Origin of the sequence: Actinomadura oligospora ATCC 43269 (assembly GCF_000518265.1) — a bacterium.
GTDB classification, from domain to species: domain Bacteria; phylum Actinomycetota; class Actinomycetes; order Streptosporangiales; family Streptosporangiaceae; genus Spirillospora; species Spirillospora oligospora.
Genome location: NZ_KI912410.1, coordinates 683028 through 739680, shown reverse-complemented (window position 1 = coordinate 739680; position 56653 = coordinate 683028). Strand labels below are relative to the sequence as shown.

General features: G+C 69.5%; 59 protein-coding genes and 2 riboswitches (2 of these 61 only partly in view). Of the genes, 18 read left to right on the top strand and 41 right to left on the bottom strand.

Annotation, left to right across the window (positions count from 1 at the left end):
• Nucleotides 1–242: the 3' portion of a hypothetical protein gene (locus P696_RS0135155; RefSeq protein ID WP_026415997.1), read on the top strand. 199 nt of this gene lie to the left of the window's left edge; only the last 242 of its 441 coding nucleotides appear in the window; its start codon lies off the left edge, out of view; it ends in the stop codon at nt 240–242.
• A 48-nt stretch (nt 243–290) separates the two neighbouring features.
• On the opposite strand, the gene P696_RS0135150 is transcribed toward P696_RS0135155, so the two are convergent.
• The 7 genes from P696_RS0135150 to P696_RS55205 all read right to left on the bottom strand — a co-directional run bounded on the left by P696_RS0135150 (nt 291) and on the right by P696_RS55205 (nt 4323).
• Nucleotides 291–1187 (bottom strand): hypothetical protein, encoded by an 897-nt coding sequence (locus P696_RS0135150; protein WP_026415996.1) that lies wholly within the window; start codon nt 1185–1187, stop codon nt 291–293.
• A 199-nt stretch (nt 1188–1386) separates the two neighbouring features.
• Complete coding sequence (locus P696_RS0135145; RefSeq protein WP_157430101.1) at nt 1387–1734, bottom strand: hypothetical protein; 348 nt, start codon at nt 1732–1734, stop codon at nt 1387–1389.
• 98 nt (nt 1735–1832) lie between these two features.
• Complete coding sequence (locus P696_RS0135140) at nt 1833–2255, bottom strand: hypothetical protein (RefSeq protein ID WP_026415994.1); 423 nt, start codon at nt 2253–2255, stop codon at nt 1833–1835.
• A gap of 68 nt (nt 2256–2323) precedes the next feature.
• Nucleotides 2324–2545 (bottom strand): DUF397 domain-containing protein, encoded by a 222-nt coding sequence (locus P696_RS0135135; RefSeq protein WP_026415993.1) that lies wholly within the window; start codon nt 2543–2545, stop codon nt 2324–2326.
• Between the two features lie 116 nt (nt 2546–2661).
• Entirely contained in the window at nt 2662–3522 is an 861-nt protein-coding gene (locus tag P696_RS0135130) for a helix-turn-helix domain-containing protein (protein ID WP_026415992.1), read from the bottom strand.
• Nucleotides 3523–3533: 11 nt separating this feature from the next.
• Nucleotides 3534–4121: a DUF6879 family protein gene (locus tag P696_RS59135; RefSeq protein ID WP_051468528.1), complete on the bottom strand. Its 588-nt coding sequence runs from the start codon at nt 4119–4121 to the stop codon at nt 3534–3536.
• Complete coding sequence (locus P696_RS55205) at nt 4021–4323, bottom strand: hypothetical protein (RefSeq protein ID WP_211245922.1); 303 nt, start codon at nt 4321–4323, stop codon at nt 4021–4023. The genes P696_RS59135 and P696_RS55205 overlap by 101 nt, the downstream gene beginning before the upstream one ends.
• Nucleotides 4324–4777: 454 nt before the next feature.
• Here P696_RS55205 and P696_RS0135120 point away from each other — a divergent pair, with 454 nt between their 5' ends.
• Nucleotides 4778–5368: a 3'-5' exonuclease gene (locus P696_RS0135120; RefSeq protein ID WP_026415990.1), complete on the top strand. Its 591-nt coding sequence runs from the start codon at nt 4778–4780 to the stop codon at nt 5366–5368.
• A gap of 62 nt (nt 5369–5430) precedes the next feature.
• On the opposite strand, the gene P696_RS0135115 is transcribed toward P696_RS0135120, so the two are convergent.
• The 6 genes from P696_RS0135115 to P696_RS0135085 all read right to left on the bottom strand — a co-directional run bounded on the left by P696_RS0135115 (nt 5431) and on the right by P696_RS0135085 (nt 9160).
• Nucleotides 5431–6246 (bottom strand): GNAT family N-acetyltransferase, encoded by an 816-nt coding sequence (locus P696_RS0135115; RefSeq protein WP_211245921.1) that lies wholly within the window; start codon nt 6244–6246, stop codon nt 5431–5433.
• Between the two features lie 259 nt (nt 6247–6505).
• Nucleotides 6506–6796, bottom strand: coding sequence for a hypothetical protein (locus P696_RS0135105; RefSeq protein WP_026415988.1), 291 nt, complete (start codon nt 6794–6796; stop codon nt 6506–6508).
• A 186-nt stretch (nt 6797–6982) separates the two neighbouring features.
• Nucleotides 6983–7495 carry a DUF6879 family protein gene (locus tag P696_RS0135100; protein WP_026415987.1) on the bottom strand — a complete coding sequence of 171 codons (513 nt, stop codon included), beginning with the start codon at nt 7493–7495 and terminating at the stop codon, nt 6983–6985.
• Nucleotides 7496–7976: 481 nt separating this feature from the next.
• On the bottom strand, nt 7977–8165 hold the full coding sequence (locus P696_RS55200) for a DUF397 domain-containing protein (RefSeq protein ID WP_084338762.1): 189 nt from the start codon (nt 8163–8165) through the stop codon (nt 7977–7979).
• 24 nt (nt 8166–8189) lie between these two features.
• Complete coding sequence (locus tag P696_RS55195) at nt 8190–8384, bottom strand: DUF397 domain-containing protein (protein WP_084338647.1); 195 nt, start codon at nt 8382–8384, stop codon at nt 8190–8192.
• Nucleotides 8375–9160, bottom strand: a complete 786-nt coding sequence (locus P696_RS0135085; protein ID WP_026415986.1) for a helix-turn-helix domain-containing protein — start codon at nt 9158–9160, stop codon at nt 8375–8377. Before P696_RS0135085 ends, P696_RS55195 begins: the two co-directional genes overlap by 10 nt.
• 149 nt (nt 9161–9309) lie before the next feature.
• On the opposite strand from P696_RS0135085, the gene P696_RS50165 reads away from it, so the two are divergent.
• Nucleotides 9310–9738 carry an ATP-binding protein gene (locus tag P696_RS50165; RefSeq protein ID WP_157430099.1) on the top strand — a complete coding sequence of 143 codons (429 nt, stop codon included), beginning with the start codon at nt 9310–9312 and terminating at the stop codon, nt 9736–9738.
• A gap of 361 nt (nt 9739–10099) precedes the next feature.
• Here P696_RS50165 and P696_RS0135070 read toward each other — a convergent pair whose 3' ends face one another.
• The 20 genes from P696_RS0135070 to P696_RS50130 form a co-directional block, all read right to left on the bottom strand.
• Nucleotides 10100–10852: a hypothetical protein gene (locus P696_RS0135070; RefSeq protein WP_026415984.1), complete on the bottom strand. Its 753-nt coding sequence runs from the start codon at nt 10850–10852 to the stop codon at nt 10100–10102.
• Nucleotides 10853–10936: 84 nt separating this feature from the next.
• Nucleotides 10937–11731: a hypothetical protein gene (locus P696_RS53290; RefSeq protein WP_157430098.1), complete on the bottom strand. Its 795-nt coding sequence runs from the start codon at nt 11729–11731 to the stop codon at nt 10937–10939.
• A 193-nt stretch (nt 11732–11924) separates the two neighbouring features.
• Nucleotides 11925–12719, bottom strand: a complete 795-nt coding sequence (locus P696_RS53285) for a hypothetical protein (RefSeq protein WP_051468526.1) — start codon at nt 12717–12719, stop codon at nt 11925–11927.
• 75 nt (nt 12720–12794) lie between these two features.
• On the bottom strand, nt 12795–14768 hold the full coding sequence (locus tag P696_RS56540; protein WP_157430097.1) for a DUF6801 domain-containing protein: 1974 nt from the start codon (nt 14766–14768) through the stop codon (nt 12795–12797).
• A 123-nt stretch (nt 14769–14891) separates the two neighbouring features.
• Entirely contained in the window at nt 14892–15611 is a 720-nt protein-coding gene (locus P696_RS0135045) for a hypothetical protein (protein ID WP_026415981.1), read from the bottom strand.
• A 779-nt stretch (nt 15612–16390) separates the two neighbouring features.
• Nucleotides 16391–17092 carry a hypothetical protein gene (locus tag P696_RS0135040; protein ID WP_026415980.1) on the bottom strand — a complete coding sequence of 234 codons (702 nt, stop codon included), beginning with the start codon at nt 17090–17092 and terminating at the stop codon, nt 16391–16393.
• Nucleotides 17093–17202: 110 nt separating this feature from the next.
• A complete protein-coding gene (locus P696_RS0135035; RefSeq protein ID WP_026415979.1) occupies nt 17203–17829 on the bottom strand; it encodes a hypothetical protein in 627 nt (208 codons plus the stop codon).
• 69 nt (nt 17830–17898) lie between these two features.
• Nucleotides 17899–18450 carry a hypothetical protein gene (locus P696_RS50150; protein ID WP_157430096.1) on the bottom strand — a complete coding sequence of 184 codons (552 nt, stop codon included), beginning with the start codon at nt 18448–18450 and terminating at the stop codon, nt 17899–17901.
• A complete protein-coding gene (locus tag P696_RS0135025; protein ID WP_211245920.1) occupies nt 18450–19208 on the bottom strand; it encodes a hypothetical protein in 759 nt (252 codons plus the stop codon). Before P696_RS0135025 ends, P696_RS50150 begins: the two co-directional genes overlap by 1 nt.
• A gap of 20 nt (nt 19209–19228) precedes the next feature.
• Nucleotides 19229–19798, bottom strand: coding sequence for a hypothetical protein (locus P696_RS0135020; protein WP_026415977.1), 570 nt, complete (start codon nt 19796–19798; stop codon nt 19229–19231).
• Nucleotides 19795–20304 carry a hypothetical protein gene (locus P696_RS53280; RefSeq protein ID WP_051468524.1) on the bottom strand — a complete coding sequence of 170 codons (510 nt, stop codon included), beginning with the start codon at nt 20302–20304 and terminating at the stop codon, nt 19795–19797. Before P696_RS53280 ends, P696_RS0135020 begins: the two co-directional genes overlap by 4 nt.
• Complete coding sequence (locus P696_RS0135010) at nt 20301–21548, bottom strand: MCE family protein (RefSeq protein WP_026415976.1); 1248 nt, start codon at nt 21546–21548, stop codon at nt 20301–20303. The genes P696_RS53280 and P696_RS0135010 overlap by 4 nt, the downstream gene beginning before the upstream one ends.
• Before the next feature lies 1 nt (nt 21549).
• The gene (locus tag P696_RS50140; RefSeq protein ID WP_084338641.1) at nt 21550–22827 is read right to left on the bottom strand and encodes an MCE family protein; all 1278 of its coding nucleotides are present in this window, start codon (nt 22825–22827) and stop codon (nt 21550–21552) included.
• Entirely contained in the window at nt 22827–24014 is a 1188-nt protein-coding gene (locus P696_RS50135; RefSeq protein WP_034488366.1) for an MCE family protein, read from the bottom strand. The genes P696_RS50140 and P696_RS50135 overlap by 1 nt, the downstream gene beginning before the upstream one ends.
• Nucleotides 24014–25057 carry an MCE family protein gene (locus P696_RS0134995; RefSeq protein WP_034488794.1) on the bottom strand — a complete coding sequence of 348 codons (1044 nt, stop codon included), beginning with the start codon at nt 25055–25057 and terminating at the stop codon, nt 24014–24016. Before P696_RS0134995 ends, P696_RS50135 begins: the two co-directional genes overlap by 1 nt.
• Nucleotides 25054–26112 carry an MCE family protein gene (locus P696_RS0134990; protein WP_026415974.1) on the bottom strand — a complete coding sequence of 353 codons (1059 nt, stop codon included), beginning with the start codon at nt 26110–26112 and terminating at the stop codon, nt 25054–25056. Before P696_RS0134990 ends, P696_RS0134995 begins: the two co-directional genes overlap by 4 nt.
• Nucleotides 26109–27386 carry an MCE family protein gene (locus tag P696_RS0134985; protein WP_026415973.1) on the bottom strand — a complete coding sequence of 426 codons (1278 nt, stop codon included), beginning with the start codon at nt 27384–27386 and terminating at the stop codon, nt 26109–26111. The genes P696_RS0134990 and P696_RS0134985 overlap by 4 nt, the downstream gene beginning before the upstream one ends.
• Before the next feature lie 2 nt (nt 27387–27388).
• Complete coding sequence (locus P696_RS0134980) at nt 27389–28210, bottom strand: MlaE family ABC transporter permease (RefSeq protein WP_026415972.1); 822 nt, start codon at nt 28208–28210, stop codon at nt 27389–27391.
• On the bottom strand, nt 28210–28998 hold the full coding sequence (locus tag P696_RS0134975) for an MlaE family ABC transporter permease (RefSeq protein ID WP_026415971.1): 789 nt from the start codon (nt 28996–28998) through the stop codon (nt 28210–28212). Before P696_RS0134975 ends, P696_RS0134980 begins: the two co-directional genes overlap by 1 nt.
• Nucleotides 28995–30089, bottom strand: a complete 1095-nt coding sequence (locus tag P696_RS50130; protein WP_051468523.1) for an ABC transporter ATP-binding protein — start codon at nt 30087–30089, stop codon at nt 28995–28997. The genes P696_RS0134975 and P696_RS50130 overlap by 4 nt, the downstream gene beginning before the upstream one ends.
• A gap of 368 nt (nt 30090–30457) precedes the next feature.
• On the opposite strand from P696_RS50130, the gene P696_RS50125 reads away from it, so the two are divergent.
• From P696_RS50125 to P696_RS53275, 3 genes are all read left to right on the top strand, one after another.
• Nucleotides 30458–31714 (top strand): PucR-like N-terminal domain-containing protein, encoded by a 1257-nt coding sequence (locus P696_RS50125; protein WP_051468522.1) that lies wholly within the window; start codon nt 30458–30460, stop codon nt 31712–31714.
• A gap of 296 nt (nt 31715–32010) precedes the next feature.
• The gene (locus tag P696_RS50120; RefSeq protein WP_064744193.1) at nt 32011–33276 is read left to right on the top strand and encodes a PucR-like N-terminal domain-containing protein; all 1266 of its coding nucleotides are present in this window, start codon (nt 32011–32013) and stop codon (nt 33274–33276) included.
• A 146-nt stretch (nt 33277–33422) separates the two neighbouring features.
• Complete coding sequence (locus P696_RS53275) at nt 33423–34631, top strand: hypothetical protein (protein ID WP_157430095.1); 1209 nt, start codon at nt 33423–33425, stop codon at nt 34629–34631.
• A gap of 92 nt (nt 34632–34723) precedes the next feature.
• Here P696_RS53275 and P696_RS0134950 read toward each other — a convergent pair whose 3' ends face one another.
• The gene (locus tag P696_RS0134950; RefSeq protein ID WP_026415970.1) at nt 34724–36190 is read right to left on the bottom strand and encodes a flavin-containing monooxygenase; all 1467 of its coding nucleotides are present in this window, start codon (nt 36188–36190) and stop codon (nt 34724–34726) included.
• Nucleotides 36191–36277: 87 nt separating this feature from the next.
• Between P696_RS0134950 and P696_RS0134945 the strand changes: the two genes are divergently transcribed.
• Nucleotides 36278–36895, top strand: coding sequence for a TetR/AcrR family transcriptional regulator (locus P696_RS0134945; protein ID WP_026415969.1), 618 nt, complete (start codon nt 36278–36280; stop codon nt 36893–36895).
• A 19-nt stretch (nt 36896–36914) separates the two neighbouring features.
• On the opposite strand, the gene P696_RS0134940 is transcribed toward P696_RS0134945, so the two are convergent.
• Complete coding sequence (locus P696_RS0134940; protein WP_084338638.1) at nt 36915–37616, bottom strand: TetR/AcrR family transcriptional regulator; 702 nt, start codon at nt 37614–37616, stop codon at nt 36915–36917.
• 119 nt (nt 37617–37735) lie between these two features.
• Here P696_RS0134940 and P696_RS0134935 point away from each other — a divergent pair, with 119 nt between their 5' ends.
• Together P696_RS0134935 and P696_RS50110 are read left to right on the top strand one after the other, a co-directional pair.
• Nucleotides 37736–38842, top strand: a complete 1107-nt coding sequence (locus tag P696_RS0134935) for a ferritin-like domain-containing protein (RefSeq protein WP_026415967.1) — start codon at nt 37736–37738, stop codon at nt 38840–38842.
• A 101-nt stretch (nt 38843–38943) separates the two neighbouring features.
• Nucleotides 38944–39807: an SDR family NAD(P)-dependent oxidoreductase gene (locus P696_RS50110; protein WP_051468519.1), complete on the top strand. Its 864-nt coding sequence runs from the start codon at nt 38944–38946 to the stop codon at nt 39805–39807.
• Nucleotides 39808–39851: 44 nt separating this feature from the next.
• Here the strand turns inward: P696_RS50110 and P696_RS0134925 are convergent, their stop codons facing one another.
• Both P696_RS0134925 and P696_RS0134915 read right to left on the bottom strand, forming a co-directional pair.
• Nucleotides 39852–40532 (bottom strand): 4'-phosphopantetheinyl transferase family protein, encoded by a 681-nt coding sequence (locus P696_RS0134925; RefSeq protein WP_026415966.1) that lies wholly within the window; start codon nt 40530–40532, stop codon nt 39852–39854.
• Nucleotides 40533–40985: 453 nt separating this feature from the next.
• Nucleotides 40986–42185, bottom strand: coding sequence for a hypothetical protein (locus P696_RS0134915; RefSeq protein ID WP_026415965.1), 1200 nt, complete (start codon nt 42183–42185; stop codon nt 40986–40988).
• Between the two features lie 116 nt (nt 42186–42301).
• Between P696_RS0134915 and P696_RS0134910 the strand changes: the two genes are divergently transcribed.
• Nucleotides 42302–43843 (top strand): ATP-dependent DNA ligase, encoded by a 1542-nt coding sequence (locus P696_RS0134910; RefSeq protein ID WP_026415964.1) that lies wholly within the window; start codon nt 42302–42304, stop codon nt 43841–43843.
• Between the two features lie 28 nt (nt 43844–43871).
• Here P696_RS0134910 and P696_RS50105 read toward each other — a convergent pair whose 3' ends face one another.
• Nucleotides 43872–44828 carry a hypothetical protein gene (locus P696_RS50105; protein ID WP_064744191.1) on the bottom strand — a complete coding sequence of 319 codons (957 nt, stop codon included), beginning with the start codon at nt 44826–44828 and terminating at the stop codon, nt 43872–43874.
• A 116-nt stretch (nt 44829–44944) separates the two neighbouring features.
• Between P696_RS50105 and cds1 the strand changes: the two genes are divergently transcribed.
• Entirely contained in the window at nt 44945–46042 is a 1098-nt protein-coding gene (gene cds1, locus P696_RS0134900) for an L-cysteine desulfhydrase Cds1 (protein ID WP_034488356.1), read from the top strand.
• A 74-nt stretch (nt 46043–46116) separates the two neighbouring features.
• On the opposite strand, the gene P696_RS0134895 is transcribed toward cds1, so the two are convergent.
• Together P696_RS0134895 and P696_RS0134890 are read right to left on the bottom strand one after the other, a co-directional pair.
• A complete protein-coding gene (locus P696_RS0134895) occupies nt 46117–47412 on the bottom strand; it encodes a M50 family metallopeptidase (RefSeq protein ID WP_026415962.1) in 1296 nt (431 codons plus the stop codon).
• A 137-nt stretch (nt 47413–47549) separates the two neighbouring features.
• Nucleotides 47550–48287, bottom strand: a complete 738-nt coding sequence (locus P696_RS0134890; protein ID WP_034488354.1) for a FadR/GntR family transcriptional regulator — start codon at nt 48285–48287, stop codon at nt 47550–47552.
• A gap of 122 nt (nt 48288–48409) precedes the next feature.
• Between P696_RS0134890 and P696_RS0134885 the strand changes: the two genes are divergently transcribed.
• Genes P696_RS0134885 through P696_RS0134870 form a run of 4 tightly spaced genes read left to right on the top strand, consistent with a single transcriptional unit; the run spans nt 48410 to nt 53414 of the window.
• Nucleotides 48410–49930 carry an amino acid permease gene (locus tag P696_RS0134885; RefSeq protein ID WP_026415960.1) on the top strand — a complete coding sequence of 507 codons (1521 nt, stop codon included), beginning with the start codon at nt 48410–48412 and terminating at the stop codon, nt 49928–49930.
• On the top strand, nt 49927–51273 hold the full coding sequence (locus P696_RS0134880; RefSeq protein WP_026415959.1) for a glutamine synthetase family protein: 1347 nt from the start codon (nt 49927–49929) through the stop codon (nt 51271–51273). Before P696_RS0134885 ends, P696_RS0134880 begins: the two co-directional genes overlap by 4 nt.
• Before the next feature lie 16 nt (nt 51274–51289).
• Nucleotides 51290–52648 carry an aldehyde dehydrogenase family protein gene (locus P696_RS0134875; RefSeq protein ID WP_026415958.1) on the top strand — a complete coding sequence of 453 codons (1359 nt, stop codon included), beginning with the start codon at nt 51290–51292 and terminating at the stop codon, nt 52646–52648.
• 1 nt (nt 52649) lies between these two features.
• Nucleotides 52650–53414, top strand: a complete 765-nt coding sequence (locus P696_RS0134870; RefSeq protein WP_026415957.1) for a 3-oxoacyl-ACP reductase — start codon at nt 52650–52652, stop codon at nt 53412–53414.
• Here P696_RS0134870 and P696_RS0134865 read toward each other — a convergent pair whose 3' ends face one another.
• Nucleotides 53415–54629: an alginate lyase family protein gene (locus P696_RS0134865; RefSeq protein WP_051468516.1), complete on the bottom strand. Its 1215-nt coding sequence runs from the start codon at nt 54627–54629 to the stop codon at nt 53415–53417. It abuts the gene before it with no gap.
• 154 nt (nt 54630–54783) lie between these two features.
• Nucleotides 54784–54881, top strand: a riboswitch (glycine riboswitch).
• Nucleotides 54882–54985, top strand: a riboswitch (glycine riboswitch).
• Between the two features lie 75 nt (nt 54986–55060).
• On the opposite strand from P696_RS0134865, the gene gcvT reads away from it, so the two are divergent.
• The 3 genes in view from gcvT to P696_RS0134850 are tightly spaced (at most 21 nt apart) and all read left to right on the top strand, a layout consistent with a single transcriptional unit that may run on beyond the window.
• Nucleotides 55061–56161, top strand: a complete 1101-nt coding sequence (gcvT, locus tag P696_RS0134860) for a glycine cleavage system aminomethyltransferase GcvT (protein ID WP_026415955.1) — start codon at nt 55061–55063, stop codon at nt 56159–56161.
• 21 nt (nt 56162–56182) lie between these two features.
• Entirely contained in the window at nt 56183–56572 is a 390-nt protein-coding gene (gene gcvH / locus P696_RS0134855) for a glycine cleavage system protein GcvH (protein WP_026415954.1), read from the top strand.
• A 2-nt stretch (nt 56573–56574) separates the two neighbouring features.
• A protein-coding gene (locus P696_RS0134850; RefSeq protein WP_026415953.1) for a serine hydroxymethyltransferase crosses the window boundary here: on the top strand, nt 56575–56653 show its beginning. 1199 nt of this gene lie beyond the right edge of the window; only the first 79 of its 1278 coding nucleotides appear in the window; it begins with the start codon at nt 56575–56577; its stop codon lies off the right edge, out of view.

The following is a 56653-nucleotide window of genomic DNA, read 5'->3' as shown; positions in this document are numbered from 1 at the left end:
ACCCAGAGGGCAAGTCGGGCGGACGGCGGCCGTTCGGCCCGGTGGAGGAGCTTCCCGCGCTCTACTGTCGCGGCGTGTTCACCTCGCATTGCGTCACACCGAACCCGGACGGGGCATTCGACGGCTCATGGCTGACGGTGATCTGGTTCCAGGACGACCTCGCGACCCCCGTCCCAGACTTCGCCGCGACGGCGATCGCCGACCTCGCCTGGGACGAGCTGGCCGAGGACTACGAACTCTAGAAACACCAATGGCGGACGGCACAAGCTCCCGTCCGCCATCAACCCGAGTCAGTCCAGCAGGTCTTCGGCTCGCTCGACATCGAAGGAACGCTTGAACCACCGCTCCGCCTGCTCCGGATCGGTACACGCCTCCGCCCGAGCCCACATGTCCGCAGAGACCTTGAGGCCACGGTGCTCCAGGATCTGGAGCGTGGCCAGAGCCTTGCCCCTGGCCTCTCCCCTGGCTTCGCCCTTGGCCTCGCCGATGGCCTGCTGGGCGCGCTTGAACTCGCTGACGACCTCGTTTTCGGTGGTCATGTTCAAGAGCGCCTTCAGTTTGCTCCTTGCCTCACCCTGAGCCAGTTCCAGCGCGTCGGCAACGTGTTTCTTCGCTTCGGTCGGATCCTCGATGTCCTCCAGGCCCTGAAAGAAGCGCTCACACGTGCCGGTCAGGTGGCCGTGGGCCATGACGGACAGAGCTGCCACGCTCGGGTTGTCGATGACCTGCTGGACGGTCTCGATCTGCGGGATCTGGTTGGGACCAACGATGCAGAGCTTCAAGGTGAGCGTGAGGGATCCGCTCGTGAGGGCCACCTCCCTGGGGAACTCGTCGGCCTTCGGGTCGGGCGTGAAGACGACCACGTGGACGCCCTCAGGGGCGTGGGTGCGGTGGAGCCACGAGGCAGCCGCGTCCGCGATGCAGCGCCGGAACTCCCTCTCGGCGAGGGCGGACCCGAGCTCCTTGATGACGACGCAGATCGCCTGCTGTGCCTGACCTCCGGCCCGAGAAACGTCGGCGCGGAAGCCGCGGAAGTCTCGGAGCAGCCTGTTGTAGGCCTCGGCGCCGCTGACCACCTGGAAGTTATCGGGGAGTTCGGTGCCCGCGAAGGTGGCCAGCGCCCAGCTGGACAGTTCGGGATGGGCTTGGAGGACGGCTTTGACGCCGTCATGTCGTCGTCCTGGCATGTCACGAGAAGCTACTGATCGTCACCGACGGTGGCGAACGGGAGGCCAAGGCGACTTGCGAGGCATCGCCAGAGAAGGCGCGATTTGGCAAATGCCTCCGTGGCCACATCCGGCCACACCCCCTCCCACCTGGGACGATCGAGCCTCCACAGGTGGCGGACGTCCCCAACACAGTCCCTCGGCGGCATGCCTGGGAGTGTCACGTCCTGATCATGCTGAACAGGGGGTTCTCCGTGTCGCCGTTGACGGCGACCTCCACCCCCAAGCCGTCTCTGATCAGGGTGACGATCTGGGCGACGTGCACGAACGCCACCCGCGAGATCACTTCGTCCGGCTCGCGAACCCTGATAACGAGCACGCCGTTCCCGGGCTCGAACGTGATGAGGATGGCACCTTCGGAATCAATGATCGGTTCCGGGAGAGGGAAATCTTCGAAATTGATCCCAGCGGAAGACTCAAGCGTCCACGAATGAACCCACCACGATCCTTGCCTGGTCGGCACAGGCAGAGCCGTCGTTCTAATTTTGTCCGCTGAGTAATTCGGCACGCCATCACAATACTTCGAACGACCTCAGCCGAACCAGCTGCGCAGTTATCGACTCACGGGATCCAGAACCCTGCGTATCGGAACCGATTCGCTGGGCGTCAATGACAGGTCTGGGCCGTGGCGACCAGTGCCAGGTGGAGGTGTGTCGAGCCGCTCAGCCAGTAGGCCCAGCACACATCGTTGCCCAAGCTCAGGTCGTGGAGGGCCCGGCCGAAGCGCACGGTGTCGGGGATGGCGTCGGCCTCTTGGCCCACCTGGGCCTTGATCGGGCTCCACTGGGCCCGCAGCCAGGTGATGCCGTCCTCTGGGGTGGTCGCGACGTGCCTGATCGTGCCGGGCGGTTTCCGCAGCCAGTCTCTGATCGCCTTCGGGGCGTATTCCGTGGCCAGGTCACGTCGGGCCGACTCGTTTCCGTATGTCTCCCCGTCCATCCGGGACGAGTGGCAGTGCCAGTGCAGCCCCCGGTGCTTCCAAATGACAGGCGACGCGCCCTGCCAGTAGTCGTAGTCGAACGTCTCCACTTGGCCCCCGTTGACGCGTGGCCCGGTCCCCTGAGACAGATGCGAGGACCGGGCCGGTGGAGCATCGGTCAGATGTCGAACTCTCCGGCCTTCACCCCTCGGATGAAGCCCTCCCACTCGTGGCGGGTGAACACCGACGTGACGCCGGTCTTGGAGTCGCGGAGTCCGATCGTCCCGCCGGTCTCCGCGTCCGCGAGGTTGGTCGCGACCTCCACGCAGCCGCAGCCGCCGTTCTCGCCGTTGCACAACGTACTGACCTTGAACAGGTAGCGGTTCGACTCAGCAGCCACAGTGCTCTCCCATCCGCAGGGCCGGTTCGAAGCCCCGTCAACCGCGGAGCTCATGGGAATCACGCTAGGAGCGGGCAGCCGGACGCCTCCATGAGGTTGCCCAAGGTTGTCCCCGACTAGGCAAGAGCGGCAAGCGCCGCCGCGATGAGGTCGCGAGCCGATCGACCGTAGACGGCAGCCTTCTCCAGGCCGGCGAACTCTCGCGCGTAGGCCCTGACCTCGGCGGGCTGCGTGACTCTGAGGTATCCGGAGATGAGCTCCACGGACACCTGGTCCTCGTCGAAGATGAGGAAGCCCTCGGTCGGACGGGCCCGAACGCGGTCGGCGTCCAGCGGGATGATGCCGAGGGACACCGCTGGCATGCCCATCACTTCGAGAAGGTGACCCAGCTGCTCGGCATGCGCCGCAGGTCCCGCGAGGCGGTAACGGAGCACCGCTTCTTCGAGGATGAAGATGAACCGACGCCCAGCGCGTTTCAGGAGTTGCTGACGGTCCATCCGCTCCGCGACCGCTGCGGCGACGTCATCGAGGCGCACGCCTTGCCGCAGCCGCACCTGTTCCAGGGTTGTGGTGGTGAACGCGGCGGTCTGGATCAGCCCCGGGAAGGTCCGCGACTGGTAGGAGCGGATGAGCGAGGCGCGTTCGTAGACCGGCCTGACCGACTGCTGGGCCTGCTTGAGGCCCGCACGGTTGAGCCGCTGATAGGTGAGCCACATACCAGCGGCCGCGCGCTGCTCGGCGAGGAGCTCCGCTGTCCGTTCCGGGGAGACCCCGCAGACCGCGCACCAAGTGCTGACGTCTGCGAACGAGGCGGGCCGAGTCCCGTGCTCGATCTTGCTCACCTTGGAGTTCCCGTGCCAGCCCGCCCGCAGGGCCAGTTCCTTGGCGGAGAGGCCGGCGGCCTGACGGACTTCGCGCAGTTGGTCGGCAAGGGCCTGCCGGGCCTGCTGGGCACTGGAAGACGAGGACGAGGGCACGGGAGGAGCGTTCAGCCGAGCGTGTAGTCCTCATGCGGGATGGCCAGGTCCCATGCCGTTTCGAAGGCAGAGGAGCACAGCGCGGTCACACGCGGGTCGTCACTGAACTGATGCCCTACGACGTTGCCCTCGCCGTCGAAGACGGAGAACCGCACGACCCTGCCGTCGAAGATCCAAAAAGGGTTTCCGGGAAGGGCCAGCGTCGAGGTCTGGGAACGGGGCAGCCAGCGAACGTCCTCACCGATCGCGATGTTGTGGTCGGCGGTGATGCTGTGCTCCCAGCGGATGTAGTCGCTTACCGGTTCGGAGACGATCCGGACGCGTCGGACGTCGACAGCGCGGTTCACAGCTCCCCGCACGGCGTCCTGGAACGCGCTCCCCGCGGAAACGGACGGTTGGGGGCGTCCCTCCTTCCAGGCGAGGAAGCGAGGGTCATCCGTGATGTGCCAGTCGTGGAGCTCCAGGTGGAAGGCGGACGAGGTGGCGTCCGCGATCAGATCAGGGAAGCTCGGCTTGCTCTCGTCGCGTCCGTACGTCCTCAGCAGGGCGGGGGTGGTTTTCAGGGGTGAAGCGCCGTCTGCCGCGCTCGAAATCCCCACCGGCCGCCTCCATGATGATCTGTGCCATTGCTGCGGGAAGCCGAACCACCGACTCGGTCTCTTTGAGTCGGCTGTCGGAGTTGATCCAGGCGAGGACGCCGGGGTCGGTGACGGTGTCCCCCTGGAAGAAGAAGTCGCCGCTCTCCGAGTCCACCCACACAGCCGGGCAGTCGTCGTCCGGGTTCGCCGGATCAACACCCACGAAATCTAGTGCCATGCCGCGCTCCCGGTTGACCGATGGCCGAAGGTTGCCCTTGGGAGGGTCCGATGCCAGGGGCGGCGCGTCAAGACGTGGCCCTCGCTTCGCGTGGACGAGTGGCGCAGGGGGCAGGTGATTCTGGCGTCGTGGTCATCCGGTCCACAACGGCCGCTATCGCGTCCACGCGATGTGCTACATCTGCCCGATCGAGCAGCTCGGGCGCTGCGCCGACGCGCACAGGACTCCGACAACGCAGATCCACGAGGCGGCGGGCGGCCTGAGGCGGTGGGGGTGCGGGTGGTTCATGTGGGCGTGCGGATGGCATGTGTTGAGGGGGGCCGGACGAACCGCCGCGGTACTTCCTGCAGCGTCACCCGCCTCTCAGGCTTATGACGCCCCGACGCCCGCTTCTGCTCCGTTGGCGCGGACGCGCTGGGATCGGATGGGAGAGACCCGCATGACCCAGCCATGGAACGGTCACCGGTACGTCGTGGTCGATGTCGAAGGCAATGGTCAACGGCCGCCGGATCTCGTCGAGATCGCCATCGTGCCGGTCGAGGACGGGGTGATCGGTGAAGGCCGGAGCTGGCTCGTCAGGCCGCCTCGGCCCATCACCGCGATGGCTCGGCGCATTCATCGCATCGGCGACGACGAGGTTGCCGCGGCCCCTCTGGCCGGAGAAGTCGCCGGGGAGATCGGCGAGCATCTGGACGGCGCGGTCTTTGTCGCCCACAACGCCCACGTCGATCTCGACGTGATCGGGCGTGCTGTTCCCGGTTACACGCCTTCCCTAGTTGTGGACACGCTCAAGGCCGCACGCCGCCTCCGGCCCGGCCGGATGTCCTACAAGCTCGGCAGCCTTGCCGACGCCTTCGGCTTGGCGGATGGGATCGGGGTGGGCCTGCGTCCACACCGCGCCACCTATGACGCGCTGATCTGTGCTCGCCTGCTCGTCCACCTAGCCGCGCCGCAGGACGGTCCGCCGCTCACGCTCGCCGATCTCGTCGGGGAGGAGCGGACCGGCGACGCGGCTCCGACTCTGTTCTGATCGCCGCCATGGGCTCTTCCTCGCGGCGGACGGTCCTTCCGGCGCTGGCATCGTCGTGGGGGTTAGGGGGTGAGGGCGTGTTCGGTGAAGTGGCCGGTGGGGTGGAAGCCGAGGGCTTGGTAGACGGGTTGGCCTTCGGCTGAGGCTTGGAGGACGGCGGTTTTGTGGGTGTGGGTGCGGGCGGTGTTCAGGGCGGCGAGGGTGATGGCGCGGCCGTAGCCGCGGCGGCGGTGGGTGGCGAGGGTGGCGATGTTGTAGATCCCGGCGACGTCCGCGTGCAGGAAGACCTCGGCTGAGCAGACCGGACGGTCGTTCAGGTAGCCGACCAGGTAGCGGGCCGGGCAGTCGTCGGCGAGCGCGGGTTTCGCGGTCAGGGTGAAGAAGCGCTGGACGGTCTCGGCGGGCGGATTCCAGTTCGCGGCCAGGACGGTGGCGTAGTCGGCGAGGGCGTCGGGGGTCGTCACGGGGCGGATGTCGAGTCCGGCGGGGGTCTCCGGTGGCGGGGTCTCGTCCAGGGACGCCCACATGGCCACTTCTTGTTCGGACACCTCGAGGCCGGCGGCGGTCAGGCGGGCGGGGAGGTCCGGCGGGGTTGAGGCGGGGCCGACCCACCAGGAGAACGGGCGCCGCCTGGCGGACAGGGTCCGGATGGTGTCGGCTATGCGCGCGTCGGCGGTGTCCGGGGTGAAGCGGGCTATGGCGACGATGTTGAAGGTGTCGTCGTCGAGGCCGCTGTCGGCGATCACGAGGTCGCCGGTGTCGGCGACGGTCATGCCCGGGGTGTGCCGGTGCAGGTGGCAGGCGTGTTCCGCCAGGTTCTGCTCCATCCTGGTCAGCAGATCGGCCTGGTCTGGAGCGGGATGCTGTGTCGCATTCATGGCGGTTGATTCCATCACGGACGAGTCGGAGCGGGCTCTCGATTTTGCCGGGCGGACCAGCGTCGCGATGACGGGCGCGGCCACTAGGTGATCACGGCGACCGGAACCATTGCCTCGCGGCGGACGGCGAAGCCTGGCCCACCGGGTCGCGACTGCCCGGCGGTGCCGCCTGATGCCGTTGATCCCCTCCCCCGCCGCGCGGCGTCCCGCCCGGGACCGGCGTTGTGGGAGGGGGCGGGACGGTCGTGGACAGGTGGCGTCAGGGGGTGACGTTGTGGCAGGTGGGGTCTTGGGGGACGACGGCGATGGAGGCGTACGGCTGGTCGCCGTGGTAGGCGGTGTAGATGCGGTTGCCGTGGTCGCACTTGGTGGCGGCGTTGCTGAAGCCGTCCGGCATGCGGATGAGGTCGGCGGGAGCGCCGTTGTCGTTGCCGGAGCGCGGGGCGTCCTTGAACGGCTCGGTGTACTTGGCACCGCATCCGGACAGGCCGCCCAGGGCGAGGGCGAACGTGGCGACGACGGCTGCGAGGGCGGCTTTGGGGTGCTTCATGTCGGGCGCGTCCTTCCGAGGGGGCGGGCGGGTTGCGGCGTCGGCCGGAACCCGGAGGGCGTGAGGCCCGTCCCGATCATGGTGATGGACGCGCCCCGCGTGCGCGTCACACGACTCAACCTGCGGCTCAGTCCCGTGGGGATGGGCGGGAGTCGTGGACGATTCGCCAGTGTGCGGGGGCGAGGGTCACCCGGCGCGGTACTCCGGGAAGGGGACGGAGTGGGCGAGGGCCAGGCGCTTCTGTTCGATGTACGGGGTGGGGTCGGCGTCGTCCAGGAGTTCGCGGCTGGTCTGGGTGCCGTCGTCGGCGTAGTGCATGAGGACGACGTGGGTGTCGTCGAAGAGCCAGAAGTCCTGGGCTCCGGCGAGCGGGTTCGGGCGGTCGGTGACGTCCAGGATTCGGATTTCCTCCCCGGCCTGCGAGCTGTGCGGGTAGAAGGCGAACTCGAACCGCAGGTACTCCGTCAGGGGGCGGATGAGCACGTGGACGCGTCCGATGCTGCGCCCGGTCTCTCGGAAGCGGCGGACGCGGACGAGCCACGGGTCGTCCTCGGGGATGTCCAGGCGGCCTGTCTCACGCCAGACGCGGAACTCCTCGTCCTCTTCGGGGACGCCGTAGACGGGGAGCGTCTCCAGCCGGAAGGCGTCACGCCGGTAGGAGTCGAAGAACTTCCGCCAGTCGTCACCAGCCAAGAGCACGGACGGCCTCCCACAGCAGCTCGACGGAGATCTCCACGATCGCCTCACCTTCCGAAGTCCGGTGTCCCTTGATGTAGTCCCCCTGCACCGCCAGCGTTCCCCGATCGGTGCCCACTTCCTCTATGGCGTCCCCCCAGCTACGCGAGGTCTGGCCGGACGAAGCGGCCCCTGCGGGGCGGACGCATCCCAGCGGCTGCGGACGACAGCCCCGCTGGCGAGACGTCCCGCAGCCACGAACTCTGGACACTCCGATGCGCTTGTCCCTGCGGCGCGCGACCCATGCACACGGGCCCCTCCCCTTGCCCCTGGACGGCTGAGGCCAAGGGGTTGGTCCGGGACATCAGCGTGACGCGCTGGAGGAGCACCGTGCGCGAAGTTGAGCGTGGACGTCCTCGTGCGGAGGCCCGAACCCCGTAGAGGCCGTCCCGGACGAGACGGCCTCTCAACCCTTCACGCTCTCATCAGGCCATCAACGCCGCGCCTATGCGCTCCTGATCAGCGCGACAGCACTGCGGAAGGCATCGCGTGACATCAGCAGGTTCCCTGCCTCCGGGGCCTTGCTGTCCCGAAGTGCAACACCCTCACACGTCCAGGCCAACTCAACACAGTCGTCACCCTTGTCGCTGCTGTGGGACGACTTGCGCCAACGCGCTTGAGAGATCTCAGACATCACTGGCACCTTTCGATCTAGCACCTACGACATCTCGATGCCTCGGATGTAGTCCAGAAGCTGACCGAAAGAGCCGCGCTCAAGTTGCACGGTGCCGCCGTCACGATCCTTGCTGTCACGGACCGCCACGCCAGCCGTCATTCCTGCGACCTCTATGCAGGCGTCTCCCTTGTCACTGCTGCGCGACGACTTGCGCCACTGAGCTTCGTTCACATCCACTTCGCCTCAAGCACCTTCCCGATGTGTGCTCGCGAGTCGGCCACGTTGCGCGCCCTGGCCTGGAGGTTGGCGAACGCCTCATTGACGAGCGCCAGGTGCTCGGCCTCCTCAGACGTCTCGCCTCCGAACGCCGATGCAGCATAAGCGGCTTCATCGCGATCATCCTGAGTCGCGATACAGAACGACCCACTTACGCTGCGATAGTAGGCCGTCGGAGCAATCTGGAGACAGATCTTCTCTCGGGATGAGACCTCGTACAGGTATGTGAGCTGGTCCTTCATGACCTCACGTGTTCCGACCTGCCGATGCAGCACCGATTCGTCCAGGATGAAACAGGCCATGGGCGCTGGATCGCGAACCAACGTCTCCTGACGCTTCAGGCGCGCCTGCAGCGACGACTCGGTGCGCAGGAGCGCACGCGCATAGGACTCGACCTGCAAAAGCCCGTCCACCACGTCCGAGGAGTAGTGGCGGAGCATCACGGCGGTTCCTTCGAGGCTGGCGTAGTCCTCGAAGTACTGGGGGTACTTGGCGCTCCTGACGAGGTCTCCCCATGCTTCCGCGACTTCGTCCTTGCGCCCCAGCGCCTCACCAAGGCGTTCCGAGAAGTCCCGGCGACAGCGGGTGATGCCCCGCTCAACCTGGCCGACATAGCTGCGCGTGACGGCGACCAGCTTGGCCGCTTCCGCCTGGCTCAGCCCCGCCTCTTCCCTGAACCTCTTGACCCTCGCGCCGAAGGTCCGCAGGTGGGGGTCGATCCGCTTCTTCGTCGCCATGTGAGCTCCCAGATCGGGCCGGTGGTACCGGCAACCCGGTTGGTAGTGATGTGCGACTGCCTGAGGAGTCGCGGCCTACCGTACGTCGCTCCGTGGCTGGATGGTGACGGAACGCGAAAATCCCAGGACACAGATCCGAGGCCAAGGTGATGATCACAAAAGCCGAACTCCGGCCGACGCCGCCGCCGAACGGCGTCGCGGTGCTGGAGGTCAAGTCCGAGCCCGAATCCATCAAGGCTGCTCGCGACTTCGTCGCGGACTGGTTCGCCGAGAACGCGTACGACAGCGACCTCGCCTACCTCGCGCGAACGGTAGTGACCGAGTTGGCCACGAACGCACACCGGCACGGGTCCGACAACGGCGATCCCATCACCACACGCGTGTTCAACACGGACGCGGGCCCCGTCATAGAGGTACTGGACGCAAGCACCAAGCTCCCTACCGTCAAGCCCCTCACTCTCGACGGCCTTACGGGACGCGGCCTCGCCATGGTGGATCTGATGGTCCCCGCATGGGGATTCACCCGTCTCCCAGAGGGAGGCAAAGTCGTATGGGCGCTCCTACATGCGCACGCGTGAGCGCTCGCACACTGCTAACCGCCATCCTCCGCGACCTCTACCCGCGCTGGGACGTCCAGGTGGACACCCGAGGCATCTGGCGCGCCACCGGCCCCATCCTCATCAGCGCCTCATCCCCCGAAACCCTCCTAGACGCCCTAACCACCGCCGACCCCGCCGCCACCACCAGGGCCGCCGCGCACCTCCTGCCTGAGAGCGGAAGCGCGGCGTTGCCATCGGAGCCGCCACCGAGAGTCCGGTGGTGAGCGCAGCCAAAGCCACGGTGGTAGATCTCGTCAACTGCAATTGCCTCGTGGTCGGCGGCTTGAACGTGGAATGGTGCGACTCCCTCCCTTGAAAGAGGGAGTCGCACCACATGCACCTACGGGAGGTTCGAGTACGAAATCATGCCGACGTGCATGGGCAGGATCACCGTGCTGACGCCAGCCGGGGAGGGCAGACCACCGAGTTTGTTGAGGAACGCGTTGCCGTTGTCGCTGCACCCGGTCGCCGTCGGAACCGGGAAATTGTTGTCCACGACCGTCCCCGCGCGCACACCTGGTGCGACACGACTCCACGGGACGCCGCTGATCGGCTGGTACGGGGGTGGAGGTGTGGTGGTTCCGGTGGTCAGATGCACGGAGATGGGGTCGCTGTCAGTCCCGACCGTGCAGTGACTTCCGAGGTCCTCGCCCGTGAACCTGATTTTGAAGCTGAGGTTCAGCCCCAGGGACTGGGTGAACTCGAATGCGCCCGCATACTCGGGCTGGGCGTAGACGGGCTCGCCATGCCGAGTCGCCACCTGGAACCGCTCGGCACGGAGCGCGCCGAAGACCTGGCTGGGTCCCGTCTCATCGGACCAGGGGCTCCCGAAGGTCAGCTTGAGCGGAGTGTCGATGACGTGAGTGACGTTGCCGATCGTCACGCTTCCGCTGCTGGCGATTGCCTCGAAGCAGAAGGACCCCGAGGGCGTCGTTCCTGGGGGGAGGGGCGGGCAGTCCGCGTAGTCGAAGGTGGGGATCTCATCGGTCGGCATGGCCTGGCGCGCCTGCGCGGGGGCCGCCGCCAGGCCCAGGGCGGCAGCGGCCACGGCGGTGGCGCAGAACGCACGGCGTGCAGACTTGCCGAGTCTCATCTTCTCTCCTCGCGGGGTGTGGGTGGACGAGTCGTGCCCTTCGCTGCGGGTGGGCGGCGGGCACGACTCGGGTGCCTACTTTCGCTAGGGAAGAGCGGTGTAGAGCTTCTGGCCGATGTACTCGTTGAAGACCATCTGGTTCTTGCCCGCCGCCGATGGGACACCGGCCTGGGCGTTGACGATCGCATTCACGAGCCCGAAGTCCAGGGCGCAGCCGTCGGCGCCGGGGACGGAGAAGGTGTTGTCCACGTGGGTCGCCGAACGGATCACAAACGGCGTCCGCTGGACAATCGTCGCGGGCTTGCCCGTGATGGGCGCGGTGCCTGCGGGCGGGCTCGTGGTGCCCGTGGTCAGGTTGAGCGTGATCGGGTTGCCGGTGTCACCGATCACGCAGGTCCCGCCAAGGAACGGGTTGGTAAGGCGGATCCGCATGCCAAGCGTGATGTGGTAGTCCGGCCCCGTCGGCTGGTCGAAGACGCCTGCGTACTCCGGCTTGGCGTAGACCGCCGTGACGATCGGGTCGCCAAAGATGCCAGGCTGGACGAGCATCTTGTCGGCCTGCATCTTGCCGAAGATCGGCGTGTACAGCTGCGTGTCCGGGTTCAACGCGCTGGCGAACGTCAGCTTGATCGGCGAGGTGATCTGCTGGTTGAACTTCCCCAGCTGGAACGTCCCGCTCGTGACGATCGACTCCACACAGACCGAACCCTCGTTCACATACGGAGCCGGCAACACCGGACAGTTCGCGAAATCAAACGTCGGAATCGGGTCATCCGCATGCGCGGCCGTCCCCGACATGACACCCGTGACCGTCGCGATAGCGGCGACACCTGCCGCCACCCGCCGCCTGCCACGCCCTGCGAAGGTGAACTTCTGCATGGCCATTCCCTTCTGCCTGCCGGCCCGTCGCCAGGCCGGAGTCGATGGAGAAACAGCCCCCGATACATGCTGTCGGCCCCGAAGTTCTGCCGGGTGACCGATGTTTACGTCCCGACTCGGGTGGGAGGTGGGACGGGCCGTGCCCGCGCAGGGGTGGTGGTCGCGCGGGGCACGGCCCGGGTCAACGGGACTACTAGGTCGCGGGGTAATTCTTCTGCCCGAGGTACTCGTTGAAGATCATCTGGTTCTGGCCCGCCGCCGACGGAACACCGGCCTGAAGGTTGACGAGCCAATTCGCCGTACCGCCGAGCCCGCAACCCTTGGCACCCGGCACCGCGAAGGTGTTGTCCACGTGAGTCGCCGAACGGATCACGAACGGCGTCCGCTGAACGATCGTCGCGGGCTTACCCGTGATCGGCGCGGTACCCGCGGGCGGGCTGGTCGTCCCCGTGGTCAGGTGCAGCGTGATCGGGTTGCCCGTGTCACCGATCACGCAGGAGCCGCCCAGGAACGGGTTGCTCAGACGGATCCGCATACCGAGCGTGATGTGATAGTCGGGCCCGGTCGGCTGGTCGAAAACACCCGCGAACTCAGGCTGGGCGTAGACCGCGGTCAGGAGCGGGTCGCCGAAGATACCCGGCTGGACGAGCATCTTGTCGGCCCGCATCTTGCCGAAGATCGGCGTGTACTCCTGCGTGTCCGGGTTCAGAGCACTCGCGAACGTCAACTTGATCGGCGAAGTGATCTGCTGGTTGAACTTCCCGAGCTGGAACGTCCCGCTCGTGACGATCGACTCCAGACAGACCGACCCCCCGTTCACATACGGAGCCTGCAGCACCGGGCAGTCCGCGAAATCGAACGTCGGAATCGGGTCATCCGCATGCGCGGCCGTCCCCGACATCAGACCCGCGGTCGTCGCGAGAGCAGCGACACCCGCCGCCATCCCACGCCCCGTCCACCTGGTGAACGACTTATTGCGCATGGCCATGCCTTTCTCCTCTGCCGGTCCACGGATTGGACCGAAATCGATGGGGAGCGACGCCCCGACGACGGGCAGGCAGCGTCAGGGGGAGGTGATCTTCTGGTGCGGACTGTACGAGAAATCGCCAGCGACATACCAGGTTGCGGTCGGCTGCAAATCCGGATCCGGATCGCTGCACTGGGGTTCCACTCCGACGGCAACTGGATTTCCCGTGCCGAAACTGAGGCGATCCTTGCTGGGGTCAACGGAAACTTCGCCCAGCGTGGCCGGCATATCCGTTGTACCGTCATCGGATATCCTATTCAGGCTGAAGTTGCAACCGTCGGAGCCGGTCATCTCGAGCTTGAATCCGGCCAACTGCATCGCCCACTGCCCCGGAACGCCTTGAGTAGTGTTCACGTGCAGCGTCCACGGGAATCCCGCACCATGCACTTCGGTCGGGACTCCACCGTTCCCTCTGACGCACTTCTTGAACTGAGCACCGTCAACGGTCGCGATTCGATACATGGACAGATAGCGTCCACGCTTGAAGTTCATCTTCAACCTTGCAGACTCACATTGGACCGAGTTCCCGTTATCAGCAGTCAGTGTGAATGGACTGACGGTTGCCTCTACCGCCTTGCCGGGGAGGACCGTGTACGAGAGGGGCTCCGGCTCGTCCGTACAGCCTCCCGGTACATCTGGACTCGCCAGACACCAGAGACCGGATTCGACCTTCAGATAGTTACTGGTTCCGGCGCTCGTCGCATCCACCAGAGGTGTCAGATCCTCACCGGCCCCACACCCGCTGAAGCCCGGCACATACACGCTCCCCGTGTACGTGCCGCCCTGCTCCGGACTCAATGTACCGACACTGTCGTTGCCCAGGTCCGCGGATATATTCAAGGGCAGCGCGCCCGTATGGCAGTTCTCACCCATACTCAGACTGGTTCCGTTGACGGAAATATTCTTGACACGGAGATCCACGAATGAGCGCGCATACGCGCGACTTTCAAAGGAAGTCGGAGCGCCGGTGAACGGCCCATCGGCATACAGGTTCCCCATTTCGCTGGAACCACCGGGTGGAGCCGCCTGCCTGGTAAGCACCGTTGCAGTGGTCGGCATGAATCCAAACCCCAGTGCAGTCCCCGTCGACGGGGTCGTTGCCGTACTCCCGTAACTATTACTCCGAATATAATTATTCGCCAAATCGGTCCGACTTTGAATGTTCATGCGGAACCTGATCTGCGCACCAAGCGGAATGGCGGCCTTCAGTTTTCCGAGATTTCCGAACCCTGCAGCCTTCCCGCATTTGGGCGTGCCCGGGCGGATCGGCCTCAGCGGGCCTGGATTCACCCCGGGCGGCGCGGGAGGCGGGTCCAGGCGCGGGTCGGGATTCATCCCCCCGCCGGGCTCAAACGGGGATGGAGTAACGATGCAGTCAGCACGCGAATCATCGCCCGCCGGCTGATTTGCCAGCGGTGACCGCTTGGGCAAGGCGGAGGGTGTCGTCCTCCCCTTCAACGCCAGCCTTCCGAGGACGGTCCCGCTCTTGGGGGTACAGGTCAGCGTGACGGTGGACGCCTTCTGCCCCTCGGCCGACAGCCGGAGCACCATCTGCCCGGCCTTCCAGACGACCTGTCCCGCTTGATCCGTCAGGAGCGCGGGGACAGCGCCGGTCCCTTGCAGGAGCACCTGATTCGTCTGGTCTGAACCCGACGTCAGCGAGAAGGTGGGCCATCCCGCGTTGACAGACGTCTGGCCTTGGCCGACGTTCACCGCGATCGATGCCACACCGTTCAGCGACGGGGCTGGTGCCGCCCCCGTCGAGTCCGGCTGGCCGGTTCTCGCCAGCTCGCTGCGCAGACTCCCCGGCGCCTTCAGGGTCACGCCGACGTCGCCGATACGCACCGGCGCGTTGATCTTGCCGGTCGCAGGCACTTCGGCCTTGATCCCGAGGGACACCCCGTAGGTGGCTTTGGGCGTCGCACACAGGTAGGACACCTGCGCCCCGATGTCGGCGGATGCAACTCGGACTGCGGCCAGCACGCCTGCACTTGCCAGCAGGGCGGTCACGGTTGCGCCGCGTACGACTCTGTGGGGGCTCGCGAGCATGAAAGTCCTTGGATCAGGTAGTGGGGCGGGCCGCCACAGGAGGTCCCGTGGCGGCCCGGTCATCGGCTTACGCCGTTACAGAGGTCAGGGAGTGTTGATGGTCAGGAAGCCCGTCGCCGGGGAGACAGGGGTGACCTTGAAGGACCCCAAGAGCGTGATGGGGTCACCGGCGTTGATCAGCGAGGGGTCGCAGTTGGCGTCCACCGTGGCGACCCTCAGGTCGCTGACGCCGGTGCTGTCGAACTTCAGAATGCCGGTGGAGTCGGTGTAGCTGCCGTTGTAGAGGGTGCCTGTGCCACCGCCGGGGCCCGTGACGGTCGCGTGGCAGTTGTCGCTGCCGACGATGTGCGCCTTCACACCGGTCATCGCGCCCTTCGCGGAGACTCCGTTGACGACGGTGCTCGGGTCCACGCTGATGGACCAGGGCAGGTTGTCCGCGGTGACCTGCACCGTGATGCCGAGAGGACCGGAGCACGCACCGCCCGGGTTGGCCGGGCTGGAGAAGGTCGCGGCGGTGAGGCTCGCGGATCCGTTGGGACTGATGCCCGAGCCGAGCTTGGCCGTGCCGGTCCCCGTCGCCTTGGTGCAGGTGATCGACGCCAGGGTGGTCAGGTCCTTGGCCGTCACGTTGGTCGTGTTGGTGACCGTGACGCCGATGGAGGTTCCGGTGGCTCCGGTGGCCGAGACCGAGATGGTCCCGGTGTAGGGGGGCGGCCCGGCGGCGAAGGCGGTGCCGGCGGTGAGACCGAGCGCGGCGGTGGCGACCGCGGCGCTGAAAATGCTGTTGCGAGTGAGCTTGCGCATGCCGGTTCTTGTTCCCTTCAGTGGGGTGGTCTGCGAGTTCTCGTAGGGACGGTGACGGCGTGTGCTTTCGGGCATCTCCTCTACCTGTCGAGAATGGACGGGACCTCCTCGGTGGCGGTGAATCTCTACTGCTCCGCCAGGGGGCTGGTTCTCCCTCTCCCGCCCGCTTGCATGGTCTGACCATAAGCGGGGGTCCCGGCGGATTCAATAGGAGATTTGGAACTTTTTTCGTCTTATCACCAGGTGATAAAACGCGAGCCCGACGTATTCACTTGAAGTGAGTTTTGGATCTCGCGTTTTTATCACCGAGTGATGATCCTTGTGACTCCAGGGACCGGAGGGGACGATGAGGGCGGGCTTCCCTGCGCGCGCCAGGTGGACTGGTCGAGGCGAAGGTCGCGGCCGGGCGGCGCACCCGGTCCTCACCGGGTGCGCCGCACAAACTCGCCTGTGGTGACGGCGCGACGTCCGCTTGTCGCTGGTCAGGGACTCGGCGACACATCCGCGATGCTCGCCGTCCCGGGTCGGTCGAGTGAGGGCTGAGCGTCCACACCCGGCGATCGCCACGCCGGTCCGAACGTTGCGGGCCAGTTCGGCGAGCTGCGCCACCGGCGATTCCCCAAGGAGTCCACCTCGCCTCCACCCATAGCGCGGCAGCTTCGGGACGCACGATGCACCTCCTTGAGGGAGTGACCTTTTATGCACTGCCAGTACCGGAAATTCCGCTCATTTTCTTCATCGGTCACCCGGTGACGTCAAACCCTGACCCGAAGCAGTTTTCATCTGCCGAGACTCATTCGGGTGAGGTTCTTCCTCGGGTCACTGGACAAGGAAGGAATGTTGATGACGACGTACGGGCTGATTGAGTAAGTGCCGTGGATGCTGAAGGAATCGCCCACGTCGGTCAACACCGGGTCGCAGTTGGCATCCACCGACTGGACGGTCAGGTTGCTGGTGCTGCCGAGCCCACCGATGGTCAGAGCGTGGGTGGCGTTGTTGTACTTGCCACTGAGAGTGCCGCCGACGCCGCCAGGGCCTGCGAGGGGCGCGTGGCAGGCGTCGCTGCTGAGGAGGCTCAACTTCACGCCGGTCAGCGTGCCGGGCGTCACGCCGGAGACGGTGGGGCCCGTCACGTTGAAAGCCCAAGGGGTGGTGGTGTCTGCGGTGACCTGCAGCGCGAAGAAGCCGTTGCACCAGCCGTTCCAGCCGGTCGACGGGCTGGCGGCCGTCAACGAGTTGACCCGAAAGACAGGGTTCGACGCAGGATCGCTGACGTCCGCGGTCCCCGTTCCCTTCGAGGTGGTGCAGGACCAGCCAGCACCAGTCGTGTTGTCCTTCACGGAGACGTTGCCGCTGTTCGTGAGCGTGATGGCTTGGGGGGTGGCCAGCCTCTGCCCGGTCGCGTGGGCGGGGGTGGTGAGGGCGATGACCGAGCTGGCTGCGGCGGCGGCGAGCAGGGCCTTGCGTACCGACTGCTTCATGACTGGTCTCCCTTCGACCGGGCGATCGCAACGGGCGGGCGCCTGTCGCTATGAGCTGAGGCTTCTCGTTCAGCCTCCGAAGGTGTCGACGGCGTTCGGTCCGGGCTGGTCTAGAAGACGAGAGGTGGGCTGACCGTGTACGAGGCGTTCATCGTGATGGAGTCGCCCACGTTGATCAGCCCGGGGTCGCAGTTGATGTCCGCCGTCTGGACGGTCAGGTTGGAGGTGCTTCCGACGCCGCCGAGGGTCAGGGAGGCGGTGCCGCTGGTGTACTTACCGGTGACCGTCCCGCCGCCACCGGCAGGGCCCGTGATGGTCGCGTGGCAGTTGTCGCTGCCGACGAGGGACGCCTTAATGCCGGTCACGGAAACGGGTGTCACCCCGCCGACGGTCACGCCCGTCGGACTGAGGGTCCATGGGAATCCGGAAGCAGTGACCTGCATCAAGATGCCGGGGCCAGTGCACCAGCCGTTCGGGTTGGCCGGGCTGCTGAACGCCATCGAGTTGATCTGGACAAAGGCGTTCGGCGGGTCCTGTGCGATTCCCGTTCCCGTCGACTTGGTGCAGGAGATCGTCCCGCCGGTCGTGGTGCTCTTCCACGTGGCGCTGCCGGTGAGGGTGATCGGGTGGCTGGTGGTCACGCCCTGCCCGGTCGCTTGGGCGGGAGCGGTGGTGAGGGCGATGACCGAGCTGGCCACGGCGGCGCCGAGCAGGGCCTTGCGTACCGACTGCTTCATGACGGGTCTCCCTTCGACCGGGCGGTCGCGACAGGCGGGTGCCTGTCGCTATGAGCTGAGGCTCTTCGTTCAGCCTCCGAAGGTGTCGATGGCGGTGAGCTTCCAGGTGCCGTCCACGCGGATCGCGGTCACCGCGAACACGGCTGCCGAGTAGCTGGTCTGGTTCTTGTCCGTGCGGGTGTTGCGCTGGTCGGCGAAGATCAGCAGGCGGGCTTGGTCGTCCTTGAGGGACTTCACGGCCGTGTCGGTGACCGTGGTCGTGAGGATCTGCTTCTGCTGCGGGGCCTGCTGCCGAACGGTCGCGAACAGCGCGTCGTACTGCCGGACGGCATCGCCCGTGAGCAGCTTCTTCGCGGCCTGCTCGGTCTTGGCCGTGTCCGCGTAGTTGTACGAGAACACCGTGTTGAGGGCGCTGGTGACCTCGCCCTTCACCTCGCTCGTGCGGGCGTTGTCGGTGAGGGCGTGGTTCTCGGCCGCGGTGTCGCCGGTCAGGGCGTTCGCCTTGCTGGCCGTCCAGGCGGCCGTGGTGCCGAAGGCGATGGTGAGGACGCCCAAAAGGGCGACGACGCGCGTCCGGGCGGTGCCGGGGATCTTCTTCTTGCTCTTCGTCTTCTCGCTCATCAGTTCCCCGACGACGTCGCGGCCTGGCCGAGGGCGGAGAGCCTCCACCCGTCGGACGTCCTGGTCAGCTGCCCGGAGAGACGCCGGGTGGTCGTGGACGACTTCCCGTCGGGGGTCGTCACCGTCACGCGGATCGCGACCATGACGCCCGCCTTCCCGGCGTCGGAGTCCAGCTCGGTGATCCCGGACTCGAGGATCTTGGCGGTGCTGACCGTCTTCGCCTTCGTGATCGAGGCGGCGAGCTGCTGGCGGCCCTGGACGATCTGGTTGTACAGATCGGCGGTGGTCGAGTCCTGCCAGAGCGACAGGCCCTGGTCGATCTTCGTGTAGTCGAGCGTGTTCAGGTTGACGACCTCCTGCTCGGCGGAGCGGAGGACGTCGTCGCGCATGCGGGCCTGGTTGATGCCCTTGTCGTTCGAGGCCGAGTGGTAGCTCCAGCCGAACCACGCCGCCGCGAGCCCGGCGATGACGGTGATCGCGAGCGCGACGAGGATCAGGGGATCGCGTCGCCAGCTCCGCTTCCTCTCCGGTTCGTCGGCCTTCGGCTTCTCCGCCTCAGCCTCGGTCTCGGCCTCCGAAGACTCGGGTTCCGGCTCCTCGGCTTCCGCGTCCTCGTCTGAGGGTTCGGGCGGGGGTTTCTTGGTGACGTCCCTCGTCCTGACCTTGGACTTCGGCTTCGGAGTCGGCTTCTGGTCCGCCTCCTCCTCCACGGATGTGGCAGCCTCGGCCTTGTCCTTGAGTTCTTCCTTGGTGTCCACCTGAAATCCACCCCTTCCTTTCAGGCAGCCCGCAGTTCGGTGATGCGCCACGTCCCGCCGGAGCGGTGGGCCGTGACGATGAGCTGGGCGGCCACGGGCGTGCCCGTGGCCTTGCCCGCCCGGGTCGACTGCTGGTCGAGGAACACCACGACCACAGCCGTTCCGTCGCGATCGAGACGAACGACGCCGGCGCGCGAGACCTTGGTGGTCAGCGCGAGTTGCTGGCGTGGCGCCTCCTGGCGCACCTGTCCGAAGAGCGATTGGTACTGGGATGCGGCCTTGCCCGTGAGCAGGCTGGACGCGGCGCGCGCCGTCGAGTCCGGGTCCGTGTACGAGTAGGTGAAGACGCGCTCGACCGCCTTGCTGACGTTCGTGAGCGCGTCCGATGTGGCCGTCCTGTCGAGGAGGGCGCGGTTCGCGGCCGGGCCGCCCGACGCGCGGTCGGACGCCCAGGTGTTCAAGGCGAAGGCGGCTGCGGCGACGACCACGGCGACCAGGTAGGGCCACCAGCGCTTGAGGAAGGCGCGCGAGCGCTTCTCCGGCTTCTGCTTCTTCTTGGGCCTCGCCCGGACCTCGACCTCGACGCTCACAGGTGGCCTCCCGGCGCGACCGGCGTCAGTGACTCGACCTTCCACAGGCCGTCCGAGATCCGCTTCATGCCGACCTCGAACCGTTTCCGCTGCTCGGAGGACGGCGCGCCGCCCGAGTCCGCGCCGAGGAACACCCGGACGGACGCGAGCACCGTCGCCTTCCCCGCGTCCTTGTCGAACGACGTCACCGCGGCGGCCGTGACCTCACCGCGGGTCGGCACCTGCTGCTTCGCGAACTTCGCCTGAGCGGCGGGCAGGTCGCGTTGCAGGGCCTCGCGGAGCGTGCCGGTCGAGATGTCGAGCCAGTGCTCCATGTCGAGCTGCGCCCGGGACGGGTCGACGCTGTTCAGCATCACCATGTCCCGGACGGCCGTGTCCTTCATGTCGCTCAGCTGCGCCGCGTACGTGCGGTCCTCGTTCCAGACCGTCCCGGACCACCGCCACCCCGCGAACCCGAGGAACGCGAGGGCGGCGGCGACCAGGACGAGCCCGACGATCTTTCTCATTGGCCGATCCCGAGGAGCCGCTGCAGGGACGTTCCGCTGTCACGTCCCATGGCCGGGAGGCCGACGGCGGAGAAGAACGGCTGCGCGGCCGTGAGGTTGGCCCTGTCCACGCCTGGGACGGCCGCAGACGGAACGCCGTAATGCGGGGCGTTCTGGGCGCCACGGACGTTGATCCCGCTGCTCTTCGGCTCAGCGCAGTGCGCGTCGCCGTTGAAGTCCACGGGCTTCAGCTCGGTCGTCCCGTTCCGGTACCGCGTCCCGCCGTAGCCGCGCGTGCACGGCTGCGGGTTGAAGAACGTGTTGATGAGGCCGAGGCGCAGCTTGCCGTCCTGGACGATGGACGGCCCGATCGCGGAGATCTTCGGCAGGTTCGCGAGGGTCGTCTCCAGGCCCGGCAGGCGGGCGTCGGTGAGACGCGCCGTCGTCAGGAGGTTCGCGAGGAGGGTCGGCAGTCCGGGGTCCAACTCGTGGAGCAGCCTGGAGAACTCCCGGTTCGCGTCCGGCCCCTCCTCCAGGATCGTCCGGATGTCGCCGTCGGACGACCGGAGCGTCTGCGCCAGCAGGTGGGAGCTCCGGGCGAAGTCCTTGAACGCCTGGGCCTCGTCGTTCTGCGTCTTCAGGACGACGTTGCCGTTCTTGATCAGCTCGTCGGTCTCCGGGAACGCGGCGTCCGACGCGGCGATGAACTCGCCGCTGGTGTCCAGGAGCTTCTGGAGGTGCGGGCCCTGCCCGGCGAACGCCTGGCCGAGCTCGTCCACCACGATCTTCAGGTCGTTCAGCGGCAGCGTCCCGGACAGGTCGTTGATGCTCTTGAGCGTCTGCTCGACCGGGACGGGAGTGGTCGCCGCGCTGCGCGGGATCACCGATCCCTGCGCGAGGTACGGGCCGCCTTCGCGCTCCGGCTCCAGCTCGACGTACTGCTCGCCCACGGCCGACCGGTTCGCCACGATGGCCTTGAGGTCGCGGGGGATGTCGGGGGCGCTGTCGGAGATGTGCATCTCGGCGAGCACGCCGTCCGAGGTGAGCTTGAGGTCGCCGACCTTGCCGACCGTGATCCCCCGGTAGGAGACGGCCGAGCCCTTGAAGAGGCCGCCGGTGGTGGGCAGTTCCAGCTTGACGACGTAGTAGCCGCGCAGCCCGACGTACTTCCCCAGGTCCGCGTACGTGATCGCGATGTAGGAGATCACGAAGACGGCCAGCAGGGTGAAGATGATCGCCTTCAGGCGAGCGCCGACGGTCAGCATGTCAGTTGCCTCCCAGAGTCGGCAGGGGCAGCGCCGGACGGTTCGGGTCCGTCCCGCCGCTTCCGTTTCCGGTCCCGCCCGCAGGGGTGGACGGGCCCACCTGCTGCGGGGCGTTGGTGGGCGAGGGAGCCGTCTTCGCCGGGGACGAGGCGGGCTTGTTCGCCGGGCAGGGCGTCGGCAGCGGCCCCGCGGGCGGGGTCTGCGCGAGGGCGCGCAGCTGCGGCGCCTTCTTCTTCTCGACCGTCTCCTTCACCGGCGGGATGACGCAGTCGTTGCCGGGGGCGGCGATGACGGTCAGGTAGCCGTTCAGGTAGTCGCCCTTCACGGCCTTCATCGCCTCGTCGGTGAACGGGTAGGTGAAGAGGATCTGGAGCGACTTCGGCAGGTCGCGGCCCGAGTCGGACAGCTTCCGCAGGACCACCGACAGCGAGTTCAGGTCGGCGACCGTGTTGTCGCGGCTCTTGTTCAGCACCCCGGTCGCGACCTCCGACAGGTCGTCCAGCTTCTGGAGCATCTGGACGAGCTGTCCGCGCTGGTCGGACAGCACCTGGAGCCCGGGTGACAGATCTGTCAGCACCGTGTCCACCTGGCCGCGGCGTGACGCGACGGTCGAGGACAGGCGGTTGAGGCCGTCCAGGGCGTCCACGATGGCCTGGCGGTTGGTGTTCAGGGTGCTGGTCAGCTTGTTGAGCTGTTCGAGCGAGTCGCGGATCTGCGGTTCGCGGCCGTTGAGGGTCTTGTTCAGCTCCCGCGTGATCGTGCGGATCTGCGGCAGCCCTCCCCCGGACAGCAGCATCGACAGCGCGCCGAACACCTCCTCGGTGTCGGCGTTCCGCTTCGTCCGGGCCAGGGGGATCGTCGCGCCGTTGGCGAGCGGCTGGGGGGACGCGTCGGCCGACGGGGCGGCGAGCTTGATGTACTTCTCGCCCAGCAGGCTGGACTGCTCCAGGTTCGCCGTCGCGTTCGCGGGCAGCTTCACGTCCCCGTTGATGAGGACGGTCGCGTCCGCGTACCAGGCGTTGTCCGGGAGCGAGATCTTCTTGACCCGGCCCACGGGCACGTCGTTCACGCGGACGGCGGCCTGCGGGACGAGGTTCAGGGCGTTCTCCAACTGGACGTGCACCGTGTACGGGTGCGAGCCCAGGTTGGCGCCGCCCGGCAGCGGAAGCTGCTCGACCGAGACCTGCGAGCACCCGGCCGCGAGCACGACGGCCGACAAGGCCGTCGCCGCCCCGGCGACGCGGACACCGCGATGGAACCCGCCTTGGAAACGTCGCATCACCGACCTCCCCCTGCGTAGACCTGACCGGCGGGTGGGAACGGCAGCGCCGGGACGTTGCCGGATGTGGACGGGGCGACCGCGGTGAGGCCGTTGGTCTGCAGGCGGCTGCACTGGAGCTTCAGCGCGGGCGTCTGGGCGGACGCGGCGGCGCACACCGGGCGGGTGTCCGCGCCCGTGCCGTCCAGGCCCTTCTGGTTGAGGTTGCCGAACGCCTTGGTGATCTCCAGCAGGTTGCCGCGGGACATCAGCGTCCGGGTGTCGGGGTCGTAGGCGTTCAGGGCGTTCTGCGTCAGCACCGGCGCGTTGTCGAAGACCTCGGCGAGCGAGGCGCGCTGGTCGACGAGCACCTGGGTGATGTCGGCGAGCTTGTCCACGTTCTTCTTCAGGGCCTCGCGGTTCTCGCTGACGAACGCCTTGACCTCCGACAGCGCGATCGCGAGGTTGTGCAGGGAGTCGGCGAGGTCCTGGCGGTCGTCGGCGAGGAAGCCGCTGACGTCGGCGAGCTGCTGCTCGGCGAGCCGGATCTGCGAGTCGTTGCCGCGCAGCATCTTCACGAAGCGGTTGAGGTTGGTGATCGTCCCGTACAGGTCGCCGGACGACTTGTTCAGCGTCGTCGAGAGCTGCCCGAGGTTGTCGATCGTGGTGTTCCACATCCGGCCGTTGCCGTTGAGGTTCGCCGCGCCCGTGTGGATCACCGACGACAACGCGCCGCGCGCGTTCACGCCGTTGGGGCCGAGGTCGCTGCTGAACTTGCGGATGCTGTCGTACAGCGCGTCCAGCTCGAGCGGCGTCGCCGTGCGGGTGACGTCGATGGTCGAGCCGGGCGCCAGCTTCGGGCGGCCACTGCTGTACGCCGGGGCGAGCTGGACGTAGCGGTCCGACACCAGGTTCGGGGCGATGACGACCGCGCGGGCGTCCGCCGGGACGGGGACGTCCTCGTCGACCTTCATCACGACCGACACCTGCGTGCCGTGCGGCTTGATCGACTGGATGCTGCCGACCTTCACCCCGAGGACGCGGACGTCCGAGCCGGGGTACACGCCGATCGCGGTCGCGAAGTTCGCGCGGATCACGCGGGTCTTCCCGCCGCCGAGCACCGCGTACAGCGCGAGGGCGATCATCAGCACGAACACCACGCCGATGATCTCGATCACGCGGATCCGGTTGTCCCTGATCGCTCCCATCAGCGGCCTCCGGTCAGGTGCGGAGGCTCGCAGCCGACGGCCGGGGGCTGCCAGCGGCCGTTGACCAGGTACTCCTTGGGGACGGTCCCGCACAGGTACCCGTCGATCCAGCGGCCGTTGCCGGTGGCGTTGACGACCAGGCGGGTGTAGGGCGCCGCGACGCGGAGGGCCCGGTCGAGGTTGGACTGGTTGCGTTCGAGCATGTCGGTGACCTGGTCCAGGTGAGCCAGCAACGGTCTGATCGGGCCGCGCAGCCGCTCCACGAGCCTGAGCAGCGCCTCGGCGAGGTTCTTGGTGCCGACCAGCAGGCGGTGGATGGCCTCGCGCCGGTAGCGCAGCTCGGCGAGCAGCAGGTTGCCGTCCTTGAAGAGCGTCTCGAACTGCGCGTTCTGCGCGGCGAGGGTGCCGGACAGCTGCTTGGTCCCGGCGAGCAGCCGGGCCAGGTCGCCGTCCCGGCTCGCGATCGTCTTCGACAGCGCGGACAGGCCGGTGAGGGCCGACCGCACCTCGGGCGGGGTGTTCTCGAACGTCTTGGAGATCGTGGTGAGGGACTCGGCGAGCTTGGTCGAGTTCACCTGCTGGAACGTCCGGCCCAGGTCCTCGAACGCGGTGGTCACGTCGTAGGGGGCGACCGTCCGGCTGAGCGGGATCGGCTCGCGGGGGTTCTGGGTGCGTCCGCCGAGCGGGTCGAGGGCGAGGTACTTCGACCCCAGCAGCGTCTTGATCATGATGGTCGCGGTGCTGGCGTCGCCGACCCAGGTGTGCTTGACCCGGAAGCGGACCTTCACCCTGTCCCCGGCCAGGGACACCTTGGTGACCTTGCCGACCTTGACGCCCGCGACGCGGACCTCCTGGCCGTCCTTGAGGCCGGCGGCCTCGGAGAAGTACGCCGTGTACGTCGTGCCGCCGCCGACGACCGGCAGGTCGTCCACGCGGTAGGCGAGGAACCCGGCGACCAGGATCAGGACGAGGCCGATGACCGCGATCGGGATCGGGTTGCGGTCGCGGAGCGGCTTCACGCGCGGGAGGATCCGTGGGCTCATCCGCGGCACCTCGCGTCCTTCAGCGGGACACCGGTGGGCGGCGGGCGGTGGTCGATGTCGGAACCGGCATAGTGGACGCCGATCAACTGGACCTCGCACTGGTAGAAGTTCATCCACGAGCCGTAGGAGCCGAGCCGCCCGATGGTGTCGGCCTTCTCCGGGAACCGCCGCAGGAAGTTCTCCACGAGCGGCTGGTCGCGGTTCAGGTTGGTCGCGAGCCGGTCCAGCTGGACGACGCTCTCGCGCAGCGGCTCGCGGCCCTCGTCCAGGAACCCGGCGGTCGCGTCGGCGAGCTCGGAGATCCCCTGGAACGACTCGCCGATCGCCTTGCGGTCGGCGGCGAGGCCCGAGGTGAACTCGCGCAGCGTGCTGATCAGCGTGACCAGTTGCTTGTCGCGGTCGTTCACCGTGTCCACGACGGTGGTGAGGTTGTGGATCACGTCGCCGATCAGCTGGTCGCGGTTGGCGAGCGTGTTGGTGAGCTGCGCGACGGTCCTCAGCAGGCTCGTCATCGTCCCGCCCTCGCCCTGGAGGACCTGGACGACCGACTCCGACAGCTTGTTCACGTCACCGGGCGACAGCGCCTGCATGAGCGGCTGGAACCCCTGGAACAGCTGCGTGAGGTTCAGCGGGCCGGTGGTGCGCTCGGCCGGGATCGTCGCGCCGCGCGGCAGGTACTCGCCGGGCGTGCCCGCGCCCTGGTCGAGAGAGACGTACCGTCCGCCGACCAGGTTCAGGTACTTCACCGACGCCATGACCCCGGCGGGCAGCCGCCGTTTGCGGTCGACCGAGAACTTCACCAGCGCGAGCCGGTGGTCGGTCACGCTGATCTTGTCGACCTGGCCGACCCGGACGCCCGCGATCCGCACGCCGTGGCCCGGGTGCAGGCCCGCGACGTCGTTGAACTTGGCGTAGTAGGACACCCGGTCGCCGGAGGTGGTGTCGGTGATGCTGGCCGCGAGCAGCGCGGTCGAGGCGACCGTGACCACGATGAAGACGATCGAGCTGATCAGCGGGACGCCGAGGCCCTTGAGCCCCTGGCCGGTGAGTCTCACTTCACCGTCACCTCCGTCCCGCGGTAGATGGGGCCGACCAGGACGGACGACCAGTCGGGAAGCCGGTCGGGCACCTCGTCCATGGACGGCGCGACGAACTCGTTCACCAGGTCGTTCTCCGAGGCCGAGTTGGCGGGGCCGAGTCCGGAGCCGGGGACCGCGCCCGCGGTGGGCGCGCCCACCCGCACGGCCTTCGGGGACTTGCCGCCGCCGGGGTAGTAGGGGGCGCTGTAGCAGCGCGGGCCGCCGCCGGGGCCGTAGTGGACGTCGTCCTTGCCCGCGACGTACCGGCCCTTCTGCTGCACCGACACGACCATCGCGTGGACGCCGTGCTTGTTGGTGCCCTTGCCGAGCGCCCGGTCCATCTGCGGGACGAAGTCGGCGAGCGCGCGGAACGTGCAGGGCGCGGCGGGCGCGTACTGGCGCATCAGGTCGAGCGTGCCGCGGCTCGCGCCCGACAGCTCGATGATGTTGCCGCCGTTGCGCCGGATGAAGTTCGCCAGGTCGTCGGCCAGCGTGCCGGTGGTGTCGAACATGTCCGACAGGTTCTGCCGTTGCTGGACGATCGTCCGGCTGGTGGCGGAGAAGTCGGTGAGCGCGTCGAGCAGGTCGGGCGACGCGTCCGCCCAGTTCTGGGAGAACGACGCGAGCCGCCGGAAGTTCTCGCTGAGCGCGGGGACGTCCGGGTTCAGCTTGCGCAGGTACTTGTCGAGCTGGACGAAGTTGCGCCCGAGCTGGTCGCCGCGTCCTTCGAGGGCCGTGGCCATCGCGTTCAGCGTGGCCGACAGCTTCGACGGCTGGAGCGTGTTGAGCAGCGCCATCGTGTTGTTGAGGACCTGCGACAGCTCGACCGCGTTCTGGCTGTGGTCCTCGCTGATCTGGCCGCCGTCGCGGACGGGCGAGGCCGTGGACCCGGCGGGCGGGACGAGCGACACGAACCGCGCGCCGAACACCGTCGTCGGGAGCAGCTGCGCCTGGACGTCGCTCGGGACGTACTTCGCCTTGTCCGGCTGGAGGGCCAGTTTCAGGACGGCGCCGTTGCCCTCGGTGCTGATCGTCCGGACCTCGCCGACCACGACGCCGCGGACCTTCACGTCCGCGTTCTCGTGCATCTCGTGCCCGGCCGTCGAGGTGTGCAGCGTGACCATCGTGACCTTGGTGAACTTCTTGTCGTAGATCGCGATGGACAGCCAGATGAGCAGCGCGGGCACCAGCAGGAACGCCACGCCGAGGGCGCGCTTCTCCAGCGTCTGAAGGGTCGTCGAACGCGCCATCGCTACCCCGTCACCTTCACGGTCGTCGTCGCGCCCCAGATGGCGAGGCTGACGAAGAAGTCGGTCACGCTGATCAGCACGATCGCCGTCCGGACGGCGCGTCCGACCGCGACGCCCACCCCGGCCGGGCCGCCGACGGCGCGGTAGCCGTAGTAGCAGTGCGCGAGGATCACCATGACGCTGAAGATCAGCACCTTGGCGAACGACAGCACCACGTCCTCGGGCGACAGGAACAGGTTGAAGTAGTGGTCGTAGGTGCCCGTCGACTGGCCGTTGACCAGGACGGTGATCTCCCTGGACGCCAGGAACGAGCTGAGGAGCCCGATGCCGTAGAGCGGGATGATCGCGACCGTCCCGGCGATGATCCGGGACGTCACCAGGTACGGGAGGCTGGTGATGCCCATGCCCTCCAGGGCGTCGATCTCCTCGTTGATGCGCATCGCGCCGAGTTGCGCCGTGAAGCCCGCGCCGACCGTCGCCGACAGCGCCAGCCCTGAGACAAGGGGCGCGATCTCGCGGGTGTTGAAGTAGGCGGAGACGAAGCCGGTGAACGCGGCCGACCCGATCTGGTCGAGGGCCGCGTAGCCCTCGAGGCCGACGACGACGCCGGTGAAGATCGTCATGCCGAACATGACGCCGACCGTGCCGCCGATGACGGCGAGCGCGCCCGACCCGAAGGCGACCTCGCCGAGCAGGCGGATGATCTCCTTGGGGTAGCGGCGGAGCGCGCGCGGCGACCACAGCAGGGCGCGGATGTAGAAGCCGAGCTGGTCGCCCGGCTGGTCCAGCCACGTGTGCGGCCGGATGGTCCTGACGCTCGCCATCAGGCCCCCTTCGGCGGGACGACTTCGAGGTAGATCGCGGTCATCACGAGGTTCACGAAGAACAGCAGCAGGAACGTGACGACCACCGACTGGTTCACCGCGTCGCCCACGCCCTTCGGGCCGGGCCGCGGGTTCAGGCCCCGGTAGGACGCGACGACCCCGGCGATGAACCCGAAGATCAGCGCCTTCAGCTCGCTCACGTACAGGTCGGGCAGCTGAGCCAGGGCGGAGAAGCTCGCCAGGTACGCGCCGGGCGTGCCGTCCTGGAGCGCGACGTTGAAGAAGTAGCCGCCCGCGACGCCGACGACCGAGACCAGGCCGTTCAGCAGGACGGCGACGGCGGTGCAGGCGAGCACCCGGGGGACGACGAGGCGCTGGATCGGCGAGACGCCCATGACCTCCATGGCGTCCATCTCCTCGCGGATCGTCCGGGAGCCGAGGTCGGCGCAGATCGCCGACCCGGCCGCGCCGGAGATCAGCAGCGCCACGATCAGCGGGCTGGCCTGCTGGACGACCGCCAGCACCGACGCGCCGCCGGTGAGCGACTGCGCGCCGAGCTGCTTGGCGAGGGACCCGACCTGCAGCGAGATGACCGCGCCGAACGGGATCGACACGAGCATCGTCGGGAGGATCGCGACCGAGGCGATGAACCAGAACTGCTGGATCAGCTCCCGGACCTGGAAGGGCCGTTTGAACGTCATGGCGAGCACGGTGCCCGCCAGGGCGAAGAGCCGTCCCGTCTGGCGCAGCGCCGCCGCGCCCGGTACGGACATCTGGGGTGTTGTCACGGGGTCTCCCCGGGTGGCTTGAACTCGGGAGGCAGCGGCGGCGGTGCCTGGAGGGTCTGTGGGGGGACGCGCGGCGCCGACCGCGCCGACTGCGCCGCGGCGGCTGCGGCGGCCTCGGCGGACGCGGCCCGGCCGCGCCGGATGGCGGCCACGGCGGCGGGCGGGAGGGACGGCAGCAGCGCGTCCACGCGCGCGGCGTGCCGGATCTCCCCGGCCCGTTCGGGCTCGCCCGGACTGGGCTGCAGCTGCGCCGGGATCTCGATGGGACGGGCCTTCGGGCGGGGCCGGTTCGCGGCCCGCTCGGCCTCCTCGGCGAGGAGCGCGGCGTCCTTCTCCTCGCTCATCCCGATCGGCCCCTCGGGGCTGCCCCGCAGGAACTGCGCGATCACCGGGTCCTCGGAGGAGATCACGGTCTCGCGGGGCCCGAACGCGACCAGGTCGCGCCGGTAGAGCATGCCGATGTTGTCGGGGACGGTGCAGGCGATCTCGATGTTGTGCGTGACGATCAGCATCGTCGCGTCGATGCGCGCGTTGACGTCGATGAGCAGCTGGGACAGGTGCGCGGTGCGGACCGGGTCCAGGCCCGAGTCCGGCTCGTCGCACAGGATGACCTCGGGGTCCATGACCAGCGCGCGGGCGAGGCCGGCGCGCTTGCGCATGCCGCCGGAGATCTGCCCGGGGACCTTCTTCTCCTCACCGCCGAGGCCGACGGTGTCCATCTTCTCCAGCACGATGCGCCGGATCTCGGCCTCGGTCTTGCGGGTGTGCTCGCGCAGCGGGAACGCGATGTTGTCGTACAGGTTCAGGGAGCCGAACATCGCCCCGTCCTGGAACATCAGGCCGAAGCGCTTGCGCTCGCGGAAGACCCGGCGGTCCGGGTCGTTCACCATGTCCACGCCGTCCACCCGGACGGTGCCCTTCTCGGGCTTGATGAGTCCGATGAGCGACTTCAGGAAGACGGTCTTGCCCGTCCCGGACGGGCCGAGCAGCACGGTCACCTCGCCGGCGGGAAGCGTCAGGTCGACGTCCCGCCAGATCGTCTGCGAGCCGAAGGATTTCGTCAGTCCCTCGACGGCGACCTCAATTCCCACGAACCACCGCCAGCGAACCGGAGTCGAATGTTGTTGCCGTGGCGGCGACCGTACGGCGGAAACTGTCGTGAACTCAATAGAGAAAGGCAACGAATCGGCTTCGCTACGGACCGGTTGTCAACACATGAGTTCTTTGGGTCCGGAAAACTCCCCCGAAGTTAGTACCAACGGGTAACCGCTAAACGATCATCAGCGGCACACCCGTGTTTGTCAGAACGCGAGCAACGCCCTCGCACGGACTTGTCATCCGGTTAGTACTGACCGGGCATCTTGACGCCCGGCCCTTGTCCCCCACCGAACCCATGCCTAAGCTCCGCGTGCCCTGCATCACACGCGTGCTCCGAATCACTGTTCGAGGCGGTGAGGTCTTGACCGACACGCTGGATCACCTGTCCGGGCCGCTCGGCATCCGGGTGCCCCGGAACCTGGCCCGGCTGATGCGGGACGACCTGCCCGCCGCGATCGACGAGGTGGACGCGGAGATCCGGCGGACCGTCCCGGAGTACGACCGGCCGGCCGACTCCGCCTACGGCCGGATCCTCCGGGTCGGCGTCGAGCAGATGCTCACCGCGTTCGTCACCCAGGTCGCGGGCGACGGGCCCGCGCTGGCCGACCGCGACGAGACGTGCCGCGCGCTCGGCCACTTCGAGGCCATCGAGGGCCGCAGCCTGGACCTGCTCCAGGCCGCCTACCGGACCGCCTTCCACGTCTGCTACCGGCGCACCGTCGCCATCGCCGAGAGCGAGGGCCTGCCCAGCGGGCAGCTCGCGGGCCTGGTCGAAGCCATGATCGTCTACGTGGACGAGGCCGTCGGCGCCGCCCGCACCGGGCACCGGCAGGCGCTGAAGCACGCCGACCTCCACCACCGCGAGGTGCGGCAGGAGCTGCTGCGCACGCTGCTGCGGCAGCCCCCGGCGTCCGCCGAGGCCATCGAGGAACTCGCGCGGAACGCCGCCTGGTGGCCGCTGCCGGAGGTCGCCACGGCCGTCGCGGTCGCGCCCGGCGCGCCCTGCACCCGCTCGGCGCTGGACGGCGACGTGCTCATCGACCTGGACGACGCCGAGCCGCGCCTGCTGATCCCCGGGCCGTTCACCCCGGCCCGCGCCGCGATGCTCGGCGCCGCGCTGGAGGAGGCCGACAGCGTGCTCGGCCTGACGCTCCCGCTCACGCGCGTCGCGCACGGGCTGCGCTGGGCCGTCCGGCTTCTGGAGCTGACGCGCGAGGGGGTCATCCCGCGCGGGTCGCTCATCCCGTGCGAGGACCACCTGACGACGCTCTGGCTGCTCTCCGACACCGTCCTGGCCGACGAGATGGCGCGACGGCACCTGGCTCCACTGGCGGATCTGACTCCCGGGCACCGGAGAAAACTGACCGCGACGCTCACCGAATGGGTCACCACCCGGGGGACGGCCGTGGACATCGCCGAGAGCCTGCGCGTCCATCCGCAGACCGTCCGGTACCGGCTGCGGCAGCTCGACCACTACCTGGGCGACAGCCTGGGCGACCCCAAGGCCCGGTTCGCGCTGGACGTGACGCTGCGCGCGGCCTCCCTCCTGCACGAGGACGACGCGTCCGCGTCCGACGCCGACCGGGACGGAGCGTCACACATAAGGGGCGGAAAGTGATTTTACGCTCCTATTACCTCAGTGTCCGGCGTCACATATGATCACTGATCTACCTTCAGTGTGCTCCAGCACACATCTGCGAGCGCACGAGCCGTCACCGACGAGCCGCTCCAGCGCGTGGGGACCCCCCGCTCGACGCGCCTGGAGCGGTCCCACCCCCGGACTCCGGTCCGCCCCCGCCCGCCCGCGGGGCCGACCCGGGGCCTGACACCACCGCCGGGCACGCCGCGGCGGCAGCCGAGCCGGAGCCCCCACCGGCCCCGTCGCCGCCCACGCGCGCCCAGCGGAGGAGCGCGATGGCGCAGACGCACGGCGACCCCGGGACGGGCCCGGCACCCCGGTGGCTGGTCGCGCTCGTCCGGCCCGAGCTGCCCACCCTCGCCGCGGAGATCATCACCGAGATCAAACGCGCCGTCCCGGAGTACGGGCGCGCGACCGACGGCCCCTACGTGCAGGCGCTCAGGATCGGCGTCGAGCGGGCCCTGTCGCACTTCGTCGACTCGCTCGCCGACCCGTCCACGCCGCGCGACCGGCACGACGAGACCTACCGCAGGCTGGGCCGGTTCGAGGCGATGGAGGGCCGCACCCTGTCCAGCCTCCAGACCGCCTACCGGATCGGCGCGCAGATCGCCTGGCGGCGGGTCATGAAGGTCGCCGCCGAGCGGAACCTGCCCGCGCCCGTCATGGGACGCATGGCCGACGAGCTGTTCTCCTACATCAACGAGCTGGCCTCGCTGTCGCTGGAGGGCTACGTCAACGCCCGCCCGGACGAGGAGCAGCAGGACCACCGGCGGCGGCTGCTGCACAGCCTGCTGCGCGAGCCGCCGCCCAGCACGCAGACCGTCGGGAACCTCGCGCGGCTCGCGGGCTGGAGCGTCCCCGACGAGGTCACCCTGGTCGCGCTGCCGACCGGGCCGCAGCCGTCCCCGCACACCCTGCACCGCGACCTGCTGGTCGACCTGTCCGGGGACGCGCCGCACCTGCTGGTGCCCGGCGAGGTCGACGCCGGACGGCTCCGGATGCTCACCTCCGGCTGGCCCGGCGGCAGGCTCGCCGTCGGGCTGACCGTCCCGACCGTGAAGGCCGCCGAGTCGCTGCGCTGGGCCCGCCGGGCGCTCACCATCGCCCGCACCGGCGCGCTCGGCGACGTCGGGCAGGTCATCGACAGCGGCGAGCACCTGGTCACCCTGTGGCTGCTGTCGGACGAGACGGTCGTCGACCACCTGACCCGGCGGCTCCTCGGCGGGGTCACCGAACTCGGCGGCGGCCAGCCCGAGCGGTACCTGGAGACCCTCTACGCCTGGCTCACCACGCGCGGCAAGGCCGCCGACCTCGCCGAACGCCTCAACATCCACCCGCAGACGGTCCGGTACCGGATGCGGCGGCTCGAAGAAGCACTCGGTGACAAACTCGGCGACGCCGACTCACGCTTCGCGATGGAGGTCGTACTCCGCGCGACGAGATTACTAGAGGAGGTGGAGCGAACGCCCCCCGCGGAACGCCGAGACGGCTCACGTGAACGCGGAGACGGCACACCGGGCGCGTCCGCACCACTCACCTGATGATAATTCGGAGGACGCGGCGGCTGCTTTTTTCGTCGTCGGCGACGACTCTTCCCCGAAGGGTTGAAAGCCATTCCTCCGGCATGGTCACATTACTCTCCGAGGAATTGTTTCCCATGACGCCGAATGGCGGAGGTGAGGGCGGGGTGCGTACCCGACCGGTCGGTCTTCCCTTGTTCGCGGGCCTCGGCGCCGCCGCGGTCCTGGCCTTCGGCGGCCTCGCCGCCCCGGCCGCGTTCGCCGACGACCCCACTCCCACGTCCGGGGCGTCGTCGGACACGCCCGCCCCGACGGACGGCACGCCGCCGACGACGGACACCCCGACGCCGACTCCCACGGAGACGACGCCGACGGACCCGCCGACCACGCCCACCGATCCGCCCACCACGCCGACCAGCCCTCCGACCACTCCCCCGACCAGCCCGCCCGGCGGCGGGGGCACGCCCGGAGGCGGCGGCACCCCGGGTGGAGGATCGCCGGGCGGGAACGTCCCCGGCGGACCGGGCACCCCCGGGCCGGGCGACGGCAAGCCGGGACTCGGCCTCGGGATCGCGCTGTCGACGTCGGCCGTCCACGCCGGGGACACCGTGTCGGTGTCGGTCTCGGTGTCGGGGACGGCAACGGGCGTGACCGTCGGGCTCGGCGCGAGCGGCGGAGCGTCCGCCTCGCCGTCCAGCTCCTACGTCGGGAGCGTGTCCGGCACGACGTCCGTGATCGGTGCGGTGACCGTCCCGGCCGGGACGAAGCCGGGGACGATCACGATCAAGGCGACCGTGACGTCCAGCAACGCGGGCGCGCACACCATCCGGACGACGCTCAGCGTCGTCCCCGCGTCCGTGACCATCCCCGGGAACGGCGGACGCGGCCCGACCGGGCCGTACGGCACCCTGCCGCCCGGCGTGAACGCCCCGCCGCCCGGACTCGACCCGCTCGGCGACCGCAACACCTTCCAGGCTCCGGCCGTCGCGCTGCCGCCGGTCGCCGGACCGCAGGTCGCGGGCGTCGCGCTGCCGCTCTCCCCCGTCACGAGCCTCAAGGCCGCGCACGAGCCGCTGATCAGCGGCACCGAGCCCGGCGCGGTCGCGTGGGCCGGAGCCGCGGTGGTCGTCGCGTCCGGGATGCTGCTGACCCCGCGCTACTGGACGCGCCGACGCCGCACCCTCGCGCGCGACGAGCGCACCAACTGGATCCTGCTCGGCAAGGGCATCACCGCCCGGGACCTGACCGCGAAGGGGCTCGTCCGGCTGAACCTCGCCGAGAAGCGCCTCACGGTCGCGCGGATGCGGGCGCTGCCCCCGCAGCCGGCCCCGGAGCGGCGGCGGCTGCTGCGCCCGCGTCCCCGCTTCAGCAGCTGAGCGCCTGAGCGACTGAGCGCCTGAGCGACTGACCGAGATCAGCGGCCAAGGAGGCACTCCGCCTCCTTGGCCGGCTGAGCGTCCGGCTCAGGTCAGCGGCCGAGGAGGTACTCGTCCTCCTTGGCCTTCCTGGACGACGCCCAGAACTCGAAGGTGAACCCGGGCCACAGCGTCCGGTTCACGCCGTGCTCGTCCAGGTACCAGGACTGGCAGCCGCCCTCGTTCCACACGGCTCGGCGCAGCCTGCGGTGCATGCGGTCGTTGAAGGAGCGGACGGCTCCGGGGCGCGGCTCGATGGTGTCCATGCCGCGCTCCTGGAGCAGGCGCAGGCAGCTCAGCACGTGCGCGATCTGCACCTCGATCATGAACACGACCGAGTTGTGGCCGAGGCCGGTGTTCGGGCCGAGCAGCATGAAGAAGTTCGGCATCCGCTCGACCGTGGTGCCGTGGTGCGCCTCGATGCCCTCAGCCCAGACCTCCTGGATCTTCACGCCGTCGCGTCCGGTCACGCGCATCTCGGTGAGCGCGTCGGTCACCTTGAAGCCGGTGCCGTAGACGATGACGTCGACCTCGTGCTCCACGCCGTCCCTGGTGACGATCGAGTGCTCGCGCACCTCGGCCACGCCGGACGTGTCGAGCTCGACATTGTCGCGGGTGAGCGCCGGGTAGTAGTCGTTGGACAGCAGGACGCGCTTGCAGCCGATCGTGTAGTCGGGCGTGAGCTTCGCGCGCAGCTCGGGGTCGGCGACCTGCTTGTTGAGGTGGCTCATCGCCAGCTTCTTCATCGGCCCGGCCAGGCTCGGGCTCACCGCGAAGCTCACCGCGCGGGCCTCCAGCGCCCAGTAGATCCCGGCGCGGAACGCGCGGGCCGCGCCCGGGACCTTGTCGAACAGCGTCCGGACGGGCGCGGGGATCGGACGGTCGGGCTTCGGCTGGATCCACGGAGCCGTCCGCTGGAACAGCACGACCTTCGACGCCTTCTTCGCCACCTGCGGGACGAACTGGATCGCGGACGCGCCCGTCCCGACGACGGCGACGCGCCTGCCGGTGAGGTCGACGTCGTGGTCCCACTCGGCGGAGTGGAAGGACGCCCCCTGGAAGCGCTCCATGCCGGGCAGGTCCGGGAAGGACGGGATGTGCAGCGCGCCGACGCCGGTCACGATCGCCTTGGGACGCAGCACGTCGCCGTCCGCGAGCGTGACGTTCCACCGGCCGCCGGCGTCGTCCCACTCCATCGAGTCGACGGACGCGCCGAAGCGGATGTGGTCGCGGACCCGGTACTTGTCGGCGGTCGCCTCCATGTACGCGCGGATCTCCGGCTGCGGCGCGAACATCCGCGACCAGCCCGGGTTCAGCTCGAACGAGTAGGAGTACATGTGGGACGGCACGTCGCACGCGCAGCCCGGATAGGTGTTGTCGTGCCAGGTCCCGCCGAGGGCCTCGCTCTTCTCGAGCACGACGAAGTCGTGGAAGCCCTGCTGCCTGAGCCGGATCGCCATGCCCAGCCCGGCGAAGCCGGAGCCGATGACCACGATCGCCGGGGAGGTGCGCTCGCTCATTCAACCCATCCCATCGAACGGAGACCTACTATGAGTAAGTTACCGCCGGTAGGTTACTGACGGTAGATCCAATAGATGGGGATTCCTGTGAGCAGTGCCACAGCACGCCCGCGCCGCCGCATGTCCCGTCCCGAGCGGGAGCGGCAGATGCTCGACGTGGCCGAGGAGGTCTTCGGCGAGCGCGGCTTCCGCGCCGCGTCCATGGACGAGATCGCCGACCGCTGCGGCGTCTCCAAGCCGATGCTCTACGAGTACTTCGGCTCCAAGGACGGCCTCATGCAGGCCTGCATGGCGCGCAGCAAGGCCGAGCTGTACGAGGTCACCCAGCGCGCCATGGCGGACGGCACGAGCGCCGAGGACGTCCTGTGGCGCGGCATGGTCGCCTACTTCGAGTTCATCGACGCACACGCGCCCACGTTCGCGCTCCTGATGCAGCACCCCATCGACAGCGACACCCCGCAGGCCGCCGCCGAGGCCGTGGAGGACACCCGCCGCCAGCAGAGCGCCCTCATCGCGGGCGGCCTCCGGCTCTTCGCGCCCGAGGCGCCGGAGTCGACCGTCCTCGCCTACACCGAGATCATCATCGGCGGCTGCGAGCGCCTGGCGCTCTGGCGCACCCGGCACCCCGAGGTCACCGCGCAGGACGCCGCCCGGCACATGACCGACTTCTGCCGCCAGGGCCTCGCCCCCTACATGCCGAACTGACCTCGTTGTCCGCGCCTGGCTACTCGCGCGTCGCGCGGAGTTGCAGGGCGGTGATGAGCAGGTCCAGGCCGAACTCGAAGTCGGCCTCGGGGTCGTTGTCGCCCATCTCGGACGCCAGCGCGATGACGTGCGGGAACTCGTCCGGGTCGAGCCTGGCGAAGGCGTCGCCGGGCGGCGTGCCGAGGTGCGCGAACGTCTCGGCGATGCGCACCTCGCGCATCTGCGTGCCGACCGCGTAGGCGAGCAGCGCCCGCATCGCGCGGACCGACGTAGGGCCGTCGAACCCGGCCGCCGCGGCGACCGCGAGGGCCCGCTCGGCGGGACGCAGCCCGGCGGGGGTGTCGACCTTGTGCGTCAGCACGACGGTGAGGCTGCGCGGGAAGTCGTGCGCCATCTTCCGGTGGGCGCGGACGAGCGCTCGGGCCCGGTCCGGCCACGGCGCGGACGGGTCGTCGGCGAGGTCGATGCGGTTGGCGACGTGCTCGGCGATGCCCTCCAGCAGCGCCTTCTTGTTCGGAACGTGGTTGTAGAGCGACATCACCGCGACGTCCAGCGCGGTCGCGACGCGGCGCATGGACAGCGCGTCCGCGCCGTCCTCCTCGATCAGCGCGATCGCGGCCCGGACGATCCGGTCCCGGGTCAGCGCCGGGCGGGCGGGCGGGTCCGCCGGGAGCGGGTCCGCCGCGTTCCGGGCGGCGGCGGGCGGCGTCGCTTCGTTCATCGGTTCGTCGCTTTCGTGGCCATTGACTCAGGTAAGTGAACCATGACACGGTACGTACAACGTACGCCGGACGTACAACGTACGTACGTCGCGGCCCGCCCCGTGTCGGGAGGTCCGTCTTGTCGACCCATGACCTGTACACCACGCCCGTCGACCCGTCCATCCAGGCGGTGCCGATGACCGGCGACACCCGGTTCACCTGGGAGTACGACGACGGCCGGGACAAGCTCCTCGCCCTGTACCAGAAGGGCAAGGACCGTCAGTGGGACTCCACCACCCGCATCGACTGGGACCTGGAGGTCGATCCGCACAACGTCCTCGGCGTCCCCGACCAGTCCCTGGCGATCTACGGCACGCGCCACTGGGACCGGATGGGCGAGGCCGAACGCGGTGAGCTGCGGCGGCACGCCTCGTCCTGGCAGTTCTCCCAGTTCATGCACGGCGAGCAGGGCGCGATGCTCACCGCCGCGCGGATCGTCGAGGCCGTCCCCGACCTGGACTCCAAGTTCTACTCGGCCACCCAGACCATGGACGAGGCCCGGCACGTCGAGATCTTCTCCCGCTTCCTCCAGGAGAAGATCGGCCTCGTCTACCCCATCAACACCAAGCTCCAGGACCTGCTGCACGAGACGCTCGGCGACTCCCGCTGGGACATGCCCTACCTCGGCATGCAGGTCCTCATCGAGGGCCTCGCGCTCGCCGCGTTCGGCGTCATGCGCGACATGACCACCAAGCCCCTGCCCAAGCAGGTCCTCACCTACGTCATGCAGGACGAGGCGCGGCACGTGGCGTTCGGACGGCTCGCGCTCCGCGACCACTACAAGGAGCTGTCCGCGCCCGAGCTGAAGGAGCGCGAGGAGTTCGTCATCGAGGGCTGCCACCTCATGCGCGACCGCATCCGCGGCCGGGAGATCTGGACGAACTTCGGCATCCCGCTCGCCGAGGTCGACGAGCTGGTGGAGAAGTCCCCCTACATGCGGATGTTCCAGGCGCTGCTGTTCAGCCGGATCGTCCCCTGCGTGAAGGACATCGGCCTGTGGAGCCCGCGCATCCAGGCGACCTTCGAGGAGATGGGCGTCCTGGACGCGTCCCGCTCCGACCTGGACGCCCTCATGCGCGACGACGAGGAGCTCGCCGACAGGCTCGACGCCGAGCGGTTCGCCGCCGAGGAGGCCGGGCGCAAGGCCGAGGTGGACGCGGTCATCGAGGCCGAGGCCGCCCGCTGACCAGAGGGTAGGTCTCCGGGTGGGATGCGCTGAGCTGCGTTGATCGCGCGGCGGCGGTGACCTGAGTAGGTTTGGGCGCACCCCACCCACGGAGGTCAGCAATGTCCCTGGCGCTCTTCGACGGAGCACTCGCCGTCGTCACGGGAGCAGGCGGCGGTTTCGGACGGGCCACCGCGCTCGCGCTCGCCGAGCGCGGCGCGACCGTGATCGCCGCCGACATCGACCTGGCGGCGGCCGAACGGACCGTCGTCCTCACCAAGGCCCTCGGCGCGGTCGGCGCGGCCTACCAGGTGGACGTGTCGGACGCCGCCGCCATGGAGGAGTTCGCCGCCGCCGTCCGGGAGGACCACCGCGTCCCCGACATCGTCGTCAACAACGCGGGCATCGCCGTCTCCGGCCCGCTCCTCGACACCGGCGTGGACGACTGGGAGCGCATCCTCGGCGTGAACCTGTGGGGCGTCATCCACGGCTCCCGCCTGTTCGCCGGGCAGATGGTCGAGCGCGGCCGGGCGCTCCCCAACAAGCCGGACAAGCCCAACTACGGCGGCCACATCGTCAACATCGCGTCCGCCGCCGCGTTCGCGCCGTCCCGCGCCCTGCCCGCGTACTGCACGACGAAGGCGGCCGTGCTGATGCTGAGCGAGTGCCTGCGCGCCGAACTCGCCGGGCACCGCATCGGCGTCACCGCCGTCTGCCCGGGGTTCAGCAAGACCGGCATCATGCGGCACGGCACCATCGTCGGCGTGGACGCGGCGGGCCAGGAGCGCATGCGCGCCCGCGCCGAGAAGCTGCTGCAGATGCGGAACTACCCGCCGGAGAAGGTCGCCGAGCGGATCGTCCACGCGATCGTCAAGAACAAGGCCGTCGTGCCGGTGAACGCCGAGGCGCACGTCCTGCACGCCCTGTCGCGGATCGCGCCGGGCGCGCTGCGGGCCATCGCCCGCATCCCCGCACCGCTCGGCTAGGACGAGTCTCCAGGTCGGCGCCCGATGCGGCAGGTCGCTTCGGGCTAAGGCAGGAGGTCGGTGGACGGGCGCTGCCGGACCTCGACGCCGCCGGGGTGGTCGAGCAGGGCCAGGTGGGCGGAGTAGCCGGGGCCGGGCGCGAGTTCGTGGAGGACGAACCGGCCGGGGTGGTCGTCACGTCCGGTCCAGGCGAGCAGGCGGGGCTCCTCGTGCGCGTGCGAGGTGCGCAGGTGCGGCATCGGGACGCGCAGGCCCTCGCCGGTGGCCTTGAGGAGGGCCTCCTTGCGCGTCCAGTAGACGAGCAGCTCGGCCGTCGTCGCCGCCGTCTCACCGGTGGCGAGGACGTGCCGGGCGATGTCGTCGCTGACCTTCCGGGACTCCTCGACGTCCAGGCCGAGCGGCCCGTGGGACGAGACGGCGACCCCGATGCGGTCGCCCGAGTGGGAGACCGACACCTGAGGCGCGTCCGGACGGCCCTTCACGCGCGGGCGGCCGTGCGGCTTGTCGCAGTCGTCGCAGGAGCGGTCGATCTCCACCCGCTCGGGCGGCAGGCCCAGAAGCCCGCCCAGCGCGAACCGGGTGAGGGCCACGCCGAGGGTGAACCGGTCGGCGTCGGCGTCGCGCAGGTAGCGCTCGCGGCGGGCCCGCTCGGTCGGGTCGAGGACGGCGGTCAGGGCGGGGGTCGCGGCGGTGCGTTCGGCCCACCAGACGGTCACCGGGTCCACCGACACCTCCATTCGCTGCCGCTTCTGGTCACGCGGCTCGGTCGTACTGCGGGGCCACAGGCTCGTCGTTGCTTCGTCAGTCGTCGCTTCGTCACTCGTTGCATCGTCACTGGTTCGTCACAGGCGAGATTAGCCGATGAGCGAGCGATACCGAACAGGCTTCGCGGTCGGGTCATTGCGGACCGTCCACCCAATTCACCGCGAATACGGAAGCGGGCCGTGGAACGGCGTTCCGTTCCACGGCCCCTCGCGGAGTCTTGACGTTCGGTGTCCGGGCCTACACCCAGGACACGCCTTGCGGCTTCACGGCCACGGGCTTCAACCTCCTCCTCCCCAGGCTCTACCACGCCGGACGGCACTCCCGGCCGACGTGACCCTCCCCTTTACCGCCCCACCCTAGAAGTCTCTGACTGAGAGCACGACATGATCCGGCCGATTCAGGCCAGAAATGGTTTAGCGCAGTGCATCCAGCACTTCCCGCGCGGCGTCGGTCGCATTGGTCAGGGCGCTTTGCTGCACTGACTCCGGCTTGGTCCCGGATGGCAGCTGCCGACTGTAACCAACCCTGATCACCACGTTGCCACGGCGTGCGGTGACTTCTCCCACAACGAGCGGCTGGCCCTTGTCCTCCTTGAAACTGCGGAACGCCTCGTCCCCCAGGCCGGACACCTGTTCGAGAGCGAACGTGCGCGCCAGCGGGGCGCTGTGGGCCTGCGTCCAGCGGGCGTCGTAGTTCCGCCGGGCGTCGCCGACGGCGTCCGGGAGGTTTCCGGTCGGGTAGAGGTACATCTCGACCAGCAGCCAGCGGAACGGCGCCTTGGAGGTGAAAGTGCAGGTCGCGAGGGTGTTGTTGGAGTTGGCCTGCTTGCTCGCCCCGGGCGCCACCCGGTTCAGGACGGCCCCGGAGACCGTCCCGCAGGCGTCCGGAAGGGCCAGCGCCGTGAACGGCTTAGCGGTCGGCTGAGCCGTCCTGGACGGGCTCTTCGGCGGCGTGGACGCCTTCGGCGGAGCCGAGGACGGCTGCCCGCCGGTTCCGGCCGGGGCCCGCGGGCTCGTTTCGGTCGGCCCGGCTTTCGGCTCGCCGCCGCCCCCTCCGGACGGCGCGAGCAGGAAGACGACCCCCGCCGCCACAGCGAACGACACGACCGCCACCAGCACCATCAGCAGCCGCGGGCGGCGCTCCGCCTTCGGCGACTCGGGCGCCGAGTAGACCCGCCGGAACTGCTCCTCCCCGCGCGTCAGCCCGCCCCCGCCATGGCCCGGCGGGACGTCCCCGAGCGCCCCGGAACGGCCGGGAGCCGCGTACTCCTCGTCGAACTCCCCGAAGGACCAGCCGCGCTCCTCGGAGAGTCTGCCGGGCTCCTGGGAGGGCCAGGTGCGCTCCTCGGACGGCCAGGCGCTCTCCTGGGGAGGCCAGCTCTGCTCCTCGGACGCCCAGGTCCGCTCCTCCGGGGCCCAGGTCTGCTCCTCGGGGGGCTCGTTCCGCGCCTCGGGCGGCAGGCTCCGGGGGTCGGAGGGGTGGCCCTCCCTCTGCTCAGGGGGCCAGGCGCCCTCTCCGGGCGGCCAGGGTTCCTCCTCGGGAGGCGGCCGGCGGTCGGACGTGGTCGGGGGACGCCCCGAACCGGCCCCGCCGGGCTGCGTCGGACGGCCCACGCTGCGGCTCCTCACTCCCCCGATTACCGCCGGTCCCCCCGACGGTAGACGGGGCGGGCACGGCCACGCCAGGGCCACGCCGCCGGACTGTCCGACCCCTTGGTCAGAATGGGACCGTGCTGTTGTCGGAGATCGCCCGGGCCTCGACCGAGGTCGCCGCCGAGCCGGGCCGCAAGGCCAAGGTCAGCGCCCTGGCGGGCGTGCTGCGCGCCGCCGGGCCGAGGGACGCCGCCGTCGTGGTCGCCTACCTGTCCGGCGAGCTGCCGCAGCGGCAGATCGGCGTGGGGTACGCGTCCCTGCGCGATCTTCCGGCGGCGGCGCGCGAGCCGTCCCTGACCGTGGCCGAGGTCCACGCGGCGTTCAGCGAGATCCGCGCGGTCTCGGGGGCCGGGTCGGTGGCCCGGCGGCGCGAGCTGGTGCACGCCGTGTTCGCCCGCGCCACGCTCGCCGAGCAGCAGTTCCTCGTCCGGCTGCTGTCCGGTGAGCTGCGGCAGGGCGCGCTGGACGGGGTGATGACCGACGCCGTCGCCACCGCCGCCGGGGTGCCGCTCGCCGAGGTCCGGCGGGCCGTCATGCTGCGCGGCGCGCTCGGTCCGGTCGCCGCCGCCGCGCTCGCGGACGAGGCCGACGGCGGCGGGGTGCCCGCGCTGCGCGGCTTCACGCTGGAGGTCGGGCGTCCGGTGCGGCCGATGCTCGCCGCGTCCGCGCCGTCGGTCGCCGAGGCGCTCGGCAAGATCGACGGGCCCGCGGCGGTGGAGTGGAAGCTCGACGGCGTCCGCGCCCAGATCCACGTCCGGGGCGGCGAGGTCCGCGTGTTCACCCGCACCCTCGACGAGATCACCGACCGGCTGCCGGAGGTCACCGGCGTGCTGGGCGCGCTGCCCGTCCAGGACGCGGTGTTCGACGGCGAGCTGATCGCGCTCCGCGAGGACGGCCGTCCCCACCCGTTCCAGATCACCGCGGCGCGCACGGCCACCCGCACCCGCAAGGAGGGGCCGCAGGTCCCCCTGTCGCTGTTCCTGTTCGACGTCCTGCGGCTCGACGGGGTCGACCTTCTCGACCATCCCGACGCCGAACGGCACGCGGCGCTCGCCGGGGCCGTCCCGGCGGAGCTGCTCATGCCGCGCACGGTCACCGCCGATGTCGCCGAGGCCGAGGCGGTCTTCGCGGACGCGGTCGCGCGCGGGCACGAGGGCGTCGTGGTGAAGTCCCCCGCCACGCCCTACGCGGCCGGACGGCGCGGCGCGGGCTGGATCAAGGTCAAGCCCCGGCACACCCTCGACCTGGTCGTCCTGGCCGTCGAGTGGGGGCACGGCCGCCGCCGCGGGTTCCTGTCGAACCTGCACCTCGGCGCGCGCGATCCGGAGACCGGCGGGTTCGTGATGCTCGGCAAGACCTTCAAGGGCCTCACCGACGAGCTGCTCGCCTGGCAGACCGAGAAGCTGCGTGATCTCGCCGTCGAGGAGGACTCCTACACCGTCCGCGTCCGACCCGAGTTGGTCGTCGAGATCGCCTTCGACGGCCTCCAGACGAGCCCGCGCTACCCGGCCGGGCTGGCGCTGCGGTTCGCCCGCGTCCTGCGCTACCGGCCCGACAAGAAGGCCGAGGACGCCGACACCATCGACACCGTCCGGGCCCTGGCCCCGGTGATCGACTGACCGGCTGACCGGCTGACCGGCTGACCGGCTAGTCGACGCGGGAGCGACGTCCTCTGCGGCGAGGCTCCCCTGTCTGATCCGGATCCCCCGTCCGGCTCGGATCGCCGGTTCTGCTCGGGTCGCCCGTGCGGCCGGGATCGCCCGTACGGCCGGGGTCGCCCGTGCGGTTCGGGTCGCCGGTTCGGGTGGAGGACGACCTGCGGAGGCGGGACTCGGGCGGGATGAGGTCGTGGCGTCCGGCGATGAACTCCTGGATCCAGATCTTGGCGCGGATCATCGGCCGCCGGTACCGCTCCTCGCGCCGGACGGCCCGCCGGTGCTTGCGCGAGCCGGGCGCGTACAGCCAGCGCGACCACGGGGACCCGGGCCTGGCCACCCGGATCGCCCCGAAGATCAGCACCGCGGGCACGAACAGCCCGATCAGGCCCGTCCAGATCTTGCCCTTGAGCAGCGCGACCACCGCGAGCCCCAGGTTCGCCGTCACCGACGCCACGTAGACCACCAGCAGCACCGGCCGGGTGATCTCCTCGCCCGGCTCGGGCTGCTGGATCCCGGTCAGGCCGAGCGGATGGACGCCGAGCAGCAGCAGCCCGGTGACGGCGATCGCGACGAACACCGCGTCCACCGACGCGCGGCCCCGTTCGGTCCAGTAGACGTCCTGCAGGTGCAGGATCAGCGCGAACTCGTCCAGCACGAGCGCCGCGCCCATGCCGAACACGCCCGCCGCCAGGACGTTCGGCCAGGACCGCACCTCGGGGATCGCGAACCCCGCGACGCCGCCCAGCAGCATCAGCACCACGCCGAACACGACGTGGTGGATGTGGACGTCGCCGGCCTTGACGTTCCGGAACCACCAGCGCACGTTCGCGCGGATCAGCCGAACGTTCACCCGGGTGAACACGAACGTCACGATGAACGCGACGAAGAAGCAGAACAGCGGCAGCCGCCCGGTGTCGACGATCCGCCGCGTGAAGAACTCGGCCATGCACCCCCCGTATCCACCATCATGCCCCGTGATCTGCGGCGATATCGTGAAGGTCCAGGATGATCAGCGAAGATCACACCCGAGGGAGCACCGTGAGCCGCACTGGGAGCGGGCCTGTGAGCCGCAACGTCGACCACGCCGACCCGGTCTGCCGGGCCTGGATCGCCGAGGCGATCAGGAAGGTCGAGGCCGACGCCAACCGCAGTGCGGACACGCACCTGCACGTTTTCCCGCTGCCCCCCGAGTGGGGCATCGACCTCTACCTGAAGGACGAGTCCGTCCACCCGACCGGGTCGCTGAAGCACCGGCTCGCCCGGTCGCTGTTCCTGTACGGGCTGGCCAACGGCTGGATCCGGGAGGGGACGACGATCATCGAGGCGTCGTCCGGGTCCACCGCGGTGTCGGAGGCCTACTTCGCGCGGCTGCTCGGGCTGCCGTTCATCGCGGTGATGCCCGCGTCCACCAGCCCGGAGAAGATCGAGCTGATCGAGTTCCACGGCGGCCGTCCACACCTGGTGGACGACCCGACCACGATCTACGCCGAGTCGCGGCGGCTGGCCGCCGAGTGCGACGGCCACTTCATGGACCAGTTCACCTACGCCGAGCGGGCCACCGACTGGCGGGCGAACAACAACATCGCCGCGTCGATCTTCGAGCAGCTGGAGCTGGAGCGGTTCCCCGAGCCCGCGTGGATCGTGGTCGGCGCCGGAACGGGCGGCACGTCCGCGACGATCGGGCGGTACGTCCGGTACCGGCGGTTCCAGACCCGCGTCGCGGTCGTGGACCCGGAGGGCTCGGCGTTCTACGGCGCCTTCCAGGACGGCGACATGACCCGCACCGCGCCCGGCTCGCGGATCGAGGGCATCGGCCGTCCGCGGGTCGAGCCGTCCTTCCTGCCGACCGTGATCGACCGGATGATCCAGGTTCCGGACGCGGCGTCGGTCGCGGCGATGCGCTGGACGAACGAGGTGACCGGCCGGAGCGCCGGGGGTTCCACCGGCACGAACATGTGGGGCGTGTGCGAACTGGTCGCCGAGATGCTCCGCACCGGGCAGCGCGGCAGCGTCGTCACGCTGATCTGCGACGGCGCCGAGCGGTACCGGCACACCTACTGCTCGGACGAGTGGCTCGCCTCGCAGGGCCTGGACATCGAGCCCCACCTCGCGGCGCTGCGGAGCTTCCCGAAGACCGGCGAGATGCCCACCGAGGCCTGACCCCCCTGAACGGAACGGCCGCGCGCCCTCCCGGGTCGCGCGGCCGTGACGTCTCCGTGGTCAGCCGTTGAGGGTCAGCCGTTGAGCCTGATCGGGTTGACCAGGTCGGCGTAGATCAGCAGGCCGCCCATGACCACCAGGACGGCGGCCATCACGTAGGTCACGGGCAGCGCCTTCGCGACGTCCACGTAGCCGGGGTCGGGGCGGCGGGTGATCCGCGCGAAGCCCTTCTTCAGCGCCTCCAGCAGCGCGCCCGCCATGTGGCCGCCGTCCAGCGGCAGCAGCGGGATCAGGTTGAACAGGCCGACCGCGAGGTTCAGCGAGCCGAGCAGCCCGACGAACACGCTGACCTTCTGGATCGTGGTCAGGTTCTTGGACGCGGCGACCTCGCCGCCCATCCGGCTCACGCCGACGACGCCGACCGGGCCGTTCGGGTCGCGCTTCTCGTCGCTGAACGCGGCCTTCCAGATGCCGACCATCTTCTGCGGCATGTTCACCAGGGCCTGGACGGTGCGCCCGGTCATGTCGCCCATGGTGCTCGCGACCGCGCCGGGGCCCGTCCGGACGAACGCCTCGGTGGGCGTGATCCCGAGGAAGCCGACCTCGACGGTCTTGTCGACGTCCTTCAGGTCGGCCATCTTGTTGCGGATGATCGGCGTGCTGGTCCGGACGACCTGGCCGTCGCGGCGGATGTCGATCGCCACGGTCTTCCCGGCCGAGTCGCGGATCAGGCCCTGGAGCTGCGAGTACGACGTGATCTTGTGGCCGTCGAAGCCGGTGATCCGGTCACCGGCCTTCAGCCCGGCCTGCGCGGCCGGGGTCAGCGGCGCGTTCGCCGGGCACTCGGTGACCGTCTGGCCCGCGCTGACCACGCACTTGGACACCGACTCGATCACCGGCTGCGGGGTCTGCTGCCCGATCCCCATCAGCAGGATCGCGAAGAACAGCACCGCCAGCACCAGGTTCATGGCCGGGCCGCCGAACATGATCAGCAGCTTCTGCCACCACTTCTTGGAGTAGAAGACCCGGTCCTCGTCGCCGTCCCGGATCTCCTCCAGGGCCGCGCCGCGGGCGTTCTCGATCAGCCCCTGCCAGGGCCCGGTGGACACCTGCCGCACCTGGCCGGGCGCGTCGCCCTTGCGCGGCGGCAGCATCCCGATCATGCGGATGTAGCCGCCGAGCGGGATCCATTTGACGCCGTACTCGGTCTCGCCCTTCCGGAACGACCACATCGTCGGGCCGAAACCCACCATGAACTGCGGCACGCGCACGCCGAACAGCTTGGCGAAACTCATGTGGCCGAGCTCGTGCAGGGCGATCGACGCCAGCAGGCCGAAGAAGAGGATCAGCACCCCCGCCAACCAGAACACGCTTCCCCGTCCTCCCGGTGATCTCCAGCAACCCACCCAGGGTACGTCAGAAGACCGTGGCGGACCGCGTACAACGCCATACCCCGCCGGGTAGGGACATCCGCGACCTGCACGGCGACATGATCTCCGGAGGTGGGTCAGGCGAGGAAGGCGCGTAGGAGGGCGGCGGTGCCGTCCAGGTGCTCGGCGACGGCCTGGCGGGCGGCGTCCGGGTCGCCGGACAGGACGGCCCCGGCGATCGCCTCGTGCTGGGCCGCGGCGTGCTCGATGTTGGCGTCCAGGACGGGGATCGCGTTCAGCAGGTCGGTGATCCGCATCCGGGCGTCGGCGCAGGTGGCCACGAGGGTGGGCGAGCCGGTCAGCTCGGCGATGGTCAGGTGGAAAAGGGTGTCGAGGCGGCGGTAGTCGTCCGGCCCGGCGGCGTTGAGGCCCGCGAGCCGGGCGCGGAGCAGGTCGCGCTGCCCGCCGGTGAGGTCGGTGGACGCCGCCAGCTGCGCCGCGCCGGTCTCCACGGCCAGCCGGAAGGTCAGCGTGTCGTGCAGGTCGTCGCCCATCGCGATCAGCGCGCGGCGCAGGTCGGCGCTCTTCGGACGGGGCCGCCGGTAGGTGACGAACGTGCCTCCGGACCGTCCGCGCCGGGACTCGACGTACCCCTCCTGGGCCAGGACGCGGATCGCCTCGCGCAGCGTCACCCGGCTGACGCCGAGGAGCGGGGCCAGCTCGCGCTCGGGCGGCAGCCGGTCGCCCCGGTCGACCACGCCCAGCTTGATCGCCTGGAGCAGGCGCTCGACGGTCTCCTCGAACGCGTTGCCCGCCCGGACCGGCCGGAACACCGCCTCGCTGAGCGGGCTGCGCTCGGCCACGATCTCCTCCACAGGGATCCACGTTACAGGTGGGTTTCCGTCCTCCGACCCCTTGACGGGACGCCTCCCAGAAACCTTAATGGTCTGACGTTAGCCCGTTTAACGGGCGTCAGACCCCCCTGCGAGGAGGCGCCGTGAGCCTCGACGAACACGCCCCCACCCGTTCCGACGACGAACGACGCCTGCACGAGCTGGGCTACGCCCAGGAGCTGCGGCGGTCCATGTCCGGCTTCGCCAACTTCGCGGTCTCGTTCACGATCATCTCGGTGCTCACCGGCTGCCTGACCTCCTACACGATCGGCCTCAAGGGCGGCGGCCCCGCCGTGATCACGTGGGGCTGGCTCGGCGTCGGCGCGATGACCCTGCTGGTCGCGCTCGCCATGGCCGAGGTCTGCTCCAGCTACCCGACCGCGGGCGGCCTGTACTACTGGGCCGCGAAGCTCGCCCCGCGCAACGGCGCGGCCTGGTCCTGGTTCACCGGCTGGTTCAACTTCACCGGCCAGGTCGCGGTCACCGCCGGGATCGTCTACGGCTCGGCCGCCTTCCTCAACCCCCTGCTGGACGACCGGTTCGGCTACACGGTCTCGCCCGGCCACACCTTCCTGCTGTTCGGCGTCCTGCTGGTGGTCCACGCACTGCTGAACCAGTTCGGCGTACGGCTGGTGGCGCTGCTGAACAGCGTCAGCGTGTGGTGGCACGTCCTCGGCGTCGCGGTCGTCATCGGGGTGCTCGCGTTCAAGCCGTCCCACCACCAGAGCGCCACGTTCGTGTTCACGAAGTTCGTGAACCAGACCGGCTGGCAGTACGGCGTGTACGCGGCGCTGATCGGGCTGCTGCTGTCGCAGTACACGCTCACGGGGTACGACGCGTCCGCGCACATGACCGAGGAGACGCACGACGCGGCGCGCTCCGGGCCGCGCGGCATCGTGAACTCGGTGCTGATCTCGATCGTCGCGGGCTGGCTGCTGCTGCTCGGCATGACCTTCGCGATCGGCGACTACGACAAGGCCGCCGCCGAGGGGCCCGCGCAGATCTTCACGTCCGCGACCGGGCGGTCCCTCGGCGACGTCCTCATCCTCATCTCGTTCGGCGCGCAGTTCTTCTGCGGGATGGCCTCGGTCACCGCGAACTCCCGGATGATCTACGCGTTCTCCCGGGACGGCGCGCTCCCCCTCTCCCGCGCCTGGCACCACATCAACCCGCGCACCCGGACACCCACCAATGCGATCTGGCTCGCGGCGACCTGCGCGTTCGTGCTGGCCCTGCCCGCGCTGTGGAACTACACCGCCTACCTCGCCGTCACGTCCGTCGCGGTGGTCGGCCTCTACATCGCCTACGTGATCCCGACGTTCCTGCGGCTGCGGCAGGGCGACGCGTTCGAGCGCGGCCCCTGGCACCTCGGCCGCTGGAGCCGTCCGATCGGGACGGTCGCGGTGGTCTGGGTGGCGGTCATCTCCGTCCTGTTCATGCTGCCGCCCGCCAACCCGATCACCACCGACAGCTTCAACTACGCGCCGATCGCGCTGGCCGCCGTCCTCGGCGGGGCCTCGCTGTGGTGGGTGCTGTCGGCGCGACGCTGGTTCAAGGGCCCGAAGGTGCAGGGCAGCGCCGAGGAACTGGCCGCCATCGAGGACGACCTGAAAGGCATCGGATGAACCTCGACGAACTTCGGGACGAGGTCGCCGCCGGACGCGTCGACACCGTGATCATCGCGATCACGGACATGCAGGGACGGCTCCAGGGCAAGCGGCTGTCGGCGCGGTTCTTCCTGGACGAGGTCGCCGGGCACGGCTCGGAGGGCTGCAACTACCTGCTCGCCGTGGACGTCGACATGAACACCGTGGACGGCTACGCCATGGCGTCCTGGGAACGCGGGTACGGGGACTTCGTGATGCGGCCCGACCTCGCGACGCTGCGGCGGCTGCCCTGGCAGGAGGGCGCTGCGCTCGTCCACGCCGACCTCGGCTGGGAGGACGGCTCGGACGTCGCGGCGTCCCCGCGCCAGATCCTGCGCCGCCAGGCCGACCGGCTCGCCGAGCGCGGCTGGACGGCGTTCGCGGGCACCGAGCTGGAGTTCATCGTCTACGCCGACACCTACGAGGACGCCTGGAACCGCGCCTACCGCGACCTCACCCCGGCGAACCAGTACAACGTGGACTACTCGCTGCTCGGCGGGGCCCGGGTCGAGCCGCTGCTGCGGCGGATCCGGCTCGGCATGGAGGGCGCGGGCATGTACGTCGAGTCCGCCAAGGGCGAGTGCAACCTCGGACAGCACGAGATCGCGTTCCGATACAGCGACGCCTTGTCAACGTGTGACAACCACTCGTTGTACAAGACGGGGGCTAAGGAGATAGCCGCGCAGGAGGGCATGTCCATCACGTTCATGGCCAAGCCCAACGAGCGCGAAGGGAACTCCTGCCACATCCACCTTTCTCTACGGGACGCCGACGGACGGCCCGTCCTCGCCTCTTCGGACGGCCCGCACGGCCTGTCCGATATCGGACGGGCGTTCATCGCCGGGCAGCAGGCGCTCATGCGCGACTTCACACTGCTCTACGCGCCGACGATCAACTCCTACAAGCGGTACCAGCCCGGCTCGTTCGCGCCGACCGCGATCAAGTGGGGCCTGGACAATCGGACGTGCGCGCTGCGGCTCGTGGGGCACGGGCCGTCCCTGCGGATCGAGAACCGGACGCCCGGCGGGGACGTGAACCCGTACCTGGCCGTCGCCGGGATGATCGCGGCCGGGCTGCACGGCATCGACAACGAACTCCCCCTGGAAGAGCCGTACCAGGGCAACGCGTACGCGTCCGACGCTCCCACGGTCGCCCGCTCGCTGCGCGACGCCGCCGCCGACTGGACGGCGTCCGACCTGGCCGCCGAGGCGTTCGGCAAGGAGGTCGTCGAGCACTACGCCAACAACGCCCGCGTGGAACTGGACGCCTACGACCGGGCCGTCACCGACTGGGAACTGTTCCGCGGCTTCGAACGACTCTGATCCGGAAGGGAACGCGTTGGAGCTGATCAACCCCGCGACCGAGGAGATCGTCGCGTCCGTGGCGATGGCCTCGGTCTCCGACACCGACCGGGCCGTCGACCGGGCCCGTCGCGCTCACGCGCGCTGGCGGGCGGTCTCCCCCGGCGACCGCGCGCGGCTGCTGCGGCGGTTCGCCGAGGTGGTGGACGAGCACGTCGAGGAGCTCGCCGAGCTGGAGGTGGCCGAGGCCGGGCACCCGATCACGCAGGCCCGCTGGGAGGCCGGAAACCTCCGTGACGTGCTGCTTTATTACTCGGCCGCGCCTGAGCGGCTGACCGGGCACCAGATCCCGGTGCCGGGCGGGCTGGACGTCACCTTCCACGAGCCGCTGGGCGTGGTCGGGCTGATCGTCCCGTGGAACTTCCCGATGCCGATCCTCGGCTGGGGCCTCGCCCCGGCGCTCGCGGCCGGTAACACCGTGATCGTCAAGCCCGCCGAGACGACGCCCCTGACGGCGATCCGCGTCGGGGAGCTGGCGCTGGAGGCCGGGCTGCCCGAGGACGTGGTGACCGTCCTGCCCGGTGAGGGCCCAGTCGCCGGACGGCGGCTCGCCGACCACCCGGACGTCGCGAAGATCGCGTTCACCGGCTCGACCCGCGTCGGGCGGGAGCTGATGGCCGCGTGCGCGGCGAGCGTCAAGCGGCTCACCCTCGAACTCGGCGGCAAGAGCGCGAACATCGTCTTCGCGGACGCCGACCTGGAGAAGGCCGCCGCCACCGCCCCCGGCGCGGTCTTCGACAACGCCGGGCAGGACTGCTGCGCCCGCTCCCGCATCCTCGTCCAGCGGACGGCCTACGACCGGTTCATGGAACTGCTGGAACCGGCCGTCCAGGCCGTCGTCGTGGGCGACCCGTGCGACGAGAAGACGCAGGTCGGGCCCCTGATCAGCGCCGCGCACAAGGCGCGCGTCGCCTCGTACGTCCCGGACGGCGCCCCCGTTGCCGTCCGGGGTTCGGCTCCCTCGGGGAAGGGGTTCTGGTTCGCCCCGGCCGTCCTCGCCGGGGACGGCGTGACCGACCTGCCCGCCTGGCGCGAGGAGGTCTTCGGGCCGGTCGCGGTCGTCGTCCCCTTCGAGGACGAGGCCGACGCCGTCCGGATCGCCAACGACACGCCCTACGGCCTGTCCGGCTCGATCTGGACGCGCGACGTCGGCCGTGCCTTCCGCATGTCGCGGGCGGTCGAGGCCGGGAACCTGTCGGTCAACTCCCACTCGTCCGTCCGCTACTGGACCCCGTTCGGCGGCTTCAAGCAGTCCGGCCTCGGCCGCGAACTGGGCCCGGACGCCCTGGCCGCCTTCACCGACACCAAGAACGTCTTCATCTCGACGGAGGAATAGCGTGCAGCGATTCGAGGACCGCGTCGCCGTCGTCACCGGCGGAGCCAGCGGCATCGGCCTGGCGACCTCCCGCCGCCTGGCCGCCGAGGGCGCGAGGGTCGTCATCGCCGACCTGGACGAATCGGGCGGCCGGAAGGCGGCCGAGGAGGTCGGCGGCCTGTTCGTCCGCACCGACGTCACGTCCGAGGACGACGTGAAGGCCCTGTTCAGGGCCGTCCACGACGCCTACGGGCGGATCGACGTCGCGTTCAACAACGCGGGCATCTCGCCGCCCGACGACGACTCGATCCTGGAGACCGGCCTGGACGCCTGGAGGCGCGTCCAGGACGTCAACCTGACCAGCGTCTACCTGTGCTGCAAGCACGTCATCCCGTACATGCGGGAACGGGGCGGGGGCTCGATCATCAACACCGCGTCCTTCGTCGCGGTGATGGGCGCGGCGACCTCGCAGATCTCCTACACGGCATCCAAGGGCGGCGTGCTGGCGATGTCGCGGGAGCTCGGCGTCCAGTTCGCCCGCGAGGGCATCCGCGTCAACGCCCTCTGCCCGGGGCCCGTCTCGACCCCTCTGCTCCAGGAGCTGTTCGCCAAGGACCCGGAGAAGGCGGCCCGGCGGCTCGTCCACATCCCGGCCGGACGCTTCGCCGAGCCCGAGGAGATCGCGGCGGCCGTCGCGTTCCTGGGCTCGGACGACGCGTCCTTCATCACCGCGTCCGAGTTCCTCGTGGACGGCGGCATCTCCGGCGCCTACGTCACCCCGCTCTAGCTAGGGAGCGTCGGCGTGGGTGAGGGTCTCCCAGCCGAGGAAGTAGGACGGCCCGGCCGGGCGCTTGGCGGTCACCAGAGCGCCCGTCTTGGGCAGTGAGACGCCGAGGCGGTGGTGGTAGGCGTTGTAGCCGACCTCCAGGACCGGGCCGAGGCCGGTCTTCAGAGTGCCCTTGCAGAGCCAGGACGGGGCCTTCTCCCCCAGGTCGTACCGGGCGTGGAACTCCATCGCCTTGGTCAGGCGGGGCTGGGCCTCCTTGTAGAGGTCCAGCCCCTGGAGGCGGGCGGTCTCGGCGACGTGGACGGCGGCGTCCAGGGCCCAGCCCGTGTGGCCGAAGTCGCGGCAGGTCTCCTGGGCGAGGCCGTCCACGAAGGTGCCCTGCCCCTGCCAGTACTTGATCGTCGCGGCCTTGCCGCTGATCCCGGCCGGGGTCTTCGGGAGCGCGCCGTCCTTCTTGAGGTAGACGTACTCGGGCAGGCGCCTGCGCCAGCGCGCGACGGCCGTGTCGTAGGCGGCCCGGTCGTCGGTGTGGACGGCGATGGAGAGCGTCGCGTCCGTCATGATCAGTTCCCAGTTGCCGTTCGTGGTCGGCCGGTCCTTGTTGACCACGGGCAGGTAGACCGTCCGCAGGAAGGACGCGAACCGCTTCCGGCCCGTCCACTTCGCGCCGTACGGGGAGTACCGGATGATCTCGGCGGCGCGGGCCCAGTCGTTGGCGGCCCAGGCCGACTGGAGCGGCGCGTTGGAGTTGGTGTGCTCCTTGAGGACCTTCGCCCACGCGTCCATCAGCTGGACGGCCTTGGCCGCGTACCGCTGGTCACGGTTGACCGTGTAGGCCAGGGCGTCGGTGTAGGCGGCCATCGCGTCGTCGCGCTCGTCCGTGCAGCCGTGGTTCGGGTTGGACGAGGAGCCGCACTCGACGTTCGCCCGGGGCTTCGGCGACCGCTTGAGGTCGGCGTACCTGCTCGCGACCATCGCGTCATAGGCCTTCTTCCACGGCTGCTTGCCCGCCTTCACGCGGGCGCGCATCGTGTCGAGCTGCTGCCTGCCGACCAGCACGCCGGGATGCCTGAACCCGGCCGCCGACGTCGCCGACACCGCCCCCGCCTCGTGCCCGCCGGACGCGCCGTCCCAGGCGGCCGCCGTCACGGACGCGGCGAGCACGGCGGCCCCCGCTCCGGACGCCAGCCACACGCGGTTCCTGGTGAATGCCATCACGAGATCCTCTCGTCGGCTGAAAAGTCCCTGAACGCCCGATCATGCAACCGTCGTGATCGGACGCCGTCAATCGGAACGCCGAAAACCGCCGCAAAGGACGACAAGCTGGCTGGTAGGGGGCCGAGCGCGCTGGTACATTGCGGGCAGCCGTTGAACCCGCGCGGGAGAGTGCTCCCGCCGCCAGCGGGGGCCGCCGAAGGAGCAACTCCTCCCCGGAACCTCTCAGGCCCCACGGACCGCGCGGACCAGGCACCTCTGGAAAGCGAGGGCGTCCCGCGCCCTCCGCCGAAGGTGAAAGCCCCCCTCTCTCCGGTGGGGTGAAGCTCTCAGGCGCCGATGACAGAGGGGGAGGCACCGAGCCGCCCGGGGCGCGATGGGACCATTGACGGGACGTCCACGCGCGCCACCGCGACCAAGGAGCCAGACCCATGTCCGCCGATCCGACTCCCAAGAAGACGCCGCTCTACGACGTCCATGCCGCTCTGGGCGCCAACCTCGTGGACTTCGCGGGCCACCTCATGCCGCTCCGCTACGCGAGCGAGACCGCCGAGCACAAGGCCGTCCGCACCGGCGCCGGGCTGTTCGACCTCTCCCACATGGGCGAGATCTTCCTCACCGGGCCGCAGGCCGCCGCCGCGCTGGACCACGCGCTGGTCGGCAACATCACGCCGATGGCCGTCGGCAAGGCCCGCTACACCATGATCTGCGCCCCGGACGGCGGCGTCCTGGACGACCTGATCGTCTACCGCCTGGCCGCCGAGACCTACCTGGTCGTCGCGAACGCCTCCAACGTCGCGGTCGTCCGGGACGCCCTGGTCGAGCGCGCGAAGGACTTCGAGACCGAGGTCGACGACCGGTCCGACGCCTACGCGCTGATCGCCCTCCAGGGCCCGGACGCGCAGGACATCCTGCTCCGCTTCACCGAGGCGCCGCTGCCCGAGCTGAAGTACTACGCCATCCTGTCCGGGACGGTGGCGGGGGTCGACGCGCTGATCGCGCGCACCGGCTACACCGGCGAGGACGGCTTCGAGCTCTTCGTCGCCGCCGCCGACGCCGTGAAGCTGTGGAACGTCCTGGCCGGGGTCGAGGGGGTCGTGCCGTCCGGGCTGTCGGCGCGCGACACCCTGCGCCTGGAGGCCGGGATGCCGCTCTACGGCAACGAGCTGACCGCCGAGACGACCCCCTTCGAGGCGGGGCTCGGCCGGGTGGTCAAGTTCGAGAAGAGCGGGGACTTCGTCGGGCGGGACGCCCTGGCCGCGCGTGCGGAGGCCGCCGCAGGCCGTAGGCTCGTGGGACTGGTGGCCCGCGGACGGAGGGCGCCCCGCAAGGGGTACGCGGTCGTCGGCCCGGACGGCACGCCGTGCGGGGTGGTGACCAGCGGCGCTCCGTCGCCCACACTGGGCAAGCCGATCGCCATGGCCTACCTGGACGCCTCGGTCCCCGAGGACACCTCCGAGCTGGCCGTGGACGTGCGCGGCCGGCACGAGCCGGTCGACGTCGTCGCCCTGCCTTTCTACAAGCGTTCCTGAAACCCTGGAGAGAGAACAACCGTGAGCGTTCCGGAGCAGCTCCGCTACAGCGAAGAGCACGAGTGGGTCGCGGGCCTCGACAACGAGGACCGCATCGTCACCGTCGGCATCACCCAGCACGCCGCCGACGCGCTCGGCGAGATCGTCTTCCTCGAGCTCCAGCCGGGCGAGGGCGACACCGTCGAGGCGGGCGAGGCCTGCGGCGAGGTGGAGTCCACCAAGTCGGTCAGCGACCTGTACTCCCCGGTCAGCGGCGAGATCACCGCGATCAACGCGGCCGTGATCGACGAGCCGAAGGTGATCAACGACGACCCGTACGGCGAGGGCTGGATCTTCAAGGTCCGCATCACCGACGAGCCGGGCGACCTGCTGGACGCCGCCGCCTACGACAAGCTGACCGAGGAGTCCTGACGATGACGGCCCCCGCGTCGAATTCGTCGCACGACGCGCCGCTGGCGGAGGTGGACCCGGAGGTCGCCGCCGCGGTCGCCG

Excerpts from the sequence above, each read along its gene's own strand:
- P696_RS53285 (WP_051468526.1), bottom strand. The coding sequence starts at position 12,719 with ATGGCCATGCGCAATAAGTCGTTCACCAGGTGGACGGGGCGTGGGATG.
- P696_RS0135035 (WP_026415979.1), bottom strand. The coding sequence starts at position 17,829 with ATGAAGCAGTCGGTACGCAAGGCCCTGCTCGGCGCCGCCGTGGCCAGC.
- P696_RS0134940 (WP_084338638.1), bottom strand. The coding sequence starts at position 37,616 with ATGAACGAAGCGACGCCGCCCGCCGCCGCCCGGAACGCGGCGGACCCG.
- P696_RS0135115 (WP_211245921.1), bottom strand. The coding sequence starts at position 6,246 with ATGAATGCGACACAGCATCCCGCTCCAGACCAGGCCGATCTGCTGACC.
- P696_RS0135040 (WP_026415980.1), bottom strand. The coding sequence starts at position 17,092 with ATGAAGCAGTCGGTACGCAAGGCCCTGCTCGCCGCCGCCGCAGCCAGC.
- P696_RS0135105 (WP_026415988.1), bottom strand. The coding sequence starts at position 6,796 with ATGAAGCACCCCAAAGCCGCCCTCGCAGCCGTCGTCGCCACGTTCGCC.
- P696_RS0134985 (WP_026415973.1), bottom strand. The coding sequence starts at position 27,386 with ATGGCGCGTTCGACGACCCTTCAGACGCTGGAGAAGCGCGCCCTCGGC.
- P696_RS0135010 (WP_026415976.1), bottom strand. The coding sequence starts at position 21,548 with ATGCTGACCGTCGGCGCTCGCCTGAAGGCGATCATCTTCACCCTGCTG.
- P696_RS53290 (WP_157430098.1), bottom strand. The coding sequence starts at position 11,731 with ATGCAGAAGTTCACCTTCGCAGGGCGTGGCAGGCGGCGGGTGGCGGCA.
- P696_RS0135120 (WP_026415990.1), top strand. The coding sequence starts at position 4,778 with ATGACCCAGCCATGGAACGGTCACCGGTACGTCGTGGTCGATGTCGAA.
- P696_RS55200 (WP_084338762.1), bottom strand. The coding sequence starts at position 8,165 with ATGTCTGAGATCTCTCAAGCGCGTTGGCGCAAGTCGTCCCACAGCAGC.
- gcvT (WP_026415955.1), top strand. The coding sequence starts at position 55,061 with ATGTCCGCCGATCCGACTCCCAAGAAGACGCCGCTCTACGACGTCCAT.
- P696_RS0135085 (WP_026415986.1), bottom strand. The coding sequence starts at position 9,160 with ATGGCGACGAAGAAGCGGATCGACCCCCACCTGCGGACCTTCGGCGCG.
- P696_RS0134865 (WP_051468516.1), bottom strand. The coding sequence starts at position 54,629 with ATGGCATTCACCAGGAACCGCGTGTGGCTGGCGTCCGGAGCGGGGGCC.
- P696_RS50165 (WP_157430099.1), top strand. The coding sequence starts at position 9,310 with ATGATCACAAAAGCCGAACTCCGGCCGACGCCGCCGCCGAACGGCGTC.
- P696_RS53280 (WP_051468524.1), bottom strand. The coding sequence starts at position 20,304 with ATGAGAAAGATCGTCGGGCTCGTCCTGGTCGCCGCCGCCCTCGCGTTC.
- P696_RS50140 (WP_084338641.1), bottom strand. The coding sequence starts at position 22,827 with ATGCGACGTTTCCAAGGCGGGTTCCATCGCGGTGTCCGCGTCGCCGGG.
- P696_RS0134980 (WP_026415972.1), bottom strand. The coding sequence starts at position 28,210 with ATGGCGAGCGTCAGGACCATCCGGCCGCACACGTGGCTGGACCAGCCG.
- P696_RS0134950 (WP_026415970.1), bottom strand. The coding sequence starts at position 36,190 with ATGAGCGAGCGCACCTCCCCGGCGATCGTGGTCATCGGCTCCGGCTTC.
- P696_RS0134880 (WP_026415959.1), top strand. The coding sequence starts at position 49,927 with ATGAACCTCGACGAACTTCGGGACGAGGTCGCCGCCGGACGCGTCGAC.
- P696_RS50150 (WP_157430096.1), bottom strand. The coding sequence starts at position 18,450 with ATGAGCGAGAAGACGAAGAGCAAGAAGAAGATCCCCGGCACCGCCCGG.
- P696_RS50110 (WP_051468519.1), top strand. The coding sequence starts at position 38,944 with ATGTCCCTGGCGCTCTTCGACGGAGCACTCGCCGTCGTCACGGGAGCA.
- P696_RS0135045 (WP_026415981.1), bottom strand. The coding sequence starts at position 15,611 with ATGCGCAAGCTCACTCGCAACAGCATTTTCAGCGCCGCGGTCGCCACC.
- P696_RS50120 (WP_064744193.1), top strand. The coding sequence starts at position 32,011 with ATGGCGCAGACGCACGGCGACCCCGGGACGGGCCCGGCACCCCGGTGG.
- P696_RS50105 (WP_064744191.1), bottom strand. The coding sequence starts at position 44,828 with ATGGCCGAGTTCTTCACGCGGCGGATCGTCGACACCGGGCGGCTGCCG.
- P696_RS0134995 (WP_034488794.1), bottom strand. The coding sequence starts at position 25,057 with ATGAGCCCACGGATCCTCCCGCGCGTGAAGCCGCTCCGCGACCGCAAC.
- P696_RS50135 (WP_034488366.1), bottom strand. The coding sequence starts at position 24,014 with ATGGGAGCGATCAGGGACAACCGGATCCGCGTGATCGAGATCATCGGC.
- P696_RS0135070 (WP_026415984.1), bottom strand. The coding sequence starts at position 10,852 with ATGAGACTCGGCAAGTCTGCACGCCGTGCGTTCTGCGCCACCGCCGTG.
- P696_RS0135150 (WP_026415996.1), bottom strand. The coding sequence starts at position 1,187 with ATGCCAGGACGACGACATGACGGCGTCAAAGCCGTCCTCCAAGCCCAT.